General features: G+C 62.0%; 53 protein-coding genes (2 of these 53 cut by a window edge). 23 read left to right on the forward strand and 30 right to left on the reverse strand.

The features are described from left to right. The 4 genes from EFD56_RS17310 to lgt all read right to left on the reverse strand — a co-directional run. Positions 1-228, reverse strand: the beginning of a protein-coding gene (locus tag EFD56_RS17310) for a M24 family metallopeptidase (RefSeq protein WP_085742965.1). It extends 924 nt beyond the left edge of the window; 228 of the gene's 1152 nt are visible here — the first part of the coding sequence; its start codon is at positions 226-228; its stop codon lies beyond the left edge, outside the window. A gap of 5 nt (positions 229-233) precedes the next feature. Then, positions 234-1028 (reverse strand): peptidoglycan editing factor PgeF, encoded by a 795-nt coding sequence (pgeF, locus tag EFD56_RS17315; protein WP_085742964.1) that lies wholly within the window; start codon positions 1026-1028, stop codon positions 234-236. 110 nt (positions 1029-1138) lie between these two features. After that, positions 1139-2239: a class I SAM-dependent methyltransferase gene (locus tag EFD56_RS17320; RefSeq protein ID WP_064818716.1), complete on the reverse strand. Its 1101-nt coding sequence runs from the start codon at positions 2237-2239 to the stop codon at positions 1139-1141. Positions 2240-2254: 15 nt separating this feature from the next. Beyond that, complete coding sequence (gene lgt / locus EFD56_RS17325) at positions 2255-3103, reverse strand: prolipoprotein diacylglyceryl transferase (protein ID WP_004680150.1); 849 nt, start codon at positions 3101-3103, stop codon at positions 2255-2257. Positions 3104-3305: 202 nt separating this feature from the next. On the opposite strand from lgt, the gene EFD56_RS17330 reads away from it, so the two are divergent. The 4 genes from EFD56_RS17330 (at position 3306) to EFD56_RS17345 (ending at position 5638) form a co-directional block, all read left to right on the forward strand. Continuing rightward, the gene (locus tag EFD56_RS17330; RefSeq protein WP_004680151.1) at positions 3306-3566 is read left to right on the forward strand and encodes an accessory factor UbiK family protein; all 261 of its coding nucleotides are present in this window, start codon (positions 3306-3308) and stop codon (positions 3564-3566) included. Positions 3567-3956: 390 nt separating this feature from the next. Then, positions 3957-4457 carry a type III secretion system chaperone family protein gene (locus EFD56_RS17335; RefSeq protein ID WP_004680153.1) on the forward strand — a complete coding sequence of 167 codons (501 nt, stop codon included), beginning with the start codon at positions 3957-3959 and terminating at the stop codon, positions 4455-4457. A 1-nt stretch (position 4458) separates the two neighbouring features. After that, a complete protein-coding gene (gene proC / locus EFD56_RS17340) occupies positions 4459-5286 on the forward strand; it encodes a pyrroline-5-carboxylate reductase (protein WP_012484644.1) in 828 nt (275 codons plus the stop codon). 10 nt (positions 5287-5296) lie between these two features. Further along, positions 5297-5638: a tRNA-binding protein gene (locus tag EFD56_RS17345; protein ID WP_064818714.1), complete on the forward strand. Its 342-nt coding sequence runs from the start codon at positions 5297-5299 to the stop codon at positions 5636-5638. 15 nt (positions 5639-5653) lie between these two features. On the opposite strand, the gene EFD56_RS17350 is transcribed toward EFD56_RS17345, so the two are convergent. Next, the gene (locus EFD56_RS17350) at positions 5654-6343 is read right to left on the reverse strand and encodes an MBL fold metallo-hydrolase (protein WP_037140523.1); all 690 of its coding nucleotides are present in this window, start codon (positions 6341-6343) and stop codon (positions 5654-5656) included. A 286-nt stretch (positions 6344-6629) separates the two neighbouring features. Here EFD56_RS17350 and EFD56_RS17355 point away from each other — a divergent pair, with 286 nt between their 5' ends. From EFD56_RS17355 to EFD56_RS17375, 5 genes are all read left to right on the forward strand, one after another. Then, positions 6630-7247 carry a DUF1236 domain-containing protein gene (locus EFD56_RS17355; RefSeq protein WP_004680162.1) on the forward strand — a complete coding sequence of 206 codons (618 nt, stop codon included), beginning with the start codon at positions 6630-6632 and terminating at the stop codon, positions 7245-7247. Positions 7248-7454: 207 nt separating this feature from the next. Beyond that, on the forward strand, positions 7455-7724 hold the full coding sequence (locus tag EFD56_RS17360) for a hypothetical protein (protein WP_004680164.1): 270 nt from the start codon (positions 7455-7457) through the stop codon (positions 7722-7724). Between the two features lie 732 nt (positions 7725-8456). Further along, positions 8457-8948 carry a MarR family winged helix-turn-helix transcriptional regulator gene (locus tag EFD56_RS17365; RefSeq protein ID WP_016733699.1) on the forward strand — a complete coding sequence of 164 codons (492 nt, stop codon included), beginning with the start codon at positions 8457-8459 and terminating at the stop codon, positions 8946-8948. Continuing rightward, the gene (locus tag EFD56_RS17370) at positions 8949-9650 is read left to right on the forward strand and encodes a response regulator (protein ID WP_004680166.1); all 702 of its coding nucleotides are present in this window, start codon (positions 8949-8951) and stop codon (positions 9648-9650) included. A gap of 77 nt (positions 9651-9727) precedes the next feature. Then, positions 9728-11104, forward strand: coding sequence for an ATP-binding protein (locus EFD56_RS17375; protein WP_012484640.1), 1377 nt, complete (start codon positions 9728-9730; stop codon positions 11102-11104). Positions 11105-11197: 93 nt separating this feature from the next. Here EFD56_RS17375 and EFD56_RS17380 read toward each other — a convergent pair whose 3' ends face one another. After that, positions 11198-11656, reverse strand: coding sequence for a winged helix-turn-helix transcriptional regulator (locus EFD56_RS17380; RefSeq protein WP_085742960.1), 459 nt, complete (start codon positions 11654-11656; stop codon positions 11198-11200). Positions 11657-11691: 35 nt separating this feature from the next. On the opposite strand from EFD56_RS17380, the gene EFD56_RS17385 reads away from it, so the two are divergent. Then, complete coding sequence (locus EFD56_RS17385; RefSeq protein ID WP_085743677.1) at positions 11692-12564, forward strand: oxidoreductase; 873 nt, start codon at positions 11692-11694, stop codon at positions 12562-12564. 59 nt (positions 12565-12623) lie between these two features. On the opposite strand, the gene EFD56_RS17390 is transcribed toward EFD56_RS17385, so the two are convergent. The 3 genes from EFD56_RS17390 to EFD56_RS17400 form a co-directional block, all read right to left on the reverse strand. Continuing rightward, complete coding sequence (locus EFD56_RS17390; RefSeq protein WP_004680172.1) at positions 12624-13085, reverse strand: BA14K family protein; 462 nt, start codon at positions 13083-13085, stop codon at positions 12624-12626. 149 nt (positions 13086-13234) lie between these two features. Continuing rightward, positions 13235-13450, reverse strand: a complete 216-nt coding sequence (locus tag EFD56_RS17395; protein WP_003561293.1) for a cold-shock protein — start codon at positions 13448-13450, stop codon at positions 13235-13237. A 486-nt stretch (positions 13451-13936) separates the two neighbouring features. Further along, positions 13937-14827, reverse strand: a complete 891-nt coding sequence (locus tag EFD56_RS17400) for a DMT family transporter (RefSeq protein WP_064828135.1) — start codon at positions 14825-14827, stop codon at positions 13937-13939. Positions 14828-14954: 127 nt separating this feature from the next. Here EFD56_RS17400 and EFD56_RS17405 point away from each other — a divergent pair, with 127 nt between their 5' ends. Further along, positions 14955-15380 (forward strand): DUF3052 domain-containing protein, encoded by a 426-nt coding sequence (locus EFD56_RS17405; RefSeq protein ID WP_085742959.1) that lies wholly within the window; start codon positions 14955-14957, stop codon positions 15378-15380. A gap of 4 nt (positions 15381-15384) precedes the next feature. On the opposite strand, the gene EFD56_RS17410 is transcribed toward EFD56_RS17405, so the two are convergent. The 4 genes from EFD56_RS17410 to EFD56_RS17430 all read right to left on the reverse strand — a co-directional run bounded on the left by EFD56_RS17410 (position 15385) and on the right by EFD56_RS17430 (position 21666). Then, a complete protein-coding gene (locus tag EFD56_RS17410; protein WP_085742958.1) occupies positions 15385-16527 on the reverse strand; it encodes a PQQ-dependent sugar dehydrogenase in 1143 nt (380 codons plus the stop codon). A gap of 61 nt (positions 16528-16588) precedes the next feature. Beyond that, positions 16589-17362 (reverse strand): class GN sortase, encoded by a 774-nt coding sequence (locus EFD56_RS17415; RefSeq protein WP_085742957.1) that lies wholly within the window; start codon positions 17360-17362, stop codon positions 16589-16591. Further along, a complete protein-coding gene (locus EFD56_RS17420) occupies positions 17352-19736 on the reverse strand; it encodes a marine proteobacterial sortase target protein (protein ID WP_085742956.1) in 2385 nt (794 codons plus the stop codon). Before EFD56_RS17420 ends, EFD56_RS17415 begins: the two co-directional genes overlap by 11 nt. Positions 19737-19992: 256 nt before the next feature. Continuing rightward, a complete protein-coding gene (locus EFD56_RS17430) occupies positions 19993-21666 on the reverse strand; it encodes an ArnT family glycosyltransferase (protein WP_085742955.1) in 1674 nt (557 codons plus the stop codon). Positions 21667-21902: 236 nt separating this feature from the next. Between EFD56_RS17430 and EFD56_RS17435 the strand changes: the two genes are divergently transcribed. The 3 genes from EFD56_RS17435 to EFD56_RS17445 all read left to right on the forward strand — a co-directional run bounded on the left by EFD56_RS17435 (position 21903) and on the right by EFD56_RS17445 (position 25184). After that, complete coding sequence (locus EFD56_RS17435; RefSeq protein WP_037140505.1) at positions 21903-23105, forward strand: pyridoxal phosphate-dependent aminotransferase; 1203 nt, start codon at positions 21903-21905, stop codon at positions 23103-23105. A 261-nt stretch (positions 23106-23366) separates the two neighbouring features. Next, positions 23367-24272 (forward strand): glycosyltransferase family 8 protein, encoded by a 906-nt coding sequence (locus EFD56_RS17440; protein WP_085742954.1) that lies wholly within the window; start codon positions 23367-23369, stop codon positions 24270-24272. Between the two features lie 45 nt (positions 24273-24317). Then, entirely contained in the window at positions 24318-25184 is an 867-nt protein-coding gene (locus tag EFD56_RS17445) for a 3-deoxy-manno-octulosonate cytidylyltransferase (protein ID WP_085742953.1), read from the forward strand. A 9-nt stretch (positions 25185-25193) separates the two neighbouring features. On the opposite strand, the gene EFD56_RS17450 is transcribed toward EFD56_RS17445, so the two are convergent. Next, positions 25194-26291, reverse strand: a complete 1098-nt coding sequence (locus tag EFD56_RS17450; protein WP_085742952.1) for a calcium:cation antiporter — start codon at positions 26289-26291, stop codon at positions 25194-25196. A gap of 231 nt (positions 26292-26522) precedes the next feature. Here EFD56_RS17450 and EFD56_RS17455 point away from each other — a divergent pair, with 231 nt between their 5' ends. Further along, positions 26523-26804: a DUF2188 domain-containing protein gene (locus EFD56_RS17455; protein WP_004671042.1), complete on the forward strand. Its 282-nt coding sequence runs from the start codon at positions 26523-26525 to the stop codon at positions 26802-26804. Between the two features lie 2 nt (positions 26805-26806). Here EFD56_RS17455 and EFD56_RS17460 read toward each other — a convergent pair whose 3' ends face one another. Next, the gene (locus EFD56_RS17460; RefSeq protein WP_010006345.1) at positions 26807-27322 is read right to left on the reverse strand and encodes a GrpB family protein; all 516 of its coding nucleotides are present in this window, start codon (positions 27320-27322) and stop codon (positions 26807-26809) included. A gap of 270 nt (positions 27323-27592) precedes the next feature. Beyond that, on the reverse strand, positions 27593-28498 hold the full coding sequence (locus EFD56_RS17465) for a LysR family transcriptional regulator (protein ID WP_085742951.1): 906 nt from the start codon (positions 28496-28498) through the stop codon (positions 27593-27595). 94 nt (positions 28499-28592) lie between these two features. Between EFD56_RS17465 and EFD56_RS17470 the strand changes: the two genes are divergently transcribed. Next, entirely contained in the window at positions 28593-29615 is a 1023-nt protein-coding gene (locus EFD56_RS17470; protein ID WP_085742950.1) for an NAD-dependent epimerase/dehydratase family protein, read from the forward strand. On the opposite strand, the gene EFD56_RS17475 is transcribed toward EFD56_RS17470, so the two are convergent. The 5 genes from EFD56_RS17475 to trxB all read right to left on the reverse strand — a co-directional run bounded on the left by EFD56_RS17475 (position 29612) and on the right by trxB (position 34477). Further along, positions 29612-30412, reverse strand: coding sequence for an aminoglycoside phosphotransferase family protein (locus tag EFD56_RS17475; protein ID WP_085742949.1), 801 nt, complete (start codon positions 30410-30412; stop codon positions 29612-29614). The two genes, EFD56_RS17470 and EFD56_RS17475, sit on opposite strands and share 4 nt — an antisense overlap. A 76-nt stretch (positions 30413-30488) precedes the next feature. Continuing rightward, positions 30489-31613 carry an alkene reductase gene (locus EFD56_RS17480; protein ID WP_085742948.1) on the reverse strand — a complete coding sequence of 375 codons (1125 nt, stop codon included), beginning with the start codon at positions 31611-31613 and terminating at the stop codon, positions 30489-30491. A gap of 124 nt (positions 31614-31737) precedes the next feature. Beyond that, entirely contained in the window at positions 31738-32031 is a 294-nt protein-coding gene (locus EFD56_RS17485) for an ArsR/SmtB family transcription factor (RefSeq protein WP_004671028.1), read from the reverse strand. Positions 32032-32583: 552 nt separating this feature from the next. After that, positions 32584-33480, reverse strand: a complete 897-nt coding sequence (locus EFD56_RS17490) for a LysR family transcriptional regulator VtlR (RefSeq protein WP_004671024.1) — start codon at positions 33478-33480, stop codon at positions 32584-32586. A 22-nt stretch (positions 33481-33502) separates the two neighbouring features. Beyond that, positions 33503-34477, reverse strand: a complete 975-nt coding sequence (gene trxB / locus EFD56_RS17495) for a thioredoxin-disulfide reductase (RefSeq protein ID WP_004671020.1) — start codon at positions 34475-34477, stop codon at positions 33503-33505. Positions 34478-34708: 231 nt separating this feature from the next. Between trxB and EFD56_RS17500 the strand changes: the two genes are divergently transcribed. Next, positions 34709-35176 carry an Lrp/AsnC family transcriptional regulator gene (locus EFD56_RS17500; RefSeq protein WP_009992419.1) on the forward strand — a complete coding sequence of 156 codons (468 nt, stop codon included), beginning with the start codon at positions 34709-34711 and terminating at the stop codon, positions 35174-35176. Between the two features lies 1 nt (position 35177). Here EFD56_RS17500 and EFD56_RS17505 read toward each other — a convergent pair whose 3' ends face one another. Together EFD56_RS17505 and EFD56_RS17510 are read right to left on the reverse strand one after the other, a co-directional pair. Then, a complete protein-coding gene (locus tag EFD56_RS17505; RefSeq protein ID WP_126905883.1) occupies positions 35178-36524 on the reverse strand; it encodes a sigma-54-dependent transcriptional regulator in 1347 nt (448 codons plus the stop codon). 4 nt (positions 36525-36528) lie between these two features. Further along, positions 36529-38403 carry an ATP-binding protein gene (locus EFD56_RS17510; protein WP_085742946.1) on the reverse strand — a complete coding sequence of 625 codons (1875 nt, stop codon included), beginning with the start codon at positions 38401-38403 and terminating at the stop codon, positions 36529-36531. Between the two features lie 225 nt (positions 38404-38628). Here EFD56_RS17510 and EFD56_RS17515 point away from each other — a divergent pair, with 225 nt between their 5' ends. Then, a complete protein-coding gene (locus tag EFD56_RS17515) occupies positions 38629-39963 on the forward strand; it encodes a dicarboxylate/amino acid:cation symporter (protein ID WP_085742945.1) in 1335 nt (444 codons plus the stop codon). 206 nt (positions 39964-40169) lie between these two features. Here the strand turns inward: EFD56_RS17515 and EFD56_RS17520 are convergent, their stop codons facing one another. Together EFD56_RS17520 and greA are read right to left on the reverse strand one after the other, a co-directional pair. Then, positions 40170-41228 (reverse strand): glycosyltransferase family 4 protein, encoded by a 1059-nt coding sequence (locus EFD56_RS17520; protein WP_085743676.1) that lies wholly within the window; start codon positions 41226-41228, stop codon positions 40170-40172. A 27-nt stretch (positions 41229-41255) separates the two neighbouring features. After that, positions 41256-41732, reverse strand: coding sequence for a transcription elongation factor GreA (greA, locus tag EFD56_RS17525; RefSeq protein ID WP_004672775.1), 477 nt, complete (start codon positions 41730-41732; stop codon positions 41256-41258). Between the two features lie 264 nt (positions 41733-41996). Between greA and EFD56_RS17530 the strand changes: the two genes are divergently transcribed. After that, entirely contained in the window at positions 41997-43229 is a 1233-nt protein-coding gene (locus EFD56_RS17530) for a putative DNA modification/repair radical SAM protein (protein WP_085742944.1), read from the forward strand. Beyond that, positions 43229-44683 carry a UdgX family uracil-DNA binding protein gene (locus EFD56_RS17535; protein ID WP_085742943.1) on the forward strand — a complete coding sequence of 485 codons (1455 nt, stop codon included), beginning with the start codon at positions 43229-43231 and terminating at the stop codon, positions 44681-44683. Before EFD56_RS17530 ends, EFD56_RS17535 begins: the two co-directional genes overlap by 1 nt. Before the next feature lie 114 nt (positions 44684-44797). Here EFD56_RS17535 and carB read toward each other — a convergent pair whose 3' ends face one another. Then, positions 44798-48286: a carbamoyl-phosphate synthase large subunit gene (carB, locus tag EFD56_RS17540; protein WP_085742942.1), complete on the reverse strand. Its 3489-nt coding sequence runs from the start codon at positions 48284-48286 to the stop codon at positions 44798-44800. A gap of 170 nt (positions 48287-48456) precedes the next feature. Further along, complete coding sequence (locus EFD56_RS17545) at positions 48457-49485, reverse strand: zinc-dependent alcohol dehydrogenase family protein (RefSeq protein ID WP_085743675.1); 1029 nt, start codon at positions 49483-49485, stop codon at positions 48457-48459. 480 nt (positions 49486-49965) lie between these two features. Between EFD56_RS17545 and ypfJ the strand changes: the two genes are divergently transcribed. Beyond that, on the forward strand, positions 49966-50886 hold the full coding sequence (gene ypfJ, locus EFD56_RS17550) for a KPN_02809 family neutral zinc metallopeptidase (RefSeq protein ID WP_085742941.1): 921 nt from the start codon (positions 49966-49968) through the stop codon (positions 50884-50886). A 225-nt stretch (positions 50887-51111) separates the two neighbouring features. Here the strand turns inward: ypfJ and EFD56_RS17555 are convergent, their stop codons facing one another. Beyond that, complete coding sequence (locus EFD56_RS17555; protein ID WP_085742940.1) at positions 51112-52104, reverse strand: aldo/keto reductase; 993 nt, start codon at positions 52102-52104, stop codon at positions 51112-51114. 333 nt (positions 52105-52437) lie between these two features. Between EFD56_RS17555 and EFD56_RS17560 the strand changes: the two genes are divergently transcribed. Next, the gene (locus EFD56_RS17560) at positions 52438-53682 is read left to right on the forward strand and encodes a TCR/Tet family MFS transporter (protein WP_085742939.1); all 1245 of its coding nucleotides are present in this window, start codon (positions 52438-52440) and stop codon (positions 53680-53682) included. 145 nt (positions 53683-53827) lie between these two features. Further along, entirely contained in the window at positions 53828-55231 is a 1404-nt protein-coding gene (locus EFD56_RS17565; RefSeq protein ID WP_085742938.1) for an MATE family efflux transporter, read from the forward strand. Positions 55232-55249: 18 nt separating this feature from the next. Here the strand turns inward: EFD56_RS17565 and EFD56_RS17570 are convergent, their stop codons facing one another. Further along, positions 55250-55570: an antibiotic biosynthesis monooxygenase family protein gene (locus EFD56_RS17570; RefSeq protein WP_010003937.1), complete on the reverse strand. Its 321-nt coding sequence runs from the start codon at positions 55568-55570 to the stop codon at positions 55250-55252. 463 nt (positions 55571-56033) lie between these two features. After that, positions 56034-56465: the end of a DUF7256 domain-containing protein gene (locus EFD56_RS17575; protein ID WP_064828112.1), read on the reverse strand. 885 nt of this gene lie beyond the right edge of the window; only the last 432 of its 1317 coding nucleotides appear in the window; the start codon falls outside the window, past its right edge; its stop codon occupies positions 56034-56036.

Below are 56465 nucleotides of genomic sequence, written 5' to 3' on the forward strand. Positions count from 1 at the left end.
GTGTTTAGCCTGGCGAAGATCGGCCGAGCGGGTGATCAGCGCCATCGTGCCGTCGCTCTTGACGATCAACGTCTGGAAGAAGCAGTAGCCGAAGGTGTCGTAGCCGGTCAGCCAGTACATGCTTTCCTGGGCGAAGAGCAGCAGGGCGTCGAGCTTTTCTTCCTTCATCTTCTCGGTGAGGCGCGCAAGTCGGCTTGCGAACTCGGCCTTTTCGAAGTGCAGTGCCATGCTGCTCAAGTCTCCCTGATTGATATCGCTGAAATCTGGCGGCCGTAGTCCGGCTCCTTGCGATGTGTCGTCCGGCGATAGGAAAAGAAGCGTTCGCTGTCCAGATAGGTGCAGAGGCCGAGGCTTTCGGCCCGCACCCCGGCCCGGGTCAGCCTGTCGATGGTCAGTGCCGGCAGATCGAACATGGCGCGGCCCGGCGTTGCGGAAGGCATGAAGAAGCGTTCGTAATCGGGATTTTCGGCGACGAAGCGATCGACGAATTCCGGTCCGACTTCGTAGCTCTCCTGGCTGATCGAGGGGCCGAGGCAGGCCACTATGCTGCCGCGGTCAGCCCCCAGCGCTTCCATGGCTGCGACGGTGTTTTCGAGCACGCCGGTCAGCGCACCCTTCCAGCCGGCATGGGCGGCACCGATGACGCGATTTTCGGGATCGGCAAAGAGGATGGGGCCGCAATCGGCGGCCAGCACACCAAGCGCAATGCCGGGGACCGCCGTCACCAGCGCATCGGCATCGGGACGGCCCCCATCATAGTCGGCGCCGACCGTCACGACATCGGGAGAATGGACCTGATGGACGGTTGCCAGCCGCTCGACCGGCAGATCGAACCAGGCCGCGACGCGGCGGCGGTTCTCCATCACCTTGCCCCGCTCGTCGCTGGAGCCGAGGCCGACATTGAGACCACGATAGATCCCTTCGGAAACACCGCCGGCGCGGGTGAAATAACCGTGGCGGATGGCGGTGCCGGCCGCTCCGTTCAGCAGCGCGCTTTCGATCGGTGCGGGAGAGGCCGCGTCCTGCATCTGTGATTCCGGGTTTTTCGAGAGGTTTGTTATTGTCCCAAGCGCATCGCATCGGCGGCGCGCTTCAACTTGCTGTTCGCGCGGATGTTGGCTCAGCCGCGTGCGCCCTGTCAATCCACCGGCCGAAAGGGCATCAGATCGACAGCCGGATGCGAGACGGCCATGACCTTGAAGAGTTCGCCCATCCGGCCTTCACCGGCGCCGGCAAGCCTGTCGACCGCCGTCTGGATGACCTGCTGGGTCTGCGGCTCGCGGTCGCGCCCGAGAGCGGCGGCGCGCTCGAGAATGCCGAGGCCGGTCAGAAAGTCGCCCTGGTGCAGGGCGCCGTTCAGATGCAGGCCTGATGTCAGCGCCGTTTCGGCGAGCTGCTGAAAATCGACGTGGCTCGTCAGGTCGGCTTCGCCGGGATGGGCAAGCGGCGGGTCGAATTCATGCATGCGCACCGCCTGCAGCGTATCGCCGAAACCGGTGACAAGATGGCCGTAGTCGATGACAAGCGCCGTGCCGCCGAAGGCGCGCAGCCGCTCGCAGATCGCCATCATCACCGCCTGGCGGGCAGGGGAGATCTCGAAAAGTGTGCCGAGCGGCAGGTTTTGCACCGGTTCGGGAAGCAGCGCGGGATCGAGGCCGGCGACACCGGCGGCAAAGGTCAGCTCGCCGTCGGCGTCGAGCCCGACCATGCGCTCGCGGAAACCTGTCTGCGTGCGGACAAACTGGCGGATCGGGATCGCATCGAACAATTCATTGGCGGCGATCAGGGTGAAGCCGGGCGGGACTTCGTCGAATCCGTCGTGCCAAGCGATTTTTTCGCCATAGGCTTCGAGCGTCTGGTTCTGGACGTCGCGCAGGCGCTCGCTGGTTTCGACAAGATGCACCGTCATGGTGTCGAAAAGCGGCGGGGCGATGCGCGAGATGACACGCAGCATGTCCGATATCATCGTGCCGCGGCCAGGCCCGATCTCGACGAGGCGCACATCCGCCGGCGTGCCGTGGCGCTGCCAGGCATGGACGATGAAGACGCCGATCATTTCGCCGAAGATCTGGCTGATCTCCGGGGCGGTGACAAAATCGCCGGAACGGCCGAAGGGCTCGCGGGTGCGGTAATAGCCATGTTCGGGATCGGCGAGGCAAAGCGAGAAATAATCGGTGACGCTGATCGGGCCATTGGCCTGGATGATCGCCTTGATCTTTTCGCCGAGAGCGGTGTTCATGTGATTATCCGCCGTTCAGAGCTGGAGCGCAGCCTGGCGACGGGCGCGCAGCACCGCCCAGAGGCCGAGCAGGATCATCGGCGAGGAGAGAACCATGCCCATGGTCAGCCAGGTGGTGCCGAGGAGGTAGCCGAGCTGGGCGTCGGGCTCGCGGAAGAATTCGACGAAGATGCGGGATAGCGCATAGCCGCAGACGAAGACGCCGGTGATGAAGCCCGGAGTTTTCAGCGCACGCATGCCGTAGACGAGGGCGGCCAGCACCAGAAGCAGAACGATACCTTCGAGGCCGGCTTCGTAGAGCTGGCTCGGGTGGCGGGCGAAAGGACCACCGGTCGGGAAGACCACGGCCCAGGGCACGTCGGTCAACCGGCCCCAGAGCTCGCCATTGATGAAATTGGCGATGCGGCCAAAGAACAAGCCGAAGGGAACGACCGTGGCGACGATGTCGAACAGGCTCCAGACCGGAATGGCATGGCGGCGGGCAAAGAGGATCATGGCGATCGTCGTGCCGGTCAGGCCGCCATGGAACGACATGCCGCCGTTCCAGATCTGAACCGCACGCACGGGATCGTGCAAGACGGCTGTAAGATCATAGAAAAAAATATAGCCGAGGCGACCGCCGAGGACGACGCCGAGGGCTGCCCAGACGATAAAATCGTCGAGCTGCACTCTTGATATCGGCGATGCGTTGCCGGGCCAGAGACTGTCGTTGGCGGCGAGGCGGCGCGCATAGGCCCATCCGAGCAGGATACCGGCAACATAGGCGAGACCGTACCAGTGAATCGCCAGCGGACCGATCGAAAAGGCGATCGGATCGATGTCCGGGAAAGGCATGATGGCGAGGAGATCGGCGGCTATCGGCAAGGTTTTCCCATCCGTTGAAGTCGGCGGAACATGCCGCTGCGATCCCGGACGGTCAAGTCCATTGTTCGTGATCTCGCTTGCGCAACGCGGCCGCCGAGGACTATCCGGTGCAAAGCGCTTGCATCGCCGATGGCGAAGCCCTACCTCAATCTTCGAGGCCCTGAAGGGCCCAATTCACCGCATGCGAAGGGAGAAAAACGCCATGACGACCGGAACGAACCGCATCATGGATGAGTTCGCCAAGCTGATGACCGACGCGGCAGGTGCTGCCCAGGGAGTCCGCAAGGAGATCGAGACGGCTTTCAACGCCCAGGCCGAGCGTTGGCTGAACAGCATGGACGTCGTCAAGCGCGAGGAATTCGAAGCCGTGCGCGAGATGGCGATCAAGGCACGCGACGAAAACGAGGCGCTTGCCGCCCGCATCGCGGCGTTGGAAGCAAAGCTTGCCGGCGAGGATCGCTGATATCCCGGTATGGTGCAGACGCGGCGTTGCCTTCATGCCACACGCCGCGTCTGTCACAAAAAATTCCAGCTGAGTTTTCCACCTGTGGACACTGCCAAAAAAGCCAATTCGCAGAGTCGCTTATTCTCCCTTCTGAATTGAGTTTCGAAGAGCTTTCCACAACGGCCCGTCCGTATTTTCCTCTCAGGGGGCTGGCAGGTGGCAAGGGTCATTATACACTGATTTTAAATGATGATTCGAAGCGACTTGGTAAGCTCCGGGCAGGTTATCTGCGTTAAGTCTGGCAGCGGTTCAACGATCATCCGGTGGTAGTTTCCGGTATTTGAGTGTGTCTTTCTTGTGTTCCTACACGAAGTTAAGTCGCATTCATTCCGGTCAAGAAGGTGCTGCATGAACCTGATGGAATTGGAAGTCGAGCGTCAGTCGAACCCGGTCGATATGATCGAGTACGTGGCCTCCAACAATGACTGGTCGTTCGAACGGTCCGGCGAGGACGAGATCGCGATGACGGTCGAGGGGCGCTGGGCGGACTATCATGTCTCCTTCTCCTGGATGGAGGAATTCGAGGCGCTGCACCTTGGCTGCGCATTCGATATCAAGGTTCCCGACATCAGGGTCAACGAGGTGGTCAAGCTGCTCTCTGCGATCAACGGGCAGGTGTTGATGGGGCATTTCGACCTCTGGCGCCAGGAAGACGTCGTCATCTTCAGGCAGTCGCTGCTGCTTGCCGGCGGCGCTGAGCCCACCAACCGCCAGGTGGAGGTGCTGCTTTCCAGCGCGCTCGACACCTGCGAGGCCTATTTCCAGGCTTTCCAGTTCGTCGTCTGGTCCGGCATGGATGCGGCCAAGGCAATGGAAGCCGTGCTGTTCGAAACGGTCGGCGAGGCATAAGATGCCAGCCAAGGCTTTCTCCTCGAAACATCCCGTGGTTCTGATCGGCGCCGGCAATATGGGCGGCGCCATGCTCTCCGGCTGGCTGAAGAGCGGCGTCCCGGGCTCGGCCGTCATCGTCGTCGATCCCGGCCCATCGCCGGCGATGCTGGCGACGATCGGCGAGGCGGGAGCGACCCATCTTGCGGCTGTTCCGGCTGCGTTGAAGGCAGGCGTATTGTTCCTTGCGGTGAAGCCGCAGGTGATGGAGGCGGTGTTGCCGGCGGTGAAAAGCGCTGTCGGGCCGGAGACGGTCGTCGTCTCGGTCGCCGCCGGCAAGACGCTCGGTTTTCTCGAAAAACATCTCGGGAAAGCCGCCATGGTGCGGGCCATGCCGAACACACCGGCCATGGTCGGTCGCGGTGTCACCGGAGCCTATGCCAATTCAGCGGTCAGCGATCAGCAGCGCGAGCGCGTCCATTCCCTTCTGCGCGTCTCCGGCCCGGTCGAATGGGTGCCAGCGGAAGCCGATATCGATGCCGTGACGGCGCTCTCCGGCAGTGGGCCGGCCTATGTTTTCTATCTCGTCGAATGTATGGCGGAGGCGGGCCGGAAGCTCGGCCTGCAGGCGGACCTCGCCATGCGTCTTGCGCGGGAAACTGTCGCGGGGGCTGGTGAACTTTTGCACCAGTCCCCCGACGATGCCTCGCGGCTGCGGCAGAACGTGACTTCTCCTGGTGGCACGACGGCGGCAGCACTCGCGGTGCTGATGGCCGAGAACGGCATGCAGCCCTTGTTCGATACGGCCCTCGCGGCAGCGCGGAAGCGGGCCGAGGAACTGGCCGGCTGAAAGATACCTCATGGCCGAAGAGATCTCCTACGCCGATTTCGATCGTGTCGACATCCGCGTCGGCACGATCATCGAGGCCAGTCCCTTTCCGGAAGCGCGCAAGCCGGCGTTCAAGCTGGTGATCGATTTCGGCCCTGACATCGGCATGAAAAAATCTTCGGCGCAAATCACCGTGCATTATACGCCGGAAAGCCTGATCGGCCGCCAGGTGCTCGGCGTTGTGAACTTCCCGCCTCGCCAGATCGGGCCGTTTCGCTCGGAAGTGTTGACGCTGGGGTTCGCGGATGAGAACGGCGCGATCGTGCTCGCCGCGGTCGAACAGCCGGTGCCGAACGGCCGCAAGATGATGTGAGCGCTGCTTACATTTCTATCGCGTTTCGCCTGATGCGCCCGGCCCGGATGCTCCAGCGGTTCTGATTTCCTGCAAAAATGGATTGCTGCGCCGCTCATCGCCGATGCGGCTGCCAGGGCCGTGGCCGCAGATGAAGCCGACCTCGTCGCCGAGCGGCAGGACCTTGTCGCGGATCGAATCCAACAGTTGCTGATGATTGCCGCCCGGCAGATCCGTACGACCGATCGAGCCGTTGAAGAGCACGTCGCCGAGATGGGCGAAATTCTGCGCGCGGTTGAAATAGATGACATGGCCGGGCGCATGGCCGGGCGCATGATAGACCTCGAATTCGTGGGCGCCGAAGGAGACCCTGTCGCCATCCTTCAGCCAGCGGTCGGGCAGGACGTTGCGCAATCCTGATATGCCGTAATTCGCCGCTTGGGTTTCGATGCGCTGCAACAGCGGCAGGTCGTCCTGGTGCGGTCCGACAATGTCGACGCCGAGGGCCTCCTTTAACTCTTTGGCGCCGCCGGCATGGTCGAGGTGGCCATGCGTCAACCAGATTTCCTTGATGGTCAGGCCGCTTTTCTCGATCGCCTGGAGAATGAGCGGCACGTCGCCACCCGGATCGACGACGACGCCTTCCTGGGTCTCGGGATCGAAGAATACCGTGCAGTTCTGTTGAAAAGGTGTCACCGGAATGATGCCGGCCTGGAGCATGCCCATAAGTGCCTCGCTTGGTGTCTCGGGTGCCCAGGTATAGTTCGAAACGGTGGCAAGGACAGCCGGAATCTGCTGCTGCCACGCCCTGTTTCACGGCAAAAAGACCGACTGCAATACAAATTTATAGGGCCTCCCGCTAACTCCATACAGCGACAGAATCAAGCTTTATCTTTGTTTTTCAGATGCTTGCGCGTGGCTCTCCGAAGCCGCCGATTTGTCGGCGGCAAGGCGGGGGAACATCGTGGAACGCCGCGCGTTGTCCGGCCATCGAAACCAAGGAGACGCCCACATGACCTCGAAGAGAAACATCTTACTGGCTGGAGCCGTGCTCCTGGCGACCGGCGGTCTGGCACAGGCGGAGATGGTGGCGACCACGGTCAACGACCTCAACGTCCGCGCAGGTCCGGGTCCGCAATATCCGGCAGTCGGCCTTGCCACCCGCGGCTCAACCGCAGTGCTCGATGGCTGCATCGAAGGCAGCCGCTGGTGCCGCGTCGACGTCAACGGCATGCGCGGCTGGGTCTATGCCGATTATCTGCAGATGGATTATGGCGGCAACCAGGTGATCGTTGAGCAGCATCGCGCCGAAATCGGCGTTCCCGTCGTCACCTACGAGTCGACCGCCAGCGTCGTCCCGGCTGAGCCGCAGCCGGCGCCAGGCGACGAACTGATCGGCCCGGTCGGGGCTGTCGAGACCATCACTCCGCCGGAAACGGTGCGCACCTATATCGAAACCAATCCGACCGAGACGGTGCGGCTCGGCGGCGATGTCGTCGTTGGGGCGGAGGTGCCGGATGACGTCACCTTCCAGACCATCCCCGACTATGAATACCGATATACCAGGATCAATGATCGTCCCGTGCTGGTTGATCCCGGCACGCGCCGGATCGTCTATGTCTATCAATGATATAATCGATCAAAGCTGGAGTGAGGCGGCCGTCGGGCCGCCTTTCGTTTGAGAATGCCTCACGAGCCCGGCGGTTAGCTGCCTCTTCGCCTTAATCCCGCATCGGTTGATTTTTCTTCACGCCGTCCTCTCGAATATGATAAAATGCTAATATGCCGAAGCTTCGGCATTTAGCGGCGGTCGGGGAGACCGCCAGAGGAGGAAATCATGGAAGCGCTACTTCCGTTCGTCGTCCAATTGATTGCCGGTGCCATCGGCGGCAACGCTGCAAGCGCCGCCTTGAAGCAGCATGCAATCAACGTCGTCGCCCGGACGATCGCAGGTGCGATCGGCGGTGTCGGCGGCGGCATGCTGCTCGGCATGGTCGGCGGGGACGCCGCTATGACCGGTCTGATCGCCGACGGCATCGGCGGGCTGATCGGCGGCGGCATTCTCTCGACACTTGCCGGCCTGGTCATGGCGCGGGCACACAGGTAAAGGGTCTGACGGGCATGCCTTGCAGCGCCGGGCGTCTTCTCAGGCGCGCAAACGGTGCTGCCGCATAGCATTGCACCGGTCGCATGAGGGTCTTATCCGGCGGAAGCTGCCGCCGGATGGACTTCCTCGATGAAGTTGTTCATCAGCGTTTCGCAGATGGTCGCTGACGTTGATGAGCTGGACTGCCCATCATATCACAGCCGCGCCCAGGCGATCCGCCTGAGATGCTGAAAACCTTGACGCTTCAGGAGGATCGACGGGCGCCGCGTCGAGTTCGTCGACGGAATAGGCGTGAAGCCGAGAATGGCGGCGGATCTGCGCGGGCGCGGGTTATATCACGTGAACTGTACACCCTGCCGCCATGGGCGCGCGCGCCTCGAGAATAAAGGTCACGGGTCAGACGATCTTGGCGTCCTATCGGGCGATGAACTCGCCGTTGAATTATATTTCACGGCCGAAAAGAACCGAAGCCATCCTTGAACTCCCCCGGCGCTTCAAACGCCATGGCTGTTGATTGTTGTCCCCATTACGTTTTATCCACAGAAGCAGGGGGAAATTGCACGCCGCGCCGGAATGCCGATGGGCGTTGGTTCCACGGAAATGCCAGGGCAACAAAAATCCGCGCGGGGCTCGGCCCCGGCAAAAGCCGGCAGCGACGCAAATTTAAGTCAACAAAACTGACCTATCCCCACGAAAACGTGCCGCAGTGCGGGGAAGAGAAAGGAAAGCCGAGTGTCACGACAGACCGGTCCGAAAGCGGGCAAGCCGGAGCCGCTGGCCACGCCGATGGAAGATACCGACACGATCGATTTCGAGATTATCGAGTTGTTCTTCTTTGCTTATCGCGACTTCGTTTCCGATCCCGATGCGATCCTCGAAAAGAGCGGTTTCGGCCGGGCGCATCATCGTGTCGTGCATTTCGTCAACCGCAATCCCGGCATGACCGTCGCCGATCTTCTCGACACGCTGAAGATCACCAAGCAGAGTCTTGCAAGGGTGCTGAAACAGCTGATCGATTCAGGCTATATTCGCCAGGTGGCCGGACCTGAGGACCGGCGGCAGCGCAAGCTTTATCCAACGAAATCGGGGCGCGAGCTGGCGCTTGCGCTTGCCGAGCCGCAATCGCGCCGCATTGAGCGGGCATTCGAAGGAGCCTCTGCGCAGGTGCGGGAGGGCGTGAAGGCCTTCCTCGGGGGCATGCGGGACAGAAAGAAGGCGGATTGAATGGCGGTCAAAACAGGTATTTCCGACGATGCGGCACATCTGCTGGTGGTCGACGATGACTCCCGCATCCGCGCGCTGCTCAATCGTTATCTTGCGGAGAACGGTTTTCGCGTCACTGTCGCGGCCGACGGCGCCGAAGCGCAACGCAAGCTTGCGGGTCTCGATTTCGATCTCATCATCATGGATGTAATGATGCCCGGCGAATCCGGCATCGACGTCACCCGCGGGCTTCGCGCCATCAAGAACGTACCGATCATCATGCTGACGGCGCTGGCGGAATCGGGCAACCGCATCGAGGGCCTCGAGGCCGGTGCTGACGACTATCTCTCCAAGCCCTTCGATCCGCGCGAGCTGGTGCTGCGCATCAACAACATCCTGCGCCGCAACGCCGGCGGTGAGGGGCTGAAGATCGAACAGGTCATGTTCGGGCCCTACACATTCTCCCTGACCCGCAAGGAGCTGAAGAAGGCGAGCGAAGTGATCCGGCTCACCGACCGCGAGCAGGAAATCATGCTGCTCTTTGCGCGGCGCGCCGGTGACACGATCCCCCGCCACGAACTGATCGGCAACGACACCGAGGTCGGCGAGCGGACGATCGACGTGCAGATCAACCGGCTGAGGCGCAAGATCGAGGAGGATCCGGCCAACCCCGTCTGGCTGCAGACGGTGCGCGGCATCGGATACAGGCTGAGCATCGACTAGATTTGAGGAAGCGAGCATGATGCCGATAGCGTTCACAATTTCCGGCATGATGCTCTGAAAGGCCAGGACCGACGCTGATGGCGACAATGGACAGCTTGCGGCGGGAAGACCGCGCTCCTGCTGCGGGCTGGCGCTGGATCGTCCGCTGGCTGCGGCGCCGATTGCCGACCGGACTTTACGCCCGATCGCTACTGATCATCATCATTCCGATGGTGCTCCTGCAATCCGTCGTCGCCGCCGTCTTCATGGAGCGGCACTGGCAGATGGTGACCGAGCGGCTGTCGCTTGCCGTCACCCGCGACATCGCCGCGATCATCGAGATTGTCGAGACCTATCCGCAGAATTCGGACTATGGCGAGATCATTCGGATTGCCCGTGACCAGCTCAACCTGCAGATCTCGATCGAGCCCGACGGCGACCTGCCGCCGCCGCGGGTCAAGCCGTTCTTCTCGATCCTTGACGGCATCCTCACCGACGAGATCACCAACGAGATTCACCGGCCCTTCTGGATCGATACGGTCGGCAACTCGAATCTGGTCGAGATCCGCATCAAGCTGGAAAACAAGATCCTCAGGGTGCTGGCCAAACGCAGTCAGACCTATGCCTCGAATACCCATATCTTCATCGTCTGGATGGTCGGCACCTCGCTGGTGCTGATCGGCATCTCGATCCTTTTCCTGCGGGGACAGATACGCCCGATCCTGATGCTGGCGCGGGCGGCCGAAAGCTTCGGCAAGGGGCAGAAGCCCGACAATTTCTATCCGCGCGGTGCCGACGAGGTCCGCCGCGCCGGCCTTGCCTTCATTCTGATGCGCGAACGCATTGAGCGGCAGATCGAGCAGCGCACGGCGATGCTCTCCGGCGTCAGCCACGATCTGCGCACCATCCTGACCCGCTTCAAACTGCAACTGGCGCTCGCCGGCGACAACCCCGATCTGCATGGCCTGAACGATGACGTCAATGATATGCAGACGATGCTGGAGGCTTATATGGCCTTTGCACGGGGTGAGGTCGAAGAGGATGTCGGCGAACTGAAGCTCAGCGAGGTCTTCGCCAAACTGGAAGCCGATTTCGCCCTGCACGGCAAGACATTCACTTATTCGATCGAAGGCGACGACGAGATATCGGTCAGGCCGAACGCCTTCATGCGTCTCGTCACTAACCTCGCCTCGAACGCGCGCCGTTATGCCAATAGGCTCGACATCGAGGCCAAACACAACGCCAAATGGCTGACTGTTATCTTCGACGATGACGGGCCGGGCATTCCGGAGAAGAATCGCGAGGACGTGTTCAAGCCGTTCTTCCGGCTGGATGCTGCGCGCAACCTCGATGCGTCAGGCACTGGGCTCGGTCTTGCGATCGCCCGTGACATTGCCCGCAGCCATGGCGGCAACGTCACGCTCGGCGACAGCCCGCTCGGAGGCTTGAGGGCGACGATCCGCATTCCGGCTTAGAGCGGTTGTGGCTTTTGATGGAAGTGCAGAGCCGCTCGGATTTTTCAACGCAATTCCGAACCGAATACAGCGTCACCCTATTCCTTTGATTGCTTAGGCGCTCGTTGCCGCGAGCTTGACGGCTTTGCGCGCGTCGAAGTCGCCGAGCCGCTCGACGATCCACCGCCAAAGTGTTGCGACCTGCACGAGGAGGTCGCGGCCGAGCGGCGTCAATTCATATTCGACGCGCGGCGGCACTTGCGGATAGAGCGTACGGATGATGAGGCCGTCGCTTTCGAGCGTGCGCAGCGTCTGGGTCAGCACTTTCTGGCTGATGCCCTCGACCCGTTCCACGAGGCGCGAGAAGCGCAGAGGGGCGCCTGCATCGGAGAGCACATGCAGGATACGCAGCGGCCATTTTGCCGCCGCCCGCTCGATCAAGGCGCGCGCCCGCGCATCCTGTTCATCCGTCATATCGCAACAGAAATCGAATATGTCGCCGGCCACTTCAGTTACCTCGAGGTGTGTATGGATCGTTCCGGTACCTTCTTTCGATTGGAAAGAATAGAACATACATGGATCGGGAGCCAATGAAGGAGAGGTTTCCGATGTCGAGGGTCTGGTTGATAACGGGGAGTTCGCGCGGTCTCGGCCGGGCGCTGGCGGAGGCCGTTCTGGCCTCCGGCGACAGTCTGGTGGCCACGGCACGCGATCCGCTCCAGCTTGCCGATCTCTCGCAGCGATATGGCGGCCAGGTGCTGACGCTGGCGCTCGACGTGACCGATGAGGCGGCGGCGGCTGCAGCGGTGGAGGCCGGCGTGAAGCGGTTCGGGCGCATCGATGTGCTCGTCAACAATGCCGGCTACGGCAATGTCAGTTCGATCGAGGATACCAGCCTTGCCGATTTCCGCGCCCAGATCGAGACCAACCTGTTCGGTACGATCATCATGACCAAGGCGGTGATCGCCCTGATGCGTGGGCAAGGAGCGGGGCATATCATCCAGTTCTCCTCCGTCGGCGGGCGCATCGGCCCTGCCGGGCGCGGCGCCTATTCGGCGGCGAAATTCGGCGTCGAGGGATTTTCAGAGGTGTTGTCCAAGGAGGTCGCGCCGTTCGGCATCAAGGTGACGGTGATTGAGCCCGGCGGCTTCAGGACGGATTTCGCCGGCGCCTCGACGGTGCTTGCCGAGGGGCGGGCAGAATATGCGGAGACGGTCGGGGCGACGGTCCGCTTCCAGCGTGAATATGACGGACGCCAGCCCGGAAACCCTGCCAAAGCGGCGGCGGTCGTCCTCCATATCGCCGGTCTCGACGAGCCGCCGTTGCGGCTGCTGCTCGGCAGCGATGCGGTGCGCAATGTCGAGAAGGCCGATGCCGAGCGCATCGCGGCCGATCGCGAATGGCGCACCGTCAGCGTCTCGACCGATTTCGAGCCCGATGCCGAGGTGCAGACGATGCCCTGGGAGAAGAAGCCCGGCTGACGAAGCCAAAAACAAAAGCGCCGCTCAGGAGCGGCGCTTCATGATGAATTGTCGGAAGATTAGCCGGCGGTGCAGAAATGGCTGCGGCCGTCGTTGCCGATGTAAGTGCCGCTGCGCGGGTCGAAGGAGCGATAGCGGTAAGAGCAATAACGCTCCCACTGCGGCGACCAGGGCTCCACGGCGGTGCGGACCGGCGCATAATATCGCGGCTCTTCGACATATTGCGGCTGCTCGACATAGACGCGGCGCGGGGCGCGATAGACCGGAGCGGGCTCGTAATAGCTGGGCTCGTAGGGCGGGTCGATGTAGCGGGGTTCATCGTAAACCGGGCCGTTATTGGCATTGGCGATCGCCGAGCCGACGATCAGGCCGGTGGCGAGGCCGACCGCGCCGCCGACGAGGGCGTCATTGTTGTTATGATGGCGCCAATGGTGATCGCCGGCCGATGCCTCGCCAATCGCAGAAAGGGTAAGTGCAGCAGCGGTTGCCGTCAGCAGAAGAGTTTTTGCGAGCCTGTTCATCAGCATGAAATCCTAATCCCGGGAACCGAACCCCGGTTCCTTTCTCGATGATGCTAGAGGTACAGCCCGCTAGCTGAACGAAGGCTGAATGACAAAACCCGGCATTGCTGCCGGGCCTCAACTCGAAATTCGACAGCCTTGTTAAGGGTTCAGCCTGCAATCTGCAGATTGACGGCCTTGGGGCCCTTGCCGCGGCGATCCGGCTCCGTGTCGAAGCTTACCTTCTGGTTTTCCGTCAGACCGGCCAGCCCGGAGGCCTGGACGGCAGAAATGTGAACGAAGATATCGGCGCCGCCCCGGTCCGGCTTGATGAAGCCGAAGCCTTTGTCGGTATTGAAGAATTTTACAGTGCCAGTTTCGGCCATGCGTCAGGTCCTTTTCTCTCTGCCCGCCATCCACACGGGCAGCATCATAGCATTGCCTCCTTGCGGGAGGTGTTGGCAGGCAATTCTTGAAATGTGAGAAAAAGGTCCCCTCTACCTCGGCCTGCCCCAGACAGGACTTTCGCCTGCCTTTTTTGGAACCGGCTGACCGGAATATTAGCGTTTCCGGCGCGCAAATACTTAAGGACTTCCCATGCTCGCAAAATGCCCGAACGAGGCGAGAGTGCGGCGTTTCCGGGATTTTGGCAAGCAAAAGTTTTTTAACGTGTCGTTCAGGGCACACTCTCGCCAGCGGCCAATCTGCGCAAAAACGCAAAATTTCCTTCGCCGAAGGAGCATGATTAACGTTTTGTATCGTCTGCAATATAAATTTCGAGCAGATTTTGCCAAGAATGCAACGTGAACGCGTCTTTCCGGTTCCGTGAATTTTTTTTCGGATTGGCCATCCACCCATATTTGGACGCGTGTTCAGACGGCCCGAAGGCCGCGGCGGGCGAAGCTCGGCACGAGTTCGACCACAAGCATAGCGATAAACATTAGCGCGCAACCTGTGTAGCCCATCGCCGACATGGACTCACCGAGCAGCAGCGCTGCCAGCGATGCGCCGAAGAGAGCTTCGGAAGAAAGGAAGATCGCCGCCTGCGAGGGCGTGGTGTAGCGCTGGCCGATCACCTGCAGCACGAAGGCCAGGCCAGAGGAGAAGATGCCGACATAGAGAATCTCAGGGGCTGCCGCCCACACCGACGAGAGACTGATCGGTTCGGCGGCGGCCGCAATCGCCAGCGCGCAGACCGCGGTGACGGCGAATTGCGTGGCGGAAAGCGCGAGCGGCCTTTTGGTCTCGGAAACCGTCGTGCCGGCAAGGGTGATCTGGATCGACCAGAAGATCGCGCAGACGACGGTCAGCAAATCGCCTGACGTCAGCGCCGAGAGATGACCGCCGGACAGGAGGTAGATGCCCGCGACGGCCATCAGGGCGCCCGGCCAGATGATCCAATGCGGGGCACGGCGCAAGAAGAGCACGGCGATCAGCGGCACGAAGACGACATAGAGACCGGTGATGAAGCTGGAATTCGTCACCGTCGTCGTCTGTAGTCCCACCTGTTGCGTGGCTGCGCCGCCGAAAAGGGCAAGGCCGGTCAGCACGTAGAGCCCCGCATGCCGCTTGCTTGTCTTCGCCTTGGCCTTGCGCGCTTCGAAAAGGACGAAAGGCAGCACGGCAAATGTGGCGACGGCAAAACGCAGGCCGATGAACCAGAAGGGGCCGATCGCCTTCATCGCCGTCGACTGCGCGACGAAGCCGCCGCCCCAGATGGCGGCTGCAAGCAATAGGAGGAGATTCGCCTGAACGCGCGTCATGTCGGCCTCGATGGTGCAGGGAAATATGCGTTATGCGGTTAGCAGTTGCGTTTCCTTTCGGCAAGGATGAAGACTTCATGCCGGTCGGCGACGATGAAGGCATGCGACACATGGAAAGGCGAGCAATATGACGGCAGGCTATTCCGGCACCCCGCTCGCGAAAAAGCTTGGGCTCGCGCGTGGGCAGGCGTCCGCACTTCTTGACATTCCCGAAACGATTGGTGACATCAATGGTTTCGACCGTTTCGCTTCGGTGGTTCGCGCGCTTCCTGAAACACCTCGGCGAGAATTCGACTATGTGCATCTGTTTGTGACCGAACGGGCGGCGCTGGAGGCTGTCGCGACTAAGCTCTTCGATGTTCTCAAGCCGGACGGCATGCTCTGGATTTCCTGGCCCAAAAAGAGTTCGCGGGTGCCGACCGATGTCACCGAGGATGTGCTGCGGGAGATCCTCCTTCCGACCAGTCTCGTCGACGTCAAGGTTTGCGCCATCGATGAGATCTGGTCCGGGCTGAAATTCGTCATCCGCAAGGAACTGCGCGGGGCGTTATGATCTGTCAGCCGTTATCGGCCTCAGCGCGCGAAACCCTGAGCAACGCGCCGTCATCCTCGTCCGTCACCATCAGCAGTGCGCCGTCGGGCGCGACGATGACATCGCGGATGCGGCCGTATTCACCTTCGAACAGGCGCTCTTCGGCGACGAAGGCGCCGCTCTCGTCGCGTTGCATGCGCGACAGCAACTGGAACTTCAGCGCCGCGACGACGAAGTTGCCGTCCCATTCCGGAAACATGGCGCCGCGATAGACGGCGAGCGCGCCCGGCGCGATCGACGGATCCCAGTAATGCAGCGGCTGTTCCAGCCCTTTTTTGGCGGTGCCTTCGCCGATCTCGGCGCCGGAATAGTCGCGGCCATAGGTGATGATCGGCCAGCCGTAATTCTTGCCTGCCTCGGGCTCATTGATCTCGTCACCGCCGCGCGCGCCGTGTTCGACGGTATAGAGTTTGCCGTCCTTGGTGTCGAAGGTGATGCCCTGCGGGTTGCGATGGCCTTTCGACCAGATTTCCGGCAGCGCCTTGCCGCCGTCTTTGAACGGATTGTTGGTTGGAATGCTGCCGTCGGCATTGATATGGATGATCGAGCCGGCGTCGTCCTGCCAGTCCTGCGATCGATCGCGGTCGCCGCGGTCGCCGACGCTGATGAACAGCGTGCCATCGGGGGCGATGGCGATGCGCGAACCGTACTGAATGTTGCCGGAGGTGAAGCGACGCATGGTGAAAACAGGTGTGACGGCGTCGAGTCGCTTTTCGTCACGCGACAGCGTGGCGCTGAAGGCTTCGGTGCCGGAGCCCTGGGCTTTGGCAATGGCGGCGGTGAAATAGAGCTTTCTCGAGGTCGCAAAATCCGGCGCGAGCGCCACATCCATCAGCCCCCCCTGGCCACGGGCGCTGACCTTGGGCACGTTGCCAATTGGCTCGGATAGCTTGCCGTCGTGGATAATGCGCATGCGGCCTGGCCGCTCGGTGACGAGGTAGGCGCCATCGGGCAAGACTTCGACCGCCCAGGGATGGTCGAGCCCACCGGCGAGCTTTTCGACACGGACCGTGGGGCCTTGTGTGTTGATGGTATCGGCGGCGTCAGCCGACACGGCGCCGAACAAAATAAGCGCTGCGGCGAAATGGAGGGCGGGCAGTCTCTTCATCTTGTTTCCCCGTCGTCTCTTCAGCCTCAAAGCTGGAGCGGACGGGGGAGGGGTTCAACCCTCATTCGGCCTGCAATAGCGGCTTTGTGTTTGCCGGTTGAACGGAACCTGTCGTCTCGCCATCGACCAGTTCGGCTTCGAGAATGTAGCGCAGCGGCCCGCGTTCGGTCGCGTCGAAGGGCCAGCAGGTGGTCAGCACCAAGTGGCGGCCGTCGGAGGCGGGGTCGATGCCGCTGGCATCCCAAGGAGCGATGCGGCCTTCACCGGCCTTGAAGGTCAGGACTTTGCCGTCGCGGCGGATGACTTCGATGGCGTCGCCCGGTTTTATATATTGCAGCCAGCGAAAGTGAGTGTCGCGATGGGCGGCGATCACCGCGGTGCCTTCGTCGCCTGGCTGCGGCGTGTTGGCGAGCCAGGCGGGGCCAAAGGCGAGAGCTTCGCCGGAAGCGCCGGAAAGCACGATTGCCTCCTTGCCGAGGCGCGGTGCGCGCACCTTGGCTTCCGTGGTGAAATCCGCCCAAGGCCATGGTTTCGCCGCTTCGCCCCGCAGTTCGGCAGCGAAGGCGCGTTTCAGCAGGACCTGGGAAAGCTCTGCCTTCGCCTTCAGCAGGAAACCATCGCCGATCAGCGCCAGGCCGTAAAGCGCAAGGCCGGCAATCCCAATGGCGATTGCCTTTTCGATCGACGAAAGACGCCAGAGGAAGAAGCCCTTCTTCCGGCGCGCCTTCGGTCTGTCGTGGGCTGTGGCCGCGGCCATGGCAAGTTCCAGGTAGGTCGGAAGCGGCTCGAATTCAGCCGCTTCCTCATTGCTGCCGGTGGGGCGACTATAGGCCATTGCGCCTGCCTCCGGTGGTGAAGACGCCTTTGAGGCGCCGGCGCCAGACGGCCAGTCCGCTTGCCGCCGCCAGGGCCAAGAGCAGCATGGTAAGCCCGCGCATGATCTGTTCGTCGGCGCGGGTTGCCGTCTGCGGCAGATTCACGGTCGAAGTCTTCTGCGCGATCATGGTGGCGGCCTTGGCGGTCGGAGCGGCGGCCATCAGGCTCGCGATCTCGGGCGATGCGCCGCGCTCCTGGATGTCGGCGGCAGCCTGCTGCGGTCCGGCGCTCTCGGTCGGCGTGATCGAGCCACGGTCTTGCCCGCCGCCAAGCGGCGCAGCATTTTCGCCGAAAACCTTCCCGAAATCCCAACCGTCGGGCAGGTTAAGCGGCAGCTTCGCCGCGCCGAGCGGCTCGTTTTCCGGTCGCGACGGGGTGACGTCGACGGCGACGAGGCTGGTGACGCGGGAGACCAGGTGGTGGGCAAGCGCCACCGTTTCGATATCCTTGTCGAGCGCGGCAGGATCCTGGCGTTGATAGGCGCGGGCTTCGAAATCATCGATCTTGCGCCGCGCCCAGAGCTTGGAGATGCCGTTGCCGTCGGCGGCGTGAGCGATATCCATCTCGACGCGCCAGGGCTGATCGCCCGTCTTGCCGACAATCTGCAGCTTGCCGGCGGGTTTGTCCCGCGGCAGCTCCGCGGTCAGCACGACGGGCTCGCCGCTATAAAGATCCGGCATCGGGTTCGGCGTGATGTCCTCGGCTTGCGTGCCTTCGAAGGTCGCGGCGATATCGGTCATGGCGGGATTCTGCAGCTTGGCGAATAGCTCGCCCATGCGGCTGGCCACCTGGTCGGTCGAGCCGATCGCGGTGAAAGTGCCGCGGCCGATCTCGGCAGCCTTGGTCATGAAATAAGTGTTCGGCGCCGAGCCGATGCCGACGGTGAAGACGCGGGCATCGCCGCGGTTTGCGCTGATTTCCTGGAAGAGCTGCTGCTCATTGCCGATCGCGCCGTCGGTCAGGAACACGACCTGGCGCAGCGCGCCGCTTGCCACTGGTCCCTGGTTGCGCAGCGCATCCTCAAGAGCGGGCAGCATTTCCGTGCCGCCGTCGGCGCTCAGGCCCCTGACGTAGGTGATGGCCTTTTCCCGGTTATCAGGCGAGGCGGCGACGAGGCCGTTGAAATAGTCGGTCATCGTGTCATCGAAACGGATGACGTTGAAGCGGTCGTCCTTACTCAATCTGGAGATGGCGAGCGCCAGGCTCTGCCTTGCCTGCTCGATCGACTGGCCGGACATGGAGCCGGAATTGTCGATGACGAAGACCACCTCGCGTTTTGTCGGCGCTGCTGCCGCATCCGGCGCCGTCGGCGGGGTGACGAAAGCGAGCAGATAGGTCTTGCCATCTTTCACCTCGCGAAAGAGCCCGGCACTCGGCGTCTTTCCGAGAGCGGCCTTCCAGGTCAGCTCGAAATCCTTGTCGGCGGGAACGGCGCCCCCCTTCAGGCTGATCGTCCTCGCCTGGTCGCTGTCCTGTCGGATATCGACCGCATGGAAGGACGAATTGACGTCGCCGAGCGGAAAGCCGGCCTTGAGATTGACGGTCAGCGAGACCGGGTTGATTTTGGCATTCTCGTTCGGATCGAGCACCGAGGCTTCGATCTTCTCGCGATTCTCCACCGGATCGCGCGGCGTAGCGAAGCCGGCGCCGTTGTTGAACTCGACGGTCTGGACGATCGGGGCCGGATTGTAGCGCGGAGCGACGACCATCGGGAAGCGCAGCGAAAACTCGCCGCCCGACTGGTGGACGGTCTGCTGATATTCGATCTGTACGATGATCTCTTCGCCAGGCCCGATATTGGCGACCTGGCTGGTAAAAATGTTCGGCCGCTGCTGTTCGAGCAGCGCCGTCTTCTTGCCTTCGGCCTTGGCCTGCTCATAGATCTCACGGGCTTCCTGGCGCGGCTTGATTTGGCCTTCGATGAAGCGTTCGCCGATCTGCATCTTCAGCGCGTCGACCGCGGAATTCTCCGGCAGCGGGAAGACATAGGTACCCTCGACCCAGCCCTGGCTCGGGTTCTGGAAGCGCTGTGTCACCTTCACCCTGGCGATCGGGCCGGAGACATCGATGGTGACGTCGGTCTTCAGCCGCGGCGCCTCGACATAAAAGCCGGGCTCCTTCGACGGGAAGAGCAGCGAGCCGCTGTTGACGTCGTTCGGCCGGACAAGCGCGGCAAGCTGGCCGGCTGCCTGCTGCGCCTCGGCGCGCGCGGCGGAGGCAAGTCCCAGCATCGCGGCGAGGCAGGCGACAAAAGCAGTGGCAGCGACGAGAAATGAAATGGAAATCCGGCGCATGCGCATGCGCCCGATGGCGAGCTCATCTTCCAGAAACATTGGCGTACCCTCAATAACCAATTTTGGATAAGGCAATGATGCGGCTTCGATCTCGGCGCGCTCGCGACCGAATTGCGGCGGCGTGCGGCATTTGTTGCGGCTTATTCGTGGCGATGACGAAATCCGCGGATCTGTCTGATTTCAAAAGACATAGGGTGACGAAAAACGCGATCGTCGCCACCGCGAAAGTGTCGGCCGAGTCGCAGGTTGAAGGCGAATGCGAGGCCGAACCGTCGAGCCCGGTCGGTCGGGGTTCTTATCGACGGGTCATCCTGTAGACCAGCAAATTATCCGTATCCACCAGCTTGGTTGCGGTCCTGTCCAGATAATCAATGACCCCGTGATGATGCTGGACGAACAGCCGGTCGTCGTCGTCGGTGGCGTTCTTGGCGACGCCAAACAGATCCGCGCCCTGCGCACGCAGTTCCTCGAGCTGCGCGATCGCGGTCGCGTCATCCGCGACGAATTTTGCCCATTCGCCATCGCCCCCGCCAGGCGGGAACACCCAGCCGCGCGCCCTGCTGTAATAGACTGCGACGGGATCGCCGACATCGGGTGCGACGGCGACGACCAGGTCGCCCGGTTGCGCCAAGCGCGCCAGCTCGTCGCCGAGCAGCTTTCCGTTCATGGCGATCGGCTTCTTCATCATCCTGACGAGGGGGAGCGTCGACCAGGCAAGCGCGACGGCGACGATGCAGATCAAGCGAAGCACGACCGCTGTCGTTGGAATGATTCTCGATGCAAGCGTTGCCAGAAGAAGTGCGCCGCGGCCGCAGAATATCGCGACCGGCACATGGAAGATGTGGAAGTTCCATACATTGCTGGTGATCTCGCCGGCTGCCGCCAGAAAAAGGATCACGGCCGCCGCCAGCCACACATAGGGAGTGACCCAAAGGGTGCGCTGCTGGGGGGCCTCCGGGGGGCTGGGCGGCATCCACAAGCCGATGGCGAACAGCGCCATGAACGGGTAGCCGTAGAACCAATAGACCGAGGTGTTCCATACGGATTTGAAGTAGAACCTGTTCTTGACATATGTCCAGAAGCCATGGTCCCAGATATAGCCGCCGCTGCCGGCGATATGAAACGGTGGATAGCTGCGGCCGAGATAAATTGCCCAGCTGAAATAAGCGCCGAGGATGGCCAGGCTCAAAAGCCCCGCCACGAAAACCCAGGCCGCCTGCTTTCTCTTCTTCTCTACGATCCAGCAGACCATCAGGTAGAAGATGACGGCGCCGGCAGCGATGCCCGGCGGCTTTGACAGCGCGCCGAGCGAGAAGCTGGCCGTGGCAAGCGGCAGGAGCCAGTTGCTACCCCCGGCCCAGAATTTGACGAACAGCCAGACACCAAGCGTGACCAAGGCCAGCATCGCGGGATCAGGAAGGAACGAGCTGTCGATCATGATCGTTGCCGGCATCAGCGCGTAGGCCAGCGCCGCCGCATGGGCATGCCTCTCACCCCAGCACAGCGCCGTCAGCCTGTGCAGCGAGAACACCGTCACCAGTCCGAAGAGGGCTGCAACCACGCGGCCGAACCAGTCGTGCCAGCCGAAGAGCTGATAGAGCAGGGCGGTGATATAGCTGACGATCTGGAACTCGCGGCCCTGATAGCTTGGTCCGGGCCCGGTCCAGCTGACCTCCGGAAAGAAGATGTTCCAGCTGCGCTCTCGGAAATTGTCGGCCATCATAGCCGTGCTTATTTCGCGCCAGCTGAAACCGTCGACCAGCGGCAAGGTGATCTTGTGGAACCTGAAGACGACCGCGATAAGCAGAATTCCAAGCAGGATCGCCGTGTCGAGGTTGAGGTAGCTGCGAGCAGCCGTTTCCCGGTCGATCGTCTCCTGCGGGTCCCGCCGACTTTCGGACCGATTCAATTCCAGCTCGTCCGGCGCGAGACGCAGTGGCGTGGAGGGCTTGCGGGGCGGCTTTGTCATGCCGGCAGTTCATCAGCAGCGGCTTAAAAAGCAACTCATCCAAATTGAGTATTGAGTCAAATTCCTCGTGCATCAATGGCAAGAGCCCCGTCTCGCCTGTATGGCGAAAGGATCAATAAGAATCATTGCCCCCATCACGCCTTTGCGCTTGAAATGCCGTCATACATTGGACATAGAGCTAACCGCAGAACTCCGGTCCCGGCTTTCTGCCAGTTTCAACCATTAGGACCGATATCATGGCCTTCCTTGCCGATGCTCTTTCCCGTGTGAAGCCTTCAGCCACCATCGCCGTCTCTCAGAAAGCGCGCGAGCTGAAAGCAAAAGGACGCGACGTCATCGGGCTAGGCGCCGGCGAGCCGGATTTCGATACGCCAGAGAACATCAAGAAGGCCGCCATCGACGCAATCAACCGCGGCGAGACGAAGTACACGCCGGTTTCCGGCATTCCCGAACTGCGCAAGGCGATCGCCGCCAAGTTCAAGCGCGAGAACGGTCTGGAATATTCCTGGGAGCAGACGATCGTCGGCACCGGCGGCAAGCAGATCCTGTTCAACGCCTTCATGGCGACGCTGAACCCCGGCGACGAAGTGGTTGTTCCGGCGCCCTATTGGGTTTCCTATCCCGAAATGGTGGCGCTCTGCGGCGGCACGCCGGTTTTCGTTTCCGCGACCCAGGAGCATAACTTCAAGCTCCAGGCCGCCGATCTCGAGAAGGCGATCACGCCGAAGACCAAGTGGTTCATCTTCAACTCGCCGTCCAACCCGACGGGGGCTGCCTATACGCATGCTGAGCTGAAGGCGCTGACCGACGTGCTGATGAAGCATCCGCATGTCTGGGTGCTGACCGACGACATGTACGAGCACCTGACCTATGGCGATTTCAAGTTCGTGACGCCTGTCGAAGTCGAACCCAAGCTTTACGACCGTACGCTGACGATGAACGGCGTCTCCAAGGCCTATGCCATGACCGGCTGGCGTATCGGCTATGCGGCGGGCCCGATCCAGCTCATCAAGGCGATGGACATGATCCAGGGCCAGCAGACTTCGGGCGCCACGTCGATCGCCCAGTGGGCGGCCGTCGAGGCGCTGAACGGCACGCAGGACTTCATTCCCGCCAACAAGAAGATCTTCGAGGGCCGCCGCGATCTCGTCGTGTCCATGCTGAACCAGGCCAAGGGCATCGTCTGCCCGGTTCCGGAAGGCGCTTTCTACGTCTACCCCTCCTGCAAGGGCCTGATCGGCAAGACCGCACCCTCCGGCAAGGTGATCGAGACGGATGAGGATTTCGTCTCCGAGCTTCTGGAATCGGAAGGTGTGGCCGTCGTTCACGGTTCGGCCTTCGGCCTCGGTCCGAACTTCCGCATCTCCTACGCAACCTCGGAGGACTTGCTCGAGGAAGCCTGCCGCCGCATCCAGCGCTTCTGCGGCGCCTGCAAGTAAGCCGGTTGCGATGGCATTGATCGAAAGCCCACCGGCGACGGCGGGCTTTTTTGTTTGCGCGTTGGCGATGCAGCTGTAGGCTCACATCCTGATTCAAGAGTTTGCGGCATCGATTCCGCTTTGCCTCGCAAGTCGTTGAAATCCGATTCAAATCGTGACGGGGAGCGCCGGCTGCGCCGGTCATCTCAGGTTGCGGGCGGCCGCCAAACCAACTAGATATCCCGGCATCAAGTTCAAGCTGCCGCTTTCGGAGACCGGATTTTGCAACAGAGTGCCGTCATCGTCTGTTCTGACGTTAACATGCTGCCGGCTGCCTGCTGCACCCTGCTTTCCGTCAAGCGCAATCTGGTCGCGGCCGGCGTAGAGTTCCTGCTTCTCGGCATCGACCTGAAGCCGAACGACGTCGCTAAGGTCGAAAATTTCGCGCGCCTGCATGGCATGACGATCAAGGTACTGCCTTATGCGACGCCGGATACGGCGCGCCAGGCGCGCGGCCGTTGGTCGGCGGCCACGTTGGCGCGGCTCTATATGGATCTGCAAATTCCCGAGAATATCGAGCGCCTGCTTTACCTCGACGCCGACGTGCTTGCGGTGGCGTCCGTCGACGAGCTCTTTGCGCGGGACTTCCAGGGCAAGGCGCTTGCCGCGGTCGATGACTATGTCATGGCCTTCCCGGAGAAAGCCGGCGCGCGGCAGCGCAAGATCGGCATGAGCGAGGGCGGGCGCTACTTCAACGCCGGCGTATTGTTATTCGACTGGTCGGTCTGCCGGGCGAAGGGGCTTTTTGCCAGGACCCGGGAAATCTTCGAGGATCGCTCGCATCTGTTTGAGAACAACGACCAGGATGCGCTGAACGTGACATTCGACGGCGACTGGCTGGTGCTCGATCCGCGCTGGAATACGCAAACGGGATTGCTGCCCTTCATCGCCCGGCCGGCGATCCTTCATTTCACCGGCCGCAAGAAACCGTGGCAGGCGACCGTTCCCTGGGTGCACCGGCGGATGGCCGAGCGTTATGCCGAGGATCTCCGCGACACGTCGTGGGCCTCCTTCTGCAGGCAGCCGTCGGCGGCGGGCCGAGTTGCCGGTTTCATCTCGCATGTGGGAAAGCAGATCGGCGGGCTGACGCGGCTTGCGCGGATGCGCGCCTATTTCAGCAACAGCTAGTGACGCGCCCCGAGCGCATCGTCCTTGGAAAGTGCATGTGAGCCGATGGAATCAATTCCGAGCGATACCACTACGGCCGCCGAAGATGGCGGATTGAATCTGTTGACACCGGAAGCGTGGACGGCGCTGCTGTCGCGCTATTCCCACATCGTGCTTGTGGCGAATAGCGAAGCGGTCGATTTCGAACGGCTGCGAAGCGAACTGCCGGAGACGGCGCTCTACGTCTTCTTCAACAATGTCTACAAGGTGCTCGACGAGCCCTTCGCCGGACATGCGGTGCTGGTTGCCCGCAGCGGCGTGATGGGCGCCAATATCGTCCACCGGCGCGAGGTGGGCGATGTTCTGCGCTTCTTTGCCGGCGATGACTTCCGGGGTGTCATCAATCTTCGCGTCTCCCCGGAGGAAAACTTCAGCGAAGAAAGCCGCTTCAACGGCGCCAAGGCCCGCCACCTCGATCTGACGCAAATGCTTGGCGATCTCTACCCGACGGGCAAAATCGCCACCAGCGGCTTTGCGATGGCGCTCTGGCTCGCCGAGCTGCAACTGCCGGGCAAGATCCTGCTTGCCGGCTTTTCGGCCAAGAGAAGCGAGAAATGGAAGGTCTTCGACGTGCATGATTGGACGTTCGAGCAGATCTTCCTGCGTCTCTTTGCCAGAATGGGCTCGATCTCGATGATGGGCGGCGTCGATGCCAGCCCCTATTCGGCGCTGGCCAAAAGATTTCCTGACGTCCCGCCGATCGAGATCGCGATGACGGCGGCCGAAGTCTTGTCCGAGCGGCTCCACAATGCCAACGGCCAGATCGACAGGCTGATGTCGGTCACCAAATCCATTCGCGCCATCGAAAATTTCTTCCGGCGCTTCAAGCCGAAAACCCGTAAAGAGCGCTTCCTCGAAAAGTCGAAGGGGTGAGCTGCTTCTTCAAAGCCCCAGCGCCGTCAGCATGACGAAGGTGGAAAACAGGATGAAATGCGTCATGCCCTCGATGGCGTTGGTCTCGCCGTCGTTGAGATTGATTGCCGCGGCAATCAGCGTGATCGTGACCATCACCGTCTGCACCGGGGTCATCGCCATGATGAAGGGCTGGCCGGTGTAGAGCGCGATGGCCTCCATGACGGGCACCGTCAGGATCACCGTCGAGAGCGAGGCGCCCATGGCGATGTTGACCGTCGCCTGCATGCGGTTCTTCAATGCCGCCCTCAAGGCGGTCAGGATCTCGGGCGCGGCCGAAATCGCCGCGACGACGACGGCGGTCACGGCGATCGGGGCGCCGCTATCGCGCAGGCCCTCAGCCATAAACGCCGACATGAACTCCGCCAGCAGGCCGATGATGACGACGCCCGCAAGGATGGTCACGATCGAGACCGCGGTCGACGCCTCAATGTCGTGTTCGCGGTGACTTTCCTTCTTCCGCTCGGAGCGCGGATAGCTGTAACTGAAGAAATAGCTGTGCTGGCCGACCTGCATGCGCAGGAAGAGGCCGTAAAGCGCAATCATCGCGACGATGGTGAAGGCGGAATAATAGTGCCACTTATCTCTCGGCACGAATTCCGGCACGATCATCGAAATGCCCATGGCGGTGAGGATCATCACGCCGTAGGTCTTGCCCGAATTGTCATTATAGGGCTGCTCGCCGTGCTTGAGGCCGCCGAGCAGAGCGGCGAGACCGAGAATGCCGTTGATGTCGAGCATCAAGGCCGAATAGATCGTATCTCGCACCAGCGTCGGAGAACTCTCGCCCGTCATCATGATGGCGAGGATGATCACTTCGACGGCGAGGGCCGAAAGCGTGAGGATCATCGTGCCATAGGGATCGCCGACCTTGATAGCGAGCAGTTCGGCATGATGGGCGACGCGGATCGAGGCAAGCACGATGGTGCCGACCAGGGCTGCGGCGGCGAGCAGCGCGACACCGCGTCCCATTTCGATCACTGCGTGTTCCAGGAGATAGGCGATCATCGCAGCGGCAAGCGCCGCGATCAGGTACTTTTCGTTTTTAAAGCGTGAAGCGATGCCCAAATCCCGGCTCCCGTTCCGATCTATGCCTCTTAACTAAGTCACTGATTCCGGATGGGTAGCACGCCACGGCACTCTGCTATTTGCAGTCTTCGGCGTTTAATGGAATACTGAACGCCATCGGGGCCGGAAAGCAGATCGCGGCGTCCTCGTATTCTCGTCAAGCGGCCGCGATGATCCGGATCCTGTCCGGAAGCGTGCGAATGCGCAACAGAAAGATGAGGAGACGGATGCATGATCAAGGTGGTCTACGAAGTCGTGCCGCATGACGGCGGCTGGGCCTACAGACTGGGTGGCGTCTATTCCGAAGCGTTTCCGAGCCATGCCGAGGCACTCGAAGCTGCGCGTATCGTCGCGGCCGAACAGCAGGTCGGCGGCGATTCCGCCGAGATCAGCTGGCAGGACGAAAACGGCAAGTGGCATGAGGAATACGCCGAGGGCGGAGACCGGCCGGAAACGGAAGTGGTAGACGGCCTGTGGCAGGATCGCGCAGCCGGGGCCCCGCATGGCGCGTGACGCTAAGCATTGCCCTCCAATGCCCGCGCAACGATCGTATCGACAAATTCACGCTTCTGCGCGGTATAGCGATCGCCGTCCGTCCTGAACTCGGCTGCCAGTTTGCGTTTGAGCGCGGCATACTCGCTCGCCGACTCCGGATGCGCGATGAGATAATCCCGGAAAGCCAGCCTGTTTCGATGTGTGCCGTTGCCGGCCGGGCAAAGGTAGACCCGCTCCGCTGGTACCGAACCTCTCGATAAAAATGCCCAGACCTCGTCGTCATAGCGATTGCCGCGCGGTTCATAGCCTTCCGCCAGAAGCACCGCGGTGGCATCTGCGATATGCTCGAGGCCGGGAAGGACGATGTCGATATCGATGAGAGGCTTGGCGATCATGCCCGGTATCGATGTGCTGCCGATATGATCGATGAAGAGCGCCTGCGGCAGCCAGGTGAACAACCGGCTGCGGATGCGCTGGAAATGCGCCGGCCATTGCGGATCGTAAGGCACCAGTTCAACCCGACTGTGAGGTGTCATTCTTATCCTGTGAGAGCAATTTCAGCAAAATGGTGATGTGGTTCGTGTCAGGAACCGCCTGAAAAACAATGGTATAAAGTGATACGCATCCGGTAGAGACGGACTGCCGGACCCCTTGAATTGTGCATGATTCTTTTCGGAAATCGATTCCGATTTTGTGACTATCCGCTAGAGTATGGTGCCGAAAGTGTGAGCGGTTTTCGGACGACATCATGCTCTCACTCTTTAATTCAGAACAGGATTCAGATTTCAGGCCGACCGGGCCCAAAATCATCCTGTTCTAGTCGAATACCGGTAGTAATCCTGCAGGCCGTTGACCAGCGCGTCGAAAGTAACGCGGCAGCGTGGCGAGGATTTCAAGCTCTCATGCATCGCCACCCAGGTGCCGAGCGGGATGTTGAAAGCCTCGGCCAGGAGGTGCACGAGATCGGGATTCTCCCGTGCAAGCCCGATCTGGCAGAGGCCGATACCGACGCCGGCGCGGATCGCGGCAAGCTGGGCAAGATTGCTGTCGGTCCTGTAGGCGAATTTGATCCCATCGGGCACCGGATAGCGCTTCATCACCAGGCGGACATAGGCCGTCTGCCGGTCAAAGCCGATAAGCCGATGATTGGCGAGGTCAGCCACGCTTTGCGGAGCGCCATATCGTTCGAGATAGCGGCGATGGGCGTGGAAGCCGAGCGGAATATCGCCGATGCGGCGCACGACGAGCGCATCCTGCTGCGGTTCGGCCATGCGCACGGCAATATCGGCCTCGCGGTTCACCAGATCCTCGATCGCATCGGAAGCCGAAAGCTCGATCTGGAGCTCGGGATGGGCGTCCTGTAACGGACCGAGAATGCCAGGCAGCACTTCGACGGCGATAACCTCGCTGGCGCTGATCCTGATCGTTCCGGCGACGCGCTCGCGTTGGCTGGATGCGGTCCGCAAAAGCGCGGCGGTGGTTGCCGCCAGCGTCTCGGCATAAGGCTTCAGCGCCAGTGCTGCGTCGGTCGGCAGCAGACCGTTCGGCGATCGGGTGAAGAGCTCGGCGCCGATCGCCAGTTCCAGGGCATCGACATGGCGGCCTATAGTCGGCTGGGTCAACCCCAGCTCGCGGGCGGCGGCCGACAGCGATCCGTGCTGGAGCACGTTGAGAAAACTGCGATAGAAATCCCAGCTCGGCTCGGGGTTCATATATTTGTGTATATCCTGTCCACTTATTTCGTCAATTTCGTTTATCTGAGAGCGGGAGCATATTCATTGCATGCGATCGAAGGAGATGCATGTAATGAGCAAAGAGATGAACATGACCGCCCTTGTTCTCGGCGCCACCGGCGGGATTGGCGGCGCGGTTGCGCGAAAGCTGCTGGCGCGTGGCTGGCGGCTCCGCGCGCTGAACCGTGATGCGGAACGGGCGATGCGGAACGAGCCGGCTTTCGAATGGGTGCAGGGCGATGCGATGAATGCCGGCGACGTCCTGAAGGCGGCCGAAGGCGTCGGGCTGATTGTCCATGCCGTCAACCCGCCGGGGTACCGCGACTGGGACAAGCTGGTGCTGCCGATGCTCGACAATAGCATTGCCGCTGCTCGCGCTTTCGGCGCACGCATCGTGCTGCCCGGCAACGTCTATAATTTCGGTCCCGATGCCCTGCCGATGCCGACGGAGGAGAGCCCGCAGCATCCAGTGACCAGGAAGGGCGCCATCCGGGTCGAGATGGAGGAACGGCTGAAGGCGGCGACGCAAGCCGGCATCGGCGTCATCATCGTCCGCGCCGGCGATTTCTTCGGTCCGGGCGCCACCGCCAACAGCTGGTTTTCATCCGGCCTGGTGACGCCGGGCAAGCCGGTCGGCACGATCAAAAACCCCGGACGGCGCGGCGTCGGTCATCAGTGGACCTACTTGCCCGACATGGCGGAAACCATGGCGCAGCTCATCGAATGGGCCGATCGACTGCCGTCCTTTGCCGTCTATCATATGGACGGCTTCTGGGACGCCGACGGCATGCAGATGGCAGAAGCGATCAGACGCGTTGCCGGCGGTAAGGCGAAGATCGGGCGTTTTCCCTGGTGGATCGTGCCGCTCGCCGCGCCCTTTCTCCCGATGATGCGGGAGATCAAAGAGATGCGCTATCTGTGGAAGGTGCCGCTCAGGATGAGCAACGCCAAGCTCAGCGCTGAACTGGGCAATGAGCCGCAGACGCCGATCGACGAAGCGGTGAGGGCGTCACTCATCGCGCTCGGCTGCCTGTCCGAGCCACATCTCGCTACGACGACCGCCTTCAGCAGCCATTCGCTGCAGAAGGCGAATTAAGCCGCAAGTTCGGAAAGGGCGAGCCGGGCGACCGTCAAGGCCGTCTCGGCCTGCTCGACGTTCGGATCGCCGAGGAACCAAGCGGCGGAAAGGCCGGAATAGGCTGCGATCCACCGCAAAAGCCGCTTCGGCTCCAGCCGAGCCTCTGCCGAGACGACGGCGAGCTGGCGGCGGAAACGAGCCGGATCGGTGATGGTTGGCAGTTCCTCGTTGGCAAAGATATTGGCGAAATCGAAGCCGCGCTCGCCATGAAGGCGCTTCGGATCAATCGCCAGCCAACCGCGCGACTCGAAGTCGAGAATGTTTCCGTGGTGAATGTCGCCATGAAGGACGGTGACGTCGCGCAGATCGGCAAGCAGGGTGTCGGCAATCGACCAGCAATCGGTCAGCGTGCCGCCGTGTTTTTTTGCTGCCGGTTCCAGGTCGCGGAACCAGCGGGTGAGGGGTATTGGATCGGGAAGTGGCTTTTGGCGCGGCGCATGCAGCCTTGCTGCCGTCCGGCAGAGGATACGGCTTGCCTCGTCGTCTTCGCCATTCATCGCCATGGCAAGCAGCGTGCGTTTACCCGTCGCCCGTTCCAGAAGCACGGCGTCGCCCTCATGAGCGTAGACATGGGCGGCACCGTCGCCGTCCCACCATTGCATCAGCAGCGCGCCATATCGTTCGTCTTTGTCGGTCGCCACCTTCAGCATGGCGGGCCTATCCCGCCAGCGGACCGGCAGCAGGCGGCTCGAATGGGTGAGGATCGGCTCGCCGTCGGATATGAGCGACCAGAGATCGAGATAAGGAGCGAACATTGGGACACCGTACAAAGATGCAGCGGAAATGCAAATCCCGCCTCTCGGCGGGATTTGCAATTCGCATCCTGTAGGCTCAGGCGACTTTTTCGAGAGTGGGATAGTCGAGATAGCCCTTGGCGGTGCCGCCGTAGAAGGTCGACTGGTCCGGCGTGTTGAGCGGCAAGTTCCTTGCCAGCCGTTCGACGAGGTCGGGATTGGCGATGAAGGGCTTGCCGAAGGCGACGAGATCGGCGCGGCCGCTTGCGACGGCATCGGCCGCTAGGTCGCGGTCATAGCCGTTATTGACCATCCAGTTGGCCTTGCCGCCCGCCGTTTCATAGGCCTGGCGCAGCGCCTTGTAGTCGAAGGGCGGATTGTCGCCCTGCTTATAATCACGGTCGCCGCCGGTCTGGCCTTCGATGACGTGGATGTAGGCGAGGTCGTATTTGGCCAATCCCTCCACTACATGGGCGAAGGTCGCCTGCGGGTTGGAATCGTAGCTTTCGCCCGAGGGGGTCACCGGTGAAATGCGGATCGCGGTACGGCCGGCACCGACTTCGCTGACGACGGCATCCACGACTTCAAAGGCGAGCCGCGTGCGGTTCTCGATCGAGCCGCCATATTGGTCGGTGCGGTCATTGACGCCGTCACGAATGAACTGGTCGAGCAGATAGCCGTTGGCGCCATGGATTTCGACACCGTCAAAGCCGGCGTCGATGGCGGCGCGGGCAGCCTTGCGGTAATCCTCGACGATGCCAGGGATTTCGGCGGTTTCGAGCGCACGCGGTTCGGAGGTATCGGCGAAGCTGCCGCTGCCGTCGGGGTTGACCAGATAGGTCTTGGCCTTGGCGACGCGATTGGTCGAGGAGACCGGCTTGCCGCCATCCGGCTGCAGCGTCGTGTGCGAGATGCGGCCGACATGCCACATCTGAACGACGATCTTGCCGCCGGCGGCGTGAACGGCGTCGGTCACACGCTTCCAGCCTTCGAGCGCTTCCCTGCTATAAAGACCGGGCACGTCGGCATAACCCTGGCCTTGATGGGTGATCGCAGTCGCCTCGGTGATGATCAGGCCTGCCGTGGCGCGCTGGCGGTAATATTCGACGTTAAGGTCGTTGGGGATCGCGCCCGGCGAGCGGTTGCGGGTGAGGGGCGCCATGACGATGCGGTTCTTGACGGTGATGTCGCCAACCTTGGTGGGTTCGAAAAGCTTGGCCATGATGATCCTTTCTTTGCGGGAGGTTCACTCGCCAGGGGCAGGGCGGGCCCGGCCCCGGGCGGAGAGATGGTCGAGCGCCGTTGCGTCAAGGCCGATCAGGGCCGTCAGGGCTGCGGCGGGCATTTTACAAATCCTGTGTCAGCTGCTTGAGGAAGGCTGCGATGGTGTCTTCGTTGCGCTTGTAGAAGATCCACTGTCCCACGCGTTTGGTGGTGACGAGACCGGCGCGGTGCAGTGTCCCGAGATGGGCCGAAACCGTCGACTGCGACAGGCCGCACCGTTCGAACTGGCTGGCGCAGACCCCCATTTCGAAGGGATGTTCCTGCGTGAGGAAATGTTCCTCGGGATTTTTCAGCCAGCTCAGAATGGCCATCCGGGTCGGATGCGCGAGCGCCTTGATGATCTCGTCTTTGTCCATCGCAGTTTGCCGATCTATAAATCGTATTTTCTCGATATATGGATCGATACTGGGCGATATGCAAATCACGGAGACGTGAGGTGCAGCCTGCTACGGGGTGCGCAAAATTTGGGCAAAAAAAGAGGGCCACCGGAAAACCAGGGCCCTTATAATTGTGAAGGTCAAAAACCTCCAGAGGGGAACAGCTAATGCGGTGGTACTGGGAGAGAAACCACGAAATGCATCAGCTGAGAGGGATATGGTGCTTCCTTAGGCAGGTTTCAATGCTTTTTTGTGCATGCCTGCTATGCGCCGCACAATTTTTTTGCGACGCAGCATTGTCCCAGACGGCAAGGCAAAAAAAGAGGGCCGCTGGAAAACCAGGGCCCTTATAAGTGTGAAGGTCAAAAACCTCCAGAGGGGAACAGCTAATGCGGTGGAACTGGGAGGAAAAGCCACCATGTGCATCAGCTATGTGCGATATGGTGGTTTAATGGGCAAACGGCAACCCACATTTGCGCATGCCAGTCATGCACTCTCTGCATAGTATGGAAAACATTCCATAAATCTGGCTTAAAAGTTCCAGTTTCTGGCCTTGCTGACGATAAAATCGCGGAAGGCTTTCAGCTTGGCGGCGTTCTTGATCTCGTCGGGATAGCAAAAATAGGTGTCGAAGGAGGGGACGTCGGCATTGATCGCCAGCTGAATCAGGCCTGGATCGCGTCCGACGATGTAATCCGGCAGGCAGGCGACGCCGATGCCGAGCAGGCAGGCGCGCTTGATCGAGGTCTGGCTGTTGATCTGCAGATGCGGGATGCGTTTGTTGTCGGACGAACGGCCGGCGACTTCGAGCCAGTTGACGTCGAGCAGGTAGCTCGGCGCCGGCTCGCCGAAGGTGATGATGCGGTGGTTGTCGAGATCTTCGATCTTCTGCGGCTCACCGTGGCGGTTGATGTAGGAGGGAGCGGCATAGACGTGCATGTGCACGGTGAAGAGCTTGCGCTGAATGAGGTCGGACTGCTGCGGCTGACGCAGGCGGATGGCGCAGTCGGCATGGCGCATGTTCACATCGACTTCCTCGTTGTCGAGGATCAGCTGGATCTGCACATCGGGATAAAGCTGCAGGAATTCCTGGATCTTGTCGGTCAGCCAGCCCTGGCCGAGGCCGACGGTCGTCGTCACCCGCAGCTTGCCGGACGGGGTTTCCGTCGTCTCGGTGAGCTGCATCTTGACCGTTTCGAGCTTCAGCAGCACGTCATGGGCGGTGCGGTATAGCAGTTCGCCCTGTTCCGTCAGGATCAGGCCGCGGGCATGGCGGTGAAACAGCTTGGTGCCGACATCCTGCTCCAGCGCACTCACCTGGCGGCTGATGGCGGATTGGGACAGATGCAGCTTATCCGCCGCATGCGTGAACGAACCCGCTTCGGCAGCTGCGTGAAAAATGCGCAGCTTGTCCCAATCCAGTGGCATTCCCCCGCCTCTCATGCCGATCTTACTCCGCGGCCACGGCGACGGGCATGTGGCCCGTCAGGTATCGCTCGGCTTCGAGCGCTGCCATGCAGCCCATGCCGGCGGCGGTGACGGCCTGACGGAACGTGTCGTCGGTCACGTCGCCGGCGGCATAGACACCCTCGAGGCTGGTCGCGGTCGAATCCGGCGCGGTCCAGAGATAGCCGTTGTCCTTCAGCTTCAGCTTGTCCTTGAAGAGTTCGGTCGCCGGTGCGTGGCCGATGGCAACGAAGACGCCGTCGATCGGCATCTCGGTGATCGCGCCGGTTCTGACGTCACGCAGGCGGGCGCCCGAGACCGATTGCGGCATCGGGGGCTTGGCCGCCGTGCCGGTGATTTCGGCCACTTCGGTGTTCCACAGCACCTTGACGTTTTCCCTCGCGAACAGGCGTTCCTGCAGGATTTTCTCGGCGCGGAAGGTGTCGCGGCGGTGTACCAATGTGACCGACTTGGCGATGTTGGAGAGATAGAGCGCCTCTTCGACAGCGCTGTTGCCGCCGCCGACGACGATCACATCCTTGTTGCGATAGAAGAAGCCGTCGCAGGTGGCGCAGGCCGAAACACCGAAGCCCTGGAAATGCTGTTCGCTTTCGATGCCGAGCCATTTGGCCTTGGCGCCGGTGGCGATGATCAGCGTGTCTGCTGTCCAGACCTGACCGCTGTCGGTGCGGGCGACGAAGGGACGCTGGTTCATGTCGACTTCGGTGACGAGGTCGCTGACGATCTCGGCGCCGACATGTTTTGCCTGCTGCAGCATCTGCTCCATCAGCCAGGGACCCTGGATCGGATCGGCAAAGCCCGGATAATTCTCGACATCGGTGGTGATCATCAGCTGGCCGCCTTGTTCGAGACCGGCGATCAGCACCGGTTTCAGCATGGCGCGCGCGGCATAGACCGCGGCGGTATAGCCTGCGGGTCCGGAACCGATGATGAGCACCTTGGTATGGCGGGCGGGCATGTCATTTCCTTTCGACTGGCAGGAGGGCGGCGGCTAAATAGCGATTGCGGCCGTTTCGCGGTCCATGCGCCATTTATGAACGACCAATGCTTTTATTCAAGGGCAGCCTTGCGTTACCAACAAGGCAAATCACCCCGTTGTGCAAGAATCCGTCATCATCGTGAAACTTTCTTGCGTATTCCGCGGCTTTATATAGAAGCTCGCCGCGGAGAATTAAAGAAAGGCCATGATGTGGGTCGCACCGAACTCGACGTCATCGACATAAAGATCCTCCGCGAGCTGCAGGCCGACGGCCGCATGACCAATGTCGAGCTCGCCGACCGCGTCGGTATTTCGGCGCCGCCCTGCCTGCGCCGGGTGCGCAAGCTCGAGGAAGCCGGCATCATCGAAGGCTATCACGCCATGTTGAACAGCCCGAAACTCGGCTTCGATCTGGTCGCCTTCTGCATGGTCGGGCTCAAGCATCAGTCGGAAGGCAATCTCAAGGCCTTTGCTGCCGCCACCACCGAATGGCCGCTGGTGCGCCAGGCCTGGATGGTTTCGGGCGACAGCGATTTCCTGCTGCATTGCGTGGCGGAGAATCTGACCCACTTCCAGGATTTCGTCATCGAGGTGCTGACGGCGAACGAACATGTCGACACCGTGCGCACCATGCTGACGATCCGGCAGGTGAAGAAGCTTGGGCTTGTGGAAGTCTGAGCTATTTGCGCGAGGCATAACCACCGCGGTTGATGCCGTGGCGCTGGAGCTTGTCGTAGAACGTCTTTCTCGGAATGCCGAGCGCTTCGATGGTGCGGCGCACGTCGCCGTCATTGCTGGCGAGCGCGTCACGGATGATTTCCGCTTCGTAGCGCTCCAGCCGGTCGGGCAGCGTCCCGCCGGTCGACTGGGGGGAAGGGGATGGCGCTCCGCCGCCCTCGACGCCAAGCACCACGCGTTCGGCATAATGGGAGAGTTCGCGGACGTTGCCGGGCCAGGAATGCGAGGCAAGATGGCGGCGAACCGCCTCCGAAAGCTGCGGCACCTCGCGGCGGAAACGCTGGGCGGCGCGGGCGGCAAAGTGGGAAAACAGCAGCGGAATATCGTCGCGACGTTCCCTCAGCGGCGGAATCGAAATCGTCACGACATTCAGCCGGTAATAGAGGTCCTCGCGAAAATCGCCACGCACCTCGGGATCGCCAAGGTCAATCTTGGCGGCCGCGACGACGCGCAGGTCGACCGGGCGCACCTCGTTGGTGCCGAGCGGGGTGATTTCGCGCATCTCCAGCACCCTCAGCATCTTGACCTGCGTGGCGACAGGCATGCTTTCGATCTCGTCGAGGAACAGCGTGCCGCCGCTTGCATGTTCGATGCGGCCCATGCGGCGCTTCTGGGCGCCGGTAAAGGCGCCGGCCTCGTGGCCGAACAGCTCGCTTTCGATGACGGTTTCGGGCAGCGCCCCGCAGTTCAGCGCCACGAAATTGCCCTTCCGGCGATGGCTCCACTGATGCAGGATCTGGGCGACCACTTCCTTGCCGCTGCCGGTTTCGCCGGCGACCAGCACATCGACATCGGTATCGGCAATGTGGCGAAGGATCTTCCTGAGATTGTCCATGACCGGCGTCTGGCCGATCAGCGGCAAGGTCTCCTGTGCCTCGTCGGCCGCCTTGCGCAGCATCCGGTTTTCCAGAACGAGCCGACGTTTTTCGCTGGCGCGGCGCACGCTTTGGACGAGCCGGTCGGCCGGGAAGGGTTTGGCGATGAAATCATAGGCGCCGTCCTGGATGGCCTGGACGGCCATCGGGATATCGCCGTGGCCGGTCATCAGTATCACCGGCAAGTCGGCATCCATGTCCTTGAGCATCGTGAAGAGCTGCAGCCCGTCGATCTCCGGCATGCGGATGTCGGTGACGACGGGGCCGGCAAAGTCGGCCGCCAGCTCGTCCAGCGCCGCTTTGGCGCCGTCATAGGCGAAAACGGCGAAGCCGGCGAGCTCCAGCGTCTGGGTGGTGGCGCGGCGCAGATCGCCGTCATCGTCGATCAAAGCAACGGGTATGGCCATGTCCATGATCTCAAGCCTTCCTCAGATGAACGATGAAGCGGCTCCCGTCGCCATCGCTTTCAACTTCCATCCGGCCGCCGTAATCGCCGACGATATCCTTGGAGATGACAAGCCCGAGGCCGAGACCTTTTTCCTTCGAGGTGTTGAACGGCGTGAACAGGCCCTTGCGGATTTCGGGCGAAATGCCGGGGCCGTTGTCGGCAACCGTCAGCGCTACTGTCTCCGCATCGGCCGATGTCCTGACCTCGACGCGCCCCGCTTCGGCCTTCGGCGCCACGGCCTCCAGCGCGTTCTGCAGCAGGTTGATGAGCACCTGCTCGAGACGGATCCTGCTGCCCATGACCTGCAGCTCGGCGGGCGGCAGCTCGATGTCGAGCGTATCCATGCGGCCGGCAAAACGGCTGCGCAGCAGCATCACCGCCCCCTCGATGACGTCCTTCAAGCCCGTTGGTTCGGCGCTGCCGCGGCCCTTGCGGGCGAAGCTCTTCAACTCCTCGGTGATCGAGCCTATGCGCTCCGTCAGGGCGGCGATATTTTGAAGATTTTCACCGGCCGGCGCCGTCTGGCCGCGGTCGAGGAAAGTGCGGGCATTGTCCGCATAGGCGCGGATGGTCGCCACCGGCTGATTGATCTCATGAGCGACACCGGCGGCAATCTGGCCCAGGATCGCCAGCCGATTGGCCTGCACCAGATCCTGCTGCACCGCCTGCAGCTTCTGCTCGGTGCTGCGATGACCGGCGATCTCGGCCTGCAGACGATCCCGCGCCTGGCTGAGATCCAGCGTCCGCTCGGCCACGCGCTGTTCCAGTTCTTCCCGCGCCTGCTGCTCGCTGAAAATTCTCAGGGTGATCGTCTGGCGGCGGCGCAAGAGGAAGGCTGACCCCGCCAGGAGCGGCAAAAGCAAGAGCAGCGCCAGCATGCGCGTTTCGCGGACCGCCGCATCGACGGACGGCCCCAATGCAACAAGATGCTGCAGATTCCAGCCGGTTGCAGGGATCGGCATCCCAACCTCGAGGAAGCTGGTCTTTCCGGCGCCGCCGGGCATGACGATCTCGACGACAGCAAGCCGGTCGTCAAGGCGCCTGATGATATCAAGCGGCAGCGGCTGAAGTGGCGCGTCGCCGAATTGAAGGCTCTCGCGGATCGCGGTCAGCCGATCCTCGGCAATGCGGCCGATCGTCATGAACCGCCAAGAGGGAACGCTGGTGATGAGGACAATGCCGCGATCGTCGATGACGTAGGACGGGGCGCCCGAGGCGTTCCAATCCGCCTCGACATCGTCGAATTCCACCTTGACGACGACGACGCCCAGGAGACCGTCACTGCCTGATATCCGCTCGGAAATATAAAGACCGGGCTTCTTGCTGACGGTGCCGAGCGCGAAATGCTCGGCCTGCCCTTGAGCGACAGCGCCCTGAAAATACTCGCGGAAGCGATAGTCGTTGCCGACGAAGCTCGTCGGTTCACGCCAGTTGCTCGCCGAAACCGCGATACCATCCTTGTCGATGACGTAGATGACGGCGGCCTTCGTACCGGCGGCCAGCGTCTCAAGCTTCCGGTTCAACTGCTCGAACGTGCCGGCATCGCGTCCCGCCAGGGCGGCGGCGAGCGCGGTATCTTGCGACAGCACAAAGGGCAGCGCCCGGTATTTTTCGAGGACGGTGCGCAGCAGCGCCACGTTCATCCTCGCATCGGTGCGGGCTTGTTCCTCCAGGGCCGCTTCCGCCCGGCGCCGGCCGACCTCGCCACTCGCCAAGAGACTGCCGGCGACGGCCGAAAGGGCGAGCACCGCATAGGCCCACCACATCCGGCGAATGCGGTGGTGCAAGGGCAGGGAGGGCCAAAGCCTTTGCGAGACTGACAAGGACATGGCGGATTTGTGCATTTTTCCGCACGTGACGCAAATGGATTTGTGTGGGTTTTCGCATCGTCAGGATAGGTAGTTGGCCCGTCAGATATTTTTTCTGACATATAAACAATGGATTAGGCGGATGGCGCGAAACTGGCACGGCGATTGCGAAGAACAGCGCAACAACGGCTGAGCTGTTGGATTGAAGCGAACGGCTCGGGAGGCCGGAGTTCGTTCCGGGCGAGCCCTTAGGAGGACATCATGATCGCAGCACCACTCGATGCAGTCGCAGACAGCAAGGGCAGGAAGCCCTTTTATTCTCATCTTTATGTTCAGGTTCTCGCCGCCATCGCGGCGGGTATCCTTCTCGGCCATTTCTATCCCGAGCTCGGCACGCAGCTGAAGCCGCTCGGCGATGCCTTCATCAAGCTCGTCAAGATGGTAATCGCACCGGTCATCTTCCTGACGGTGGCGACCGGCATTGCCGGCATGAGCGACCTGAAGAAGGTCGGCCGCGTCGCCGGCAAGGCGATGCTGTACTTCCTGACGTTCTCGACGCTGGCGCTGGTGATCGGCATGATCGTCGCCAATGTCGTCCAGCCCGGCGCCGGCATGAACATCGATCCGGCTTCGCTCGACCCGAAGGCCGTTGCCACCTTTGCCGATAAGGCGCATGAGCAGAGCATCGTCGGCTTCCTGACGAATATCATCCCGACGACGATCGTCGGCGCCTTTGCCGACGGCGACATTCTGCAGGTGCTGTTCTTCTCGGTGCTCTTCGGCATCGCGCTCGCCATGGTCGGCGAAAAGGGCGAGCAGGTTGTCAATTTCCTCAACGCCCTGACGGCTCCGGTCTTCAAGCTCGTCGCCATTCTGATGAAGGCTGCGCCCATAGGCGCCTTTGGCGCCATGGCCTTCACCATCGGCAAGTATGGCGTCGGATCGATCGCCAACCTCGCCATGCTGATCGGCACGTTCTACATCACGTCGCTGCTCTTCGTCTTCATCGTGCTCGGCGCGGTCGCCCGCTACAACGGCTTCTCGATCGTGGCGCTGCTGCGCTACATCAAGGAAGAGCTCTTGCTGGTGCTCGGCACTTCGTCCTCGGAAGCCGCCCTTCCGGGCCTGATGAACAAGATGGAAAAGGCCGGCTGCAAGCGCTCGGTCGTCGGCCTCGTCATTCCGACTGGCTATTCCTTCAACCTCGACGGCACCAACATCTACATGACGCTGGCAGCCCTCTTCATCGCCCAGGCAACCGGCATCAATCTCTCCTGGGGCGACCAGATCCTGCTGCTGCTGGTGGCAATGCTGAGCTCCAAGGGTGCCGCTGGCATCACCGGTGCCGGCTTCATCACCCTTGCCGCGACGCTCTCCGTCGTGCCGTCGGTGCCGGTCGCCGGCATGGCGCTCATCCTCGGCATCGACCGCTTCATGTCGGAGTGCCGCGCGCTGACCAACCTCGTCGGCAATGCCGTGGCGACGATCGTCGTGGCGCGCTGGGAAAACGAGCTGGATACGGCGCAGCTTGCCAGAGCCCTGGGCGGCCAGGCAGAAGAGGGCGCTCCGGCGGCTGGGCTGCAACCGGCCGAATAAACCCCCGATTGTTGATAATCTTTGCAGCGGCCCGTTCTACAACGGGCCGTTCGCTTATTGATGATTTCGTTCTCTATTCGTCGTCATCCTCGGCCTTGTGCCGAGGATCTGCTGCCCTATCGACCCGAGGCAGATGCTCGGGACAAGCCCGAGCATGACGGAGGAGGGGGTGGCCGTCCGTTTCAACAGGCCGCTTCTCGTTCCGCTCAGCCGCGATTGCCGCCGAGAAGGCGATCGTAAACGGCGCCGATGGCGGTTGCTTCCTTTTCCAGGGCGAAATTCGCCCTGACGTGGCGCAGCGCGTTCTCACCATGGGCAATCGCGAGCGCGGGATCGGCGATATAGGGCGCGATTGCCCGCGTCAGCGCCTCACCGTCGCCGGCGGCAACGACCGAGCCGGTTTCGCCTTCGGCAATGAGTTCGGCATAGGCGCCGGCGTCCGAGGCCACCACCGCGGTGCGCGAAGCCATGGCTTCGAGCGGCGTCAGGCCGAAACCCTCGTTGCGGGAAGGGGCGACGTAAAGCGTCAGGCGGCGATACCAGACCTTGATATCGGGCACTTCGCCAAGGAAGAGGATGCGATCGCCGAGACCTGCGGCGGCGACATCGGCCTTCAGCTTATCGCCGAACGCCACGTGCTCCGCCGTTACCCGGCCGGAAACAACGGCTGTCCATTCGGGGTGCCGTGGCAAGAGTTCGATCATCGCCTCGACGAAGAGATCGGTGCCCTTCTGATGGCGCACGCGACCGAAACAGCCGACAAGATAGCGGCCGGGCAGACCGGTCGCGGCAATGCCGTCTTCCGCCGTTTCCGGCGGGCGGAACAAGGATAGATCGACCCCATGCTGGATGACCGTGTGCGGCACCTCGAGGAAGGAGCCGGAACGGTCGCTGGTTGCAATCACCGCGTCCATGCGGCGGATCAGCCATTTCGTGTAGGCGGTGTGACGGCGTTGCGCGGCCGAGGTGAAGATGAGTTTCAGCGGCATGCGCAGGAGATGGCGGAGCAGGATGCCGACGGCCATCTCATTGTTGCGGCGAGCGTGCCAGACGCGATGGCGCCGGCGCGCCGGCCTGCGCCACAGACCAGGAAGTTGTGACCATCTCAGTTTCGGCAGGCCTTCCGGCAGGCCGGGGCCGAGCGTTGCAATCCTCATGCCGAGCCGGATCTGGCATGGGATGAGCTGGACGATGGTCGACGTGACGCCGGAGAGCCGGCGCTTGAAATTGGGCGCGATGATCTCGACGTCACGCATATCAGGCAAGGGATAGGTCTCGTGTCTGGCGGGCAATCAGCCCCAGGAAACCTGGAGGATTTCGTAGGCCTTGGAGCCGCCGGGGGCATTGACCTCGATGGAATCGCCGACTTCCTTGCCGATCAGCGCGCGGGCGATCGGGGAGGAAATGGAGATGCGGCCGGCTTTGACGTCGGCTTCCTGGTCGCCGACGATCTGGTAGGTCTTTTCTTCCTCGGTGTCCTCGTCGACGAGCTTCACCTTGGCGCCGAACTTGATCTTGTCGCCGGACATCTTCGTGAGGTCGATGACCTCGGCGCGCGCCGTCAGGTCTTCCAGCTCGGTGATGCGGCCTTCATTGTGGCTCTGGGCTTCCTTGGCGGCGTGGTATTCGGCGTTTTCGGAAAGGTCGCCATGAGCACGGGCTTCGGCGATCGCCTCGATGATTCGCGGGCGCTCCTCCTGTTGACGCCAGCGCAGCTCTTCCTGCAGCTTGACGAAACCACCCTGTGTCATCGGTACCTTATCAACCATTTTTCTGTCCTTCATTCCCTGTGGCCGCCGGCCCTTGCTCCGCGCAGTCGGGTACACACAAAAGAAAACAGGTCCCGAAGGGGAGCTTCGGAACCGTGCCACAATCCTAGTTACGTGCTTATAGCAGATCGCCAAGGTCGATTTCCAGAAAATTCGCATAAACGAAAGGTGCACCCTGCGAGATCGGCTGCTGCGCCGGAAAACGGGCAGAGGCGAGAGTGGCCGGCTTGACTTACGGCGCTGGAACATATAGTGAACATAGGGATGAAGAAGTCGCTTGCAGAACGCTTGGCCATTCTTTCCGACGCCGCCAAATATGACGCTTCCTGCGCTTCCAGCGGCACGGTGAAACGCGATTCGAGCACCAGCGGCGGACTCGGTTCAACCGAGGGATCGGGCATCTGCCATGCTTATGCGCCGGATGGCCGGTGCATTTCGCTCCTGAAGATCCTGCTGACGAATTTCTGCATCTACGACTGCGCTTATTGCGTCAATCGCTCGTCGAGCAATGTCGAACGGGCGCGCTTCACGCCTGAAGAGGTGATCTGGCTGACGCTGGAATTCTATCGCCGCAATTACATCGAAGGTCTCTTTCTTTCCTCCGGCATCATTCGCTCGTCCGATTACACGATGGAAGAGATGGTTCGTATCGTCCGCGAATTGCGGGTCACCCATAATTTTCGTGGTTATATCCATCTGAAATCGATCCCCGAGGCGGCGCCGCGGCTGATCGAGGAGGCCGGGCTCTATGCCGACCGGCTGTCGCTCAACATCGAACTGCCGACGGACACCGGCATCACCCGCTTCGCGCCGGAGAAGAAACCGGCCAATATCCGGCGGTCAATGGGCGAGCTGAGACTGAAGATCGAGGCTGCCGACGAACCGACGCTGAAGAGCAAAAAACGCCAGCGCTTCGTCCCGGCCGGCCAGAGCACGCAGATGATCGTCGGCGCCGATGGCGCGAGTGATGCGACGATTTTGACGACCAGCGGCAGGCTTTACAGCAGCTACGGTCTCAAGCGCGTCTATTATTCCGCCTTCAGCCCGATACCGGATTCGTCGAAAAACCTGCCGCTGATCAAGCCGCCACTAATGCGCGAACACCGGCTTTATCAGGCGGACTGGCTCTATCGGTTCTACGGGTTCGGCATCGACGAGATCACCGCGAACCAAGCGGATGGCATGCTTGATCTGAACCTTGACCCGAAGCTGGCTTGGGCGCTTGCCAATCGAAGCGAATTTCCCGTCGATATCAACAAGGCTGAGCGTGAGCGGCTGTTGCGTGTGCCGGGTCTCGGCACCAAGACCGTCAAGGCAGTCATTTCGGCGCGCCGCTTTCGCCGCCTGCGGCTCGACGATCTCTCTCGGCTCGGCGTTTCGATCAAGAAGGTCCAATCCTTCATTTGCGCCGAAGGCTGGTCGCCGCGCCGGCTGATCGACAGGCCGGACCTCCGCGCCATGTTCGAGCCGCAGCCCGAACAATTGTCGTTGCTGTGATGCGCCGGGTCGTGCTCGCAGGACGCGGAGAGCTTGCCGAATGGCGCGATGCTGCACGCGCCTTGGCGGCCGCCGGCATCGTGCCCGGCGAGATCGACTGGCGCGAGAAAAGCGCGGAGGCCGATCTTTCCTTTCAGCGCGACGCCATGCCGCCGGCGCCGGCGGCATCACGCAAGCCGATGACAGTGCCGCCCGCCTTCATCGAGCTTGCCGAGACGGTCCTCTGTCACTCCGATCCGGCGCGGTTTGCGCTGCTTTACCGCCTGCTCTGGCGGCTGCAGCTGGACCGGCAGCTGCTCGAGGTGACCTCCGACGAGGATGTCGTGCGTGCCCGGCTGATGGCGAAAAACGTGCATCGCGACGCGCACAAGATGACGGCCTTCGTCCGCTTCAAGGAGGTCGGCGCGGTTTCCGCCGGGCGGCGAAAATTCATCGCCTGGTTCGAGCCGGACCACCACATCGTCCGGCGCACGGCACCCTTCTTCCAACGGCGTTTCACGGACATGGACTGGTTGATCGCCACACCCAAGGGGTCGGCCGCCTGGGACGGCGAGCGGCTGACGTTCAGCGACGAACCCTGCGAGAAGCTCAATCTTACCGATGTAACGGATGAGCTTTGGCGCACCTATTACGCCAGCATCTTCAATCCGGCGCGGGTGAAGCTGAAGGCCATGCAGGCGGAAATGCCGAAAAAATACTGGAAGAACCTGCCGGAAGCCGATCTCATTCCCGGCTTGATCGCATCGGCCGAAAGCAAGGTGCGGGAGATGGCCGCAAGGGAGGCAACGCAATCGCTGCCCTTTCACGACCGGCTGCAGCATGCGGCGCGCAACCGTACGAGAGAACCCGAAGCGCCGGCCGGCACGCTGGATGCCCTGCGCGCCGAGGCTGCCGTCTGCACCCGTTGTCCGCTTCACGCCAAGGCCACGCAAACCGTGTTCGGGGAGGGGCCGCGCGACGCGGCGGTGATGTTCGTCGGCGAGCAGCCGGGCGATCAGGAGGATATTGCAGGGCGCCCCTTCGTCGGCCCGGCCGGCCGGCTTTTCGATCAGGTCATGGCGGAGGCGGGCATCGACCGTTCGATGGTCTACGTCACCAACTCAGTTAAGCATTTCAAATACGAGCCGCGCGGCAAGCGGCGTATCCACCAGAAGCCCACTATCGGCGAGGTGAAGCATTGCCGCTGGTGGCTCGATCTGGAATTGGCGCTCGTCGAGCCGAAGCTGATCGTCGCCATGGGGGCGACGGCGCTTGCGGCGCTGACCGATGTGAAAGGCCGCCTGCAGGACGTCAGAGGAAAGGCGATGGCAATCGAAGGAGGGCGCACGCTCTTCGTGACGGCGCACCCGTCCTATCTGCTGCGCATTCCCGACGAGCGGTTGAAGGCGGAGGAGATGGCGCGCTTTCGTCAGGATATGTTGGAGATTCAGGGGCTTATGACGTCAGCCGGATAAATGGATTCCGCTTGAAGTCGCGTCACCGCTCATCGAGCGGTGACATTGTTCTTTGTTTTTTGCGCAATTCCGGAGGCAAAACCGCGGGCGCAGTTTGCTGGAATTGCTTCAGTCTCAGGCGAAGTAGCTCTGCAACGGCCGCACTTCGAGGTTGCCGGCCTTCAGCGCCTTGATTGCCTGGGCGGCGGCCTCGGCGCCGGCCATCGTCGTATAATAGGGCACCTTCTGCATCAGCGTCGCGCGGCGCAGCGACTTAGAGTCCGAGATCGCCTTGTTGCCGTCGGTGGTGTTGATGACGAGCTGGACCTGGCGGTTGCGGATCGCGTCCTCGATATGCGGACGGCCTTCGAGCACCTTGTTGATCTTGGTGGCGGTGATGCCGTTTTCGCCGAGGAAGCGGGCGGTGCCGCCGGTCGCCAGCACCTTGAAGCCCTGTTCGACGAGGATGCGGATCGCCGGCAGCACGCGCGACTTGTCCTCGTCGCGCACCGAGACGAAGACCGTGCCGTCACGCGGCAGCTCGACGCCGGCGCCGAGCTGAGACTTGGCGAAGGCGAGCGCGAAATCGGTATCGAGGCCGATGACTTCACCGGTCGAACGCATTTCCGGGCCGAGCAGCGTGTCGACGCCGGGGAAACGGGCGAAGGGGAAGACGGCTTCCTTGACGGCGATGTGTGTCAGCTGGCGCGGATCGGGCTTCTCGCCGTAGGCGGCGAAGGTCGCATCGAGCTTCTCGCCGGCCATGACGCGAGCGGCGATCTTGGCGATCGGCGCGCCGATGGTCTTGGCGACGAAGGGCACGGTGCGCGAGGCGCGCGGATTGACTTCGAGCACGTAGACTGTGCCGTCCTTGATGGCGAACTGGACGTTCATCAGGCCGCCGACATTGAGCGCCTTGGCCATGGCTTTCGCCTGGCGTTCGAGCTCATCGAGCAGTTCGACGGGCAGCGAGCGCGGCGGCAGCGAGCAGGCGCTGTCGCCGGAATGAATGCCGGCTTCCTCGATATGCTCCATGATGCCGGCGACATAGACGTCGGTTCCATCAGAGAGGCAGTCGACATCGACTTCGATAGCATGGGTGAGGTAGCTGTCGAAGAGCAGCGGGTTCTTGCCGAGCAGGGTGTTGATCTGGCCGGTCTTGTCATTCGGATAACGCTGCTTGATATCCTCGGGCACCAGTTCCGGCACCGTGTCCAGCAGATAGGTCTGCAGCTGGCCTTCCGAATGCAGGATCTGCATGGCGCGGCCGCCGAGCACGTAGGACGGGCGCACGACCAGCGGGAAGCCGATTTCGGCGGCGACGAGACGGGCCTGCTCGACCGAATAGGCGATGCCGTTGTTCGGCTGGTTGAGGTCGAGCTTCATCAGCAGCTTCTGGAAGCGGTCGCGGTCTTCGGCAAGGTCGATCATATCGGGCGCGGTGCCGAGGATCGGAATGCCGTTTTTCTCGAGCGCCTCGGCAAGCTTCAGCGGCGTCTGGCCGCCGAACTGAACGATGACGCCGACGACTTCGCCCTTATCCTGCTCGGCGCGCAGGATCTCGATCACGTCTTCCGCCGTCAGCGGCTCGAAATAGAGACGGTCGGACGTGTCGTAGTCGGTCGAGACGGTTTCCGGGTTGCAGTTGATCATGATTGCTTCATAGCCCGCATCCTTCAGCGCGAAGGCGGCATGGCAGCAGCAATAGTCGAACTCGATGCCCTGGCCGATGCGGTTCGGGCCGCCGCCGAGGATGACGACCTTCTTGCGGTCGGAGACCTGCGCTTCCGAGCGGGCGGCGCCGACGAAGGGCGTCTCATAGGTCGAATACATGTAGGCGGTCGGCGAAGCGAATTCCGCCGCGCAGGTGTCGATGCGCTTGAAAACCGGGCGAACGTTCAGGCCGTTGCGCAGTTCGGCGACTTCCTTCGGGCGCTTGCCGGTCAGGGTTGCCAGGCGCGCGTCGGAGAAGCCCATCGCCTTCAGCGTGCGCAGGTTGGCGGCATCGCCGGGCAGGCCATGCTCGCGGATGCGGGCTTCCATGTCGACGATGTTCTTGAGCTCAGCGATAAACCAGGGATCGATCTTGCAGCCCTCGTGCACCTCTTCGATGCTGAGGCCTTGGCGCAGCGCCTGGGCGACCATGCGCAGGCGATCGGGCGTCGGCGTGCCGATGGCGGCGCGGATGGCGTTCTGGCTGGATTCGCCTTCCTCGAAATCAGGGATTTCGATTTCGTCGAGGCCGGTCAGGCCGGTCTCAAGGCCACGCAGCGCCTTCTGCAGCGATTCGGCGAAGGTGCGGCCGATCGCCATGACTTCGCCGACTGACTTCATCGCGGTCGTCAGGATCGGCGAGGCGCCGGGGAATTTTTCGAAGGCGAAACGCGGGATCTTGGTGACGACATAGTCGATCGACGGTTCGAAGGAGGCGGGCGTAGCGCCGCCGGTGATGTCGTTTTCGAGCTCGTCGAGCGTATAGCCGATGGCGAGCTTGGCGGCGACCTTGGCGATCGGGAAGCCGGTGGCTTTGGAAGCCAGTGCCGAGGAGCGCGACACACGCGGGTTCATTTCGATAACGACGAGGCGGCCGTCTTTCGGATTGACGGCGAACTGCACGTTCGAGCCGCCGGTCTCGACGCCAATCTCGCGCAGCACCGCGATCGAGGCGTTGCGCATGATCTGGTATTCCTTGTCGGTCAGCGTCAGCGCCGGGGCGACGGTGATCGAATCGCCGGTATGGACGCCCATCGGATCGATGTTCTCGATCGAGCAGATGATGATGCAGTTGTCCGCCTTGTCGCGGACGACCTCCATCTCATACTCCTTCCAGCCGAGCACCGATTCTTCGATCAGCACTTCGGTGGTCGGCGAGGCGTCGAGGCCGCCGCCGACGATCTCGAAGAATTCCGAGCGGTTATAGGCGATGCCGCCGCCGGTGCCGCCGAGCGTGAAGGAGGGGCGGATGATAGCGGGCAGGCCGACATGATCGAGCGCCTGGGCGGCGATCGCCATGGCGTGGTTCAAATAACGCTGCTTACGGTCGCTCTCGCCGAGGTTCCACTGGTTTTCCAATTCGTCCAGCGCCTTGTCAAGGTCGGAGCCGGAGAGGCTTTCGCGCAGCTTGCTGCGCTCGGCCTCGTGCGTCTTTCGGTCGAGATCCTTGATGTCGGTGGCGTTCGCCAGCATCGAGCGCGGCGTTTCAAGGCCGATGCGGGCCATCGCCTCGCGGAACAGCGCGCGGTCTTCGGCCATGTCGATGGCGGCCGGCTTGGCGCCGATCATCTCGACATTGTAGCGGTCGAGCACGCCCATGCGCTTCAGCGACAGCGCAGTGTTCAGCGCCGTCTGGCCGCCCATGGTCGGCAGCAGCGCATCCGGGCGCTCCTTGGCGATGATCTTGGCGACCACTTCGGGGGTGATCGGCTCGACGTAAGTGGCATCGGCCAGGCCCGGATCGGTCATGATCGTCGCCGGGTTGGAGTTGACGAGGATGACGCGGTAGCCTTCCTCCTTCAGCGCCTTGCAGGCCTGGGTGCCGGAATAATCGAACTCGCAAGCCTGGCCAATGACGATCGGTCCCGCGCCGATGATGAGGATCGATTTGATGTCTTGGCGCTTCGGCATGGGCGATATCCATTGTCTGGCTGCGCAAAAAGCCGGCCAGGGTGGGAGATCACCAGGTCGGGTCGCGCATTGAGGTCTTTTCAGGCTAGAAGCGGCTTATAGGCAAATGTATTTGCAAACGGAACCCCATAAATCGCGGAATCGACAGGAATCCGGATATGGCGTGAAACCTATTTCCCGTCCGGCACGACGAGCACCCGGATTTCGCCTCCGCGGGCCGGGTTGGTGATCGCTTCCGGGGCCTCCTCAAGCCCGATCCGCCTGGATATCAGCGGCCCGACCCTGATCCTGCCGGAGGCGATGAGATCGGCGGCGCGGGCATGGGTGAAAGGATTGACGAAGGAGCTAATCAGCGCGACTTCGCGAAACAGCAGGTCGAAGGGTTCGATCTCGATCGTGGCGCCCTGCGGCATGACGCCCAAAATGACGGCGGTGCCGCCGCGCCGGGCAAGCCGGGGCGCCTGCTGCATCGTCTCGGCCACACCGGCGCATTCGAAGACGACGTCGGCGCCGCCGGGCAGAAGCCCGTCTTCGGCGATGATACGGGCAACGATATCGCCGTCGCCGGGATCGGCCGTTGCCGTCGCGCCGAGGCTTTCGGCCAGCCGGCGCTTTTCGGCGCTGCGAGTCACCAGCACGATGCGGGTCGCGCCGGCAAGCCGTGCCAGCTGAATCGTCAGCAGGCCGATGACGCCGCCGCCGAGCACGACGGCCGACGAGCCGGTTTTTAGCCCGGCGAGATCGACGCCGTGAATGCAGCAGGCCAGCGGCTCGCAGAAGGCGCCGTGCAGCGGGTCGATATCTGTCGGCAGGGGAAAAGCCTGGCTTTCAGGCATGCAGACATATTCGGCGAAGCCGCCGTCGCGGTGAATGCCGATCGCCTGCAGCTTCCGGCAGAGATTGACGCGGCCGCGCCGGCATTCCTCGCAGCCGCCGCAAGAGATGTTGGGATCGCCCGTCACGCGCATGCCGGAGCGGAAATCAGTCACACCGGCTCCAACCGCCTCGACGATGCCTGCAAATTCATGGCCGAGCGTCACCGGCGGCTTCGAGGGAAATTCGCCATGGAAGATATGGCGGTCGGTGCCGCAAATGCCGCAGGCTTCGACGCGGACCAGCAGGTCGCCCGGCCCCGGTGCTGGTTTTTCGATCTCGCAAAGCTGCAACTGTCCTGTCGCTTGCAGGCGTATTGCTTTCATGGCCATCTCCTCCCGCATTCTCCGCCTTTATCAGAAAGAGCAAAAGCAGGAGTCGGGTCAAGCGGTTGATGCATCTTCTTTAAGTAACGGAGACGGACATCGAGGCACCTCTCCGGCGACCGGGGTGGATCGTGACAGAGAGATGTCGCTGGGAGCTCACTTACTCTGTAAAGGGGAACAATATCCCGTTCTTTCAAGTTTGCAGTCGAGAACATGGAGGTCGTGATGGTAGATCCGAGAGACAGGGAACCGGCGGAAGGCTCGCGGGAGACCGTTGAGAGAGAGCTGGCCCGCCAGGGGGAGACCCAGCATAGCAGCGCCGGAAAAGGTGGTGGTCAAAAGGGGCCGGCGCAGCAAAGCCCGAGGAAAAAGTGAGCTGTTCAGCCGCCTGTTTTGCACGTGGATGAAGCTGCTGGAATTCCTCCCGCGGCCGGTTATATAAATTCGTTGAAGACAAGCACATTGCCGGGGAGAACGAAGATGGAATGGAGAGGCCGGCGTCAGTCCGACAATATCGAGGATCGCCGCGGCGAGCCGAGCAGCGGCGGGTTCGGCCGCGGCGGCGGCTTCAACTTTCCCTCGGGCGGCGGTGTTCGCCGCGCCGGCGGCGGCTTGAGCATCGGCACGATCATCTTCCTCGTCGTCATCTATTTCATCTTCAGGATGATGGGCGTCGACTTGCTGCAGGTGCTCGATACCGGCAGTATGACGGGCGGCCCCGGCTACGAGCAGAGCCAGTCCGAGGGAACACGCACACCCGCCAATGACGAAATGACCGCCTTCATGCGCACTGTGCTCGCCGAGACCGAGGATACTTGGAACGGCATCTTCCAGTCGCAGGGCCGGGCCTACGAGGAGCCGCGCCTCGTGCTGTTCTCGGGCGCGACGGCATCGGCCTGCGGCTCGGCATCGGCAGCGACCGGGCCGTTCTACTGCCCCGGCGATCATAAGGTCTATCTGGACACGGATTTCTTCCAGGAACTCTCCGATCGGTTCGGTGCTTCGGGCGACTTTGCCGAAGCCTATGTCGTCGCCCATGAGGTCGGCCACCATGTGCAGAACCTGCTCGGCATCCTGCCGCAGTTCAACAAGGCTCGCCAGGGGATGAGCGAGGAGCGGGCCAATGAGATGTCGGTGCGCATCGAGTTGCAGGCCGACTGCTTCGCCGGCATCTGGGGCAAATATACCCAGCAGAAGGGCATATTGGAGGCCGGCGACCTGGAGGAGGCGCTGAATGCGGCGCAGCAGATCGGCGACGATACGCTGCAGAAGCGGACGCAGGGTTACGTCGTGCCCGAGAGTTTCAACCACGGCACCTCGGCCCAGCGCGTCAAATGGTTCAAGCGCGGCTTCGACAGCGGGCAGCTGTCGGCCTGCGATACGTTGTCGGGGCCGGTTTGAGGTTGCTTGGCCAAGGTTTGCGCGTGTGGCCCCCTCATCCGCCTGCCGGCACCTTCTCCCCGCCGGGGAGAAGAGATTCGTGGCAGTGTTGCATTCCAATAGAAGCGTTTGTGGTGAGAACGGACGCTTGCGGCTTATCCTCTTCTCCCCTCGGGGAGAAGGTGCCGGCAGGCGGATGAGGGGGCCTCACGGCACGACCTTCGCTTCGGGCTCCTCGGCCCATACTTACTTCTCACTATCCATATGCTGCAGCATCTGCTCCGGATAACGACCGCCGGCGGCGGCACCCTTCGGCACGGCGCGTTCGATGGCTTCGAAATCGTCTGCCGACAGATCCACCGCACGTGAGCCGAGCGCCTCGGTCAGCCGGTCGCGGCGGCGCGCACCGATGAGGGGGACGATATCCTTGCCCTTGGCGGCGACCCAGGCGATGGCGATCTGGGCGACCGAGACGCTCTTTGCCTCGGCGATCTCGCGGAGTTTTTCCACGAGAGCGAGGTTCTGGTCGATATTGCCGTCCTGGAAGCGCGGGCTGTAGGCGCGGAAGTCGCCGGTCGCGGCCTGGCCCTTCTGCCAGTGGCCGCTGATCAGACCGCGCGAGAGCACTCCGTAAGCGGTAATCGAGATGCCGAGCTCGCGTGTCGCCGGCAGGATCTTCTCCTCGATGCCGCGCGAGATCAGCGAATATTCAATCTGCAGATCGACGATCGGCGCAACAGCGGCGGCGCGGCGGATCGTCTCGGCGCCGACTTCCGACAGGCCGATATGTCTGACATAGCCTGATTTGACCAGATCGGCGATGGTGCCGACGGTGTCCTCGATCGGCACATTCGGATCGAGGCGGGCAGGGCGGTAGATGTCGATATAATCGACGCCGAGACGCTGCAGCGAATAGGCGAGGAAGTTCTTCACCGCGACCGGGCGGGCGTCGATGCCGCCCCAGCCGCCGGCGGGGTCGCGCAGCGCCCCGAACTTGACGCTGATGATGGCGTTTTCCCGCCTGCGGCCCTTCAAAGCCTCGCCGATCAGCATTTCATTATGGCCCATGCCATAGAAATCACCGGTGTCGAGCAGGTTGACGCCGGCGTCGAGCGCGGCATGGATCGTCGCGATGCTTTCGGCGCGGTCAGAAGGGCCGTACATGCCCGACATGCCCATGCAGCCGAGGCCGATGGCCGAGACTTCGGGTCCCGTTTTTCCCAAGCGATAGGTCTGCATTGTCGTCTCCTTGATTTGCGCCCGAGCGGCGCCGTCCTATGCCGTTTTACTGCCTATGCACCTCAGCGATAATCCGACGGACGCCGGACGGGCTGTGCGTGGGCATGCACAACGAATGACGCTGCTCTTGATGATCTGGACGCCATTGCCGCGAGGGCAATAGCTGGCAACCGGGCCGCCGCGCCCGGCGGTTGAGGGCTTTCATAAACTTCCCGTACGACTGCATCAAAAACTTTGAAATGTTCACGGATTGTTTCGAGTTTCTTTCTGAGCTATGTCACTTGAGCGGCGACGAGATCGTCTTTTCAGAAACAAACGCTGTAGAGATGCCTCATGCTTGACCCGAAATTCGTTCGTCGCGGCCTTTTCCTGGTCTTCGTCATTCTCTTCCTCGATATCATCGGCATCGCCATCATCATGCCGGTGCTGCCCGCCTATCTGGAGCAACTGACCGGCGGCAGTGTCAGCGATGCGGCGATCGACGGCGGCTGGCTGATGCTCGTCTATGCTGGCATGCAATTCCTCTTCGCACCGCTGCTCGGAAACCTGTCCGATCGTTTCGGCCGCCGGCCGGTGCTTCTGCTTTCGGTGCTGACCTTTGCGATCGACAATTTCATCTGCGGCATCGCCACCAGCTTCTGGATGCTGTTCGTCGGCCGCGTGCTTGCCGGCATCAGCGGCGGCAGCTTCGCCACATGCTCGGCCTATATCGCCGACATCAGTACCGAGGAGAACCGGGCGAAGAATTTCGGGCTGATCGGCATCGCCTTCGGGGTCGGCTTCACGATCGGCCCGGTTATCGGCGGTTTTCTCGGAGAGTTCGGGCCGCGCGTGCCGTTCCTTGGCGCGGCAGCGCTGTCGCTCCTCAATTTCATCGCCGCCTGCTTCCTGCTGCCGGAAACGCTGGAAGCGAAGAACCGCCGCCGCTTCGAGTGGAAGCGCGCCAACCCGCTCGGCGCGCTGCGCCAGATGCGCCATTACCCCGGCATCGGCTGGGTGTGTCTGGTGATGTTCCTGTTTTTCCTGGCGCATGCCGTCTATCCCTCCGTCTGGTCGTTCGTCTCGACCTATCGTTACGGCTGGAGCGAGGGGCAGATCGGCCTGTCGCTCGGTATCTACGGCATCGGTGCCGCGCTCGTCATGGGCTTCGTCCTGCCGCGGATCGTGCCCCTCCTCGGCGAGTGGAAGACCGCTGTCCTCGGCCTTTGCTTCTCGGCTGCAGGACTGACCGGCTATGCCTTCGCCTGGGAGGGGTGGATCGTCTACGTCGTCATCGTCGCGACCGTCATGGAAAACGTCGCCGATCCGCCGCTGCGCAGCATCGCCGCCGGCAAAGTGCCGCCTTCGGCGCAGGGCGAGCTGCAGGGCGCGCTGACCAGCCTCAGCAGCATCACCACGATCGTCGGGCCGCTGATCTTCACGCAGATGTTCGGCTATTTCACCCGGCCCGACGCGCCCGTCACCTTTGCCGGTGCGCCTTATCTCACCGCCGCCGTGCTCATCCTGCTGGCCGCCGGGGTATTCCTGACCAGGGTTCGCGTCCGAGAGCCGGCCGAGGCGCTGGAAGCGGCGGGCTGATCAATCAGAAATAGTGATGTCATGATGAATTTTTCATCATCTGCCCGTTCTGGGGTAGTTCTTTGCGAGGCTTTGATTTAAGTCCGAAGGATATTTTGCCGCCTAATTACGCGGCGTTGCAGATTTCAATCACAGGACTGGTGTCATGGACACGCCGATCGACGCGCGCAGGCTTGCGCCGACAAAGGATAACCGTTGGGGCGCACATTTCCGCGCAACGCTGGCGCTCGGCATTCCTCTGATCGGCGCCCAGCTCGCTCAGCTCGGCATCAACACCACCGACGTGATGATTGTCGGGCGTCTCGGCGCCGAGCATCTGGCGGCGATGGTACTGTCGGCCCAGTTCCTGTTCACGATCCTGATCTTCGGCTCGGGTTTTGCCATCGCCGTCATTCCGATGGTGGCTCAGGCCTATGGCCGCGGCGACGTCGTCTCCGTGCGCCGGGCGCTGCGCATGGGTCTCTGGGTGGTGATCGGATACTGGGTCATCATGCAGCCCGCCTTCTTCAATTCCGAGCAGATCCTTCTCTTCGCGCAGCAGAAGCCCGAGGTCGCGAAACTGGCCCATGGCTACATCATGATCGGCCAGTTCGGCGTGCTGCCGGCGCTGCTCTTCAACGTCATGCGGGCCCTCGTCAGCGCCATCGGCAAGGCGGGCATCATTCTCAACGTCACCATCGTCACCCTGGTGATGAATGCGATCTTTGCCTACGCCCTGGTGCTCGGCCATTTCGGCTTCCCCGCAATGGGGCTTGAAGGTGCGGCCATCGTGTCGGTCGTGGTGCAGGCAGCCGGTTTCCTCTTCATCCTTGCCTTCGTCCAGAAGCGGGCGGAGACACGCCGCTATGAGATCTTCGTGCGGTTCTGGAAGCCCGACTGGCATGCGCTGCGGGAAGTCATACGGCTCGGCCTGCCGATCAGCGTCACCATACTTGCCGAGGTCAGCCTGTTCACTGTGGCATCGCTCTTGATGGGCTATATCGGCACCATCGAGCTCGCTGCGCACGGCATCGCCCTGCAATGGGCCTCGATCGCCTTCATGATCCCCCTCGGCCTCAGCCAGGCGGCGACGGTGCGCGTCGGTGTCGCGCACGGGCAGGGCGATTATCACGGGCTGGTGCGCGCTTCGATCATGGTGGTCGTCATCGCCTGTGCGATCTCGGCGGTGGGTTCGGTGCTCTTTGCCACCACGCCGCAATTCCTCGGCAGCTGGTTCCTCGACGTCAGCTCGCCCGAGGCGCCGCAAGTGCTGGCCTATGCCGGGCCGCTGATCGTCGTTGCCGGGCTTTTCCAGCTCGTCGACGGGCTGCAGGTGATCGCCAACGGATTGCTGCGCGGCCTGAAAGATGCGCGCGTGCCGATGATCATGGCGCTGATCGCCTATTGGCCGATCGGCTTCTTCCTCGCCTGGGCCTTTGCCTTCCCGCTCGGCTTCGGCGGCATCGGCATCTGGTTCGGCTTCCTCGTCGGACTGGCGGCGGCCGCCGTCATGCTCTGCGCACGCTTCTATCTTCTCCTTCGCCGGGAGGGAGCGACTTCAGGGGCCTGAGCTTGCCGCAAGCTATCTCTACGCCGCGACAGGTTTGTAGCTGGCGATATCGGCGCGAATGCCGAGACGGGCAAACATCTCCTGCGGATCGAAATTGGCAGCCTTGTGGGCGGCCGCGACGGCTGCCCGCGCGCGCTCGACGACCTCGGTATTTTCCCATTCGGCAATGGTGACGAAATTGAATTCGCCGGAACCGGCGACCTGCTCCAGCACCCGGTGATCGATGAAACCCTCCTGCGCCTCCAGCAGCTTGTGAGTCATCATCACTTTGACAAGAAATTCCTCGCGCGCCGCCGCCGGCACGACGAATTTGTCGACACGATAGAAAGCTCCGCTCATCCCGTTTCTCCTGCATCGGATGTCCGCGGGGCGTTTGTAATTCCTCAAGTGCGGTTGAGGTCAATATGGAAGCGAAGCCGTCCGGTCACTGACTTGGAATTGTGGGGCGCCCGCTTCTGAAGCCGTCGTGTGCCAGAGTGACGGCATTGCCTCCTATATGGTGGTTTTCGACAGCTGGATAGCAACTGTGCGCCGGCAGCGGCAGTCGGTGGGCTCGACGGGAGGAACGACCGGTTTGGGGCCGCGAGCGGACCGGTACCTGACCGGGGCTTGCCGGCAATAGCGGACCATGCATTCGAGAGCTAATACAAGGTCTCGGTTTAGCCCCGAGCGGCCATTGTAGGAACGATCCCTAAATGTCTAAGACTGGCAAATCAGCAGCCTGATCCTTGTCCACGCCGATTGACGCACTCCAGCCGGGCCTGCGCCCCGTCATTGCCAGCCCTCGCCAATCTCTCCGGCGTCAGCAGGCCCATTCGAGCTTCATCTCCTTGAGATCGATCTGGGCGACGCCGCTTCCGAAATTGAAGCCGCCGAAGATTTCCGAGATTTCGATGTAGTAAGGTGAGAAATCGGGATAGCCCTGCATGGGAAACATCGTGCCGCCGAGATGGGCGTGCCAGTCCTGGAAGCGCTCCAGCCCCAGCTCCTGGCCTTCCTCTGAATAGGCGGCGATATAGCCGCTGAGCTCGTTTTGGTGCCTGAATTCGCGCGCCGGCTTGCCGACATTCGGATCGCCCTCGCGCAGCGTGATCTCGATCGGCCAGCCATAATGCAGTGCCTCGCGGCCTGGCAGGTTCTTCCATCCGCCCGGCTTCCGGGTTGCCGCCAGAAGCTCGCGGACGGCAAGTCCGCCGGGCGAAAAGACGTTTTTTGCCTGTTGTTCCGCCACCGT

Source organism: Rhizobium phaseoli, assembly GCF_003985125.1.
GTDB lineage: Bacteria > Pseudomonadota > Alphaproteobacteria > Rhizobiales > Rhizobiaceae > Rhizobium > Rhizobium phaseoli.

Coding starts and splice junctions, on each gene's coding strand:
- EFD56_RS17375 (WP_012484640.1), top strand. CDS start 9,728: ATGGCGACAATGGACAGCTTGCGGCGGGAAGACCGCGCTCCTGCTGCG.
- EFD56_RS17455 (WP_004671042.1), top strand. CDS start 26,523: ATGATCAAGGTGGTCTACGAAGTCGTGCCGCATGACGGCGGCTGGGCC.
- EFD56_RS17555 (WP_085742940.1), bottom strand. CDS start 52,104: ATGCAGACCTATCGCTTGGGAAAAACGGGACCCGAAGTCTCGGCCATC.
- EFD56_RS17395 (WP_003561293.1), bottom strand. CDS start 13,450: ATGGCCGAAACTGGCACTGTAAAATTCTTCAATACCGACAAAGGCTTC.
- EFD56_RS17355 (WP_004680162.1), top strand. CDS start 6,630: ATGACCTCGAAGAGAAACATCTTACTGGCTGGAGCCGTGCTCCTGGCG.
- EFD56_RS17385 (WP_085743677.1), top strand. CDS start 11,692: ATGTCGAGGGTCTGGTTGATAACGGGGAGTTCGCGCGGTCTCGGCCGG.
- EFD56_RS17415 (WP_085742957.1), bottom strand. CDS start 17,362: ATGGCCTATAGTCGCCCCACCGGCAGCAATGAGGAAGCGGCTGAATTC.
- EFD56_RS17335 (WP_004680153.1), top strand. CDS start 3,957: ATGAACCTGATGGAATTGGAAGTCGAGCGTCAGTCGAACCCGGTCGAT.
- EFD56_RS17320 (WP_064818716.1), bottom strand. CDS start 2,239: ATGAACACCGCTCTCGGCGAAAAGATCAAGGCGATCATCCAGGCCAAT.
- proC (WP_012484644.1), top strand. CDS start 4,459: ATGCCAGCCAAGGCTTTCTCCTCGAAACATCCCGTGGTTCTGATCGGC.
- EFD56_RS17545 (WP_085743675.1), bottom strand. CDS start 49,485: ATGAAAGCAATACGCCTGCAAGCGACAGGACAGTTGCAGCTTTGCGAG.
- EFD56_RS17435 (WP_037140505.1), top strand. CDS start 21,903: ATGGCCTTCCTTGCCGATGCTCTTTCCCGTGTGAAGCCTTCAGCCACC.
- EFD56_RS17445 (WP_085742953.1), top strand. CDS start 24,318: ATGGAATCAATTCCGAGCGATACCACTACGGCCGCCGAAGATGGCGGA.
- EFD56_RS17490 (WP_004671024.1), bottom strand. CDS start 33,480: ATGCCACTGGATTGGGACAAGCTGCGCATTTTTCACGCAGCTGCCGAA.
- EFD56_RS17330 (WP_004680151.1), top strand. CDS start 3,306: ATGACGACCGGAACGAACCGCATCATGGATGAGTTCGCCAAGCTGATG.
- ypfJ (WP_085742941.1), top strand. CDS start 49,966: ATGGAATGGAGAGGCCGGCGTCAGTCCGACAATATCGAGGATCGCCGC.
- EFD56_RS17460 (WP_010006345.1), bottom strand. CDS start 27,322: ATGACACCTCACAGTCGGGTTGAACTGGTGCCTTACGATCCGCAATGG.
- trxB (WP_004671020.1), bottom strand. CDS start 34,477: ATGCCCGCCCGCCATACCAAGGTGCTCATCATCGGTTCCGGACCCGCA.
- EFD56_RS17420 (WP_085742956.1), bottom strand. CDS start 19,736: ATGTTTCTGGAAGATGAGCTCGCCATCGGGCGCATGCGCATGCGCCGG.
- EFD56_RS17565 (WP_085742938.1), top strand. CDS start 53,828: ATGGACACGCCGATCGACGCGCGCAGGCTTGCGCCGACAAAGGATAAC.
- EFD56_RS17505 (WP_126905883.1), bottom strand. CDS start 36,524: ATGGACATGGCCATACCCGTTGCTTTGATCGACGATGACGGCGATCTG.
- EFD56_RS17560 (WP_085742939.1), top strand. CDS start 52,438: ATGCTTGACCCGAAATTCGTTCGTCGCGGCCTTTTCCTGGTCTTCGTC.
- greA (WP_004672775.1), bottom strand. CDS start 41,732: ATGGTTGATAAGGTACCGATGACACAGGGTGGTTTCGTCAAGCTGCAG.
- EFD56_RS17370 (WP_004680166.1), top strand. CDS start 8,949: ATGGCGGTCAAAACAGGTATTTCCGACGATGCGGCACATCTGCTGGTG.
- EFD56_RS17470 (WP_085742950.1), top strand. CDS start 28,593: ATGAGCAAAGAGATGAACATGACCGCCCTTGTTCTCGGCGCCACCGGC.
- EFD56_RS17430 (WP_085742955.1), bottom strand. CDS start 21,666: ATGACAAAGCCGCCCCGCAAGCCCTCCACGCCACTGCGTCTCGCGCCG.
- EFD56_RS17360 (WP_004680164.1), top strand. CDS start 7,455: ATGGAAGCGCTACTTCCGTTCGTCGTCCAATTGATTGCCGGTGCCATC.
- EFD56_RS17485 (WP_004671028.1), bottom strand. CDS start 32,031: ATGGACAAAGACGAGATCATCAAGGCGCTCGCGCATCCGACCCGGATG.
- EFD56_RS17345 (WP_064818714.1), top strand. CDS start 5,297: ATGGCCGAAGAGATCTCCTACGCCGATTTCGATCGTGTCGACATCCGC.
- EFD56_RS17480 (WP_085742948.1), bottom strand. CDS start 31,613: ATGGCCAAGCTTTTCGAACCCACCAAGGTTGGCGACATCACCGTCAAG.
- EFD56_RS17515 (WP_085742945.1), top strand. CDS start 38,629: ATGATCGCAGCACCACTCGATGCAGTCGCAGACAGCAAGGGCAGGAAG.
- EFD56_RS17350 (WP_037140523.1), bottom strand. CDS start 6,343: ATGGGCATGCTCCAGGCCGGCATCATTCCGGTGACACCTTTTCAACAG.
- carB (WP_085742942.1), bottom strand. CDS start 48,286: ATGCCGAAGCGCCAAGACATCAAATCGATCCTCATCATCGGCGCGGGA.
- EFD56_RS17380 (WP_085742960.1), bottom strand. CDS start 11,656: ATGTTCTATTCTTTCCAATCGAAAGAAGGTACCGGAACGATCCATACA.
- EFD56_RS17390 (WP_004680172.1), bottom strand. CDS start 13,085: ATGAACAGGCTCGCAAAAACTCTTCTGCTGACGGCAACCGCTGCTGCA.
- pgeF (WP_085742964.1), bottom strand. CDS start 1,028: ATGCAGGACGCGGCCTCTCCCGCACCGATCGAAAGCGCGCTGCTGAAC.
- EFD56_RS17410 (WP_085742958.1), bottom strand. CDS start 16,527: ATGAAGAGACTGCCCGCCCTCCATTTCGCCGCAGCGCTTATTTTGTTC.
- EFD56_RS17530 (WP_085742944.1), top strand. CDS start 41,997: ATGAAGAAGTCGCTTGCAGAACGCTTGGCCATTCTTTCCGACGCCGCC.
- EFD56_RS17570 (WP_010003937.1), bottom strand. CDS start 55,570: ATGAGCGGAGCTTTCTATCGTGTCGACAAATTCGTCGTGCCGGCGGCG.
- EFD56_RS17510 (WP_085742946.1), bottom strand. CDS start 38,403: ATGCACAAATCCGCCATGTCCTTGTCAGTCTCGCAAAGGCTTTGGCCC.
- EFD56_RS17475 (WP_085742949.1), bottom strand. CDS start 30,412: ATGTTCGCTCCTTATCTCGATCTCTGGTCGCTCATATCCGACGGCGAG.
- EFD56_RS17465 (WP_085742951.1), bottom strand. CDS start 28,498: ATGAACCCCGAGCCGAGCTGGGATTTCTATCGCAGTTTTCTCAACGTG.
- EFD56_RS17405 (WP_085742959.1), top strand. CDS start 14,955: ATGACGGCAGGCTATTCCGGCACCCCGCTCGCGAAAAAGCTTGGGCTC.
- EFD56_RS17400 (WP_064828135.1), bottom strand. CDS start 14,827: ATGACGCGCGTTCAGGCGAATCTCCTCCTATTGCTTGCAGCCGCCATC.
- EFD56_RS17535 (WP_085742943.1), top strand. CDS start 43,229: ATGCGCCGGGTCGTGCTCGCAGGACGCGGAGAGCTTGCCGAATGGCGC.